A 55686-nucleotide genomic window follows, 5' to 3' on the forward strand; every position below is an offset into this window, starting at 1 on the left:
GCCGGCTTGATCGTGTGTGGGTCTTCTGTCGTGGCTGCCGCGACCGGCACCGGATCGGGGAAGCGGCCGCCATAGCGATAATCGTCGCCCGCATCGGCCAGCATCGGCGGATCGGTGTTGACCGCACCTAGTTCGCGGAATTCGTCGTTCATCCTGTCATCGCGATGCGCGCGCAACCGCATTGCGACGCCATAGCTATCGGCACAGCCCGGGCATGGCACGGCCCCATTGTCATGTGGCGCCAGCGCATCCGGATTGGCGCTGAGGTGCGAATAGGACGCAGGCTCGACCGCGCTGCCGCCCAATCGCGGTCCGACGGTCATGTCGCCAAGGATTATCCCGCCGACAACGCTGATGAGCCCCATCGCCGACCAGCGGAACAGCCGCACGCCCCAATTGCGACTCGCAGCGAAAGATAATTTCCTTCTCACCGACCAATTTGGCCATGGCCGTGCGTCGGATGCAAGCTCGGCGCCATGACGTTGCTTGCCGGTCGGCCGTTGGTCGGCGGATCAACATCCTTCGTCTGTAAATCGAGCGGTGGTTCGCGCCGATCGATCCAAAGGCGATTCTCATGACGTCTAGGGGATATCACCCCCTTGCGGGATATCGGACGACGGTCTCCCCGGTCCGCCATCCGGTATCCCGCATCCTTTTGAAGAGAGGACTCCCCCATGGCGAATTACCACCTGATCCTGCTGGCGGCACCGCTGATTGCGGCTGGCATCAATGCTCCCGCTTTTGCCCAAGGCGAGCCGCGGAGCGTGGTCGTGTCCTATGACGACCTCAACCTGTCGAGCGAAAGCGGCCGAGACCGGTTGACGACGCGCGTCAAAATGGCCGTGCGCCAGGTTTGCGGCTCCGCGAACCGGCTGACGCTGTCCGAGCGTGCCGCGAAGCAGGCTTGCGAACTGCACGCCAACCGTCAGGCCGATACCCGGCTTGCGAGCCTGTTCAACGGCAGCAGCGCCCGGTTGGCCGACCAGGGGCCGGTGGTGGTTGCCGCTCCCTGACGAACACGGCCAATCCGGTCACGCGGAAGGCGGTCATGCCCCGGCGGCATGGCCGCCTTTCCTTGTTCAGGCGTGCATGATCGCTTTTACGTCATGAAGATAGGTGCGGCCGACGCGGTGCACGCCGCCTTCGCCCAGGTCGACGCTCCACGCCCCGTCGCCATGGTGCCTGAGCCCGACAATGCCTTCGCGGCGGATCATTTTCGATCGGTGGATACGCATGAACTGGTCGGGATTCATCCGCGCTTCCAGCGATTTGATCGTCTGGTGGATCAACCAGCTGCGGCCTCCGACATGCAGGCGCATATAGTCGCGCTCGGCCTCGATCAGGTCGACCTGGCCAGCGTCGATGCGCAGCATCTCGCCGCGGTTCTGGACCCAGAATTCGTTGATCCACTTGCTCTTCTGCGCGGGCGAGCGCTCGGTGGCGCGCCATTCGCGAACGCGCGACAGCGCGCGGGCCAGACGGTCGGGCGATACGGGCTTGAGCAGATAGTCGACCGCGGCAACATCGAATGCCGCGACCGCGTAACGATCGAAGGCGGTCACGAAAACAACGGCCGGCGGATTGTCGAGCCCCTCGATCGCGGCGGCCACTTCCAGCCCGTTGAGGTCGGGCATTGCGATATCGCAGAGCACCAGATCGGGGGCGAGCGCGTCGACCATGCGAAGCGCCGAGGCGCCGTCGCTGGCGGTGCCGACGAGCGAGATGCCGTCCTGTTGCCCGGTCAGAATCTGCAGTCGTTCGATCGCCAGCGGTTCGTCATCGACGATCAGGGTTCGGAGTGTCTGGATCATGGGTCAGCAGGCCTCCCGCGCCAGTGGTAGCCAAAGCGACACGGCAAAGCCGCCATTGTCCGATCTGCCCCAATCGCACCCGGCAGAGGGGCCATAGCGGGTGAGCAGGCGTTCGCGGACATTCCCGAGGCCGAGGCCGGTACCCGAAGCGGGGGCGGGGGCTTTCGGATCGATGTCATTTTCGATGCGCAGGACCAGCAGACCATATTCGGCGCTGGCGTGCAGGCGGATCGCGATCTTTCCCTTGCTGGGCGCGACGCCGTATTTGATCGCATTCTCGATAATCGGCTGCAGGATCAGCACGGGCACACAGGCATGCTCAAGCTCCTGCGGTATCGTGACCTCGACCTGGAGCCGGTCGGGGAAGCGTGTCTGTTCGATGTCGAGATAGAGGCGCTGGAGTGCGATTTCTTCGTCGAGACTGACGAGCTGTTCGGGATCGACCGCAAGGCTCGATCGCAGGAAGGACGAGAGATTCATGATCATCGTCTCGGCCTCGCTTTTCGATCCTTTGAGGACGAGCGTCGACAGCGAGTTGAGCGTGTTGAACAGGAAGTGCGGATTGACCTGATAGTGCAGCGCGCGGAGCTGCGCATTCTTGGCTTCCATCCGGAAATGATTGGCGCGCCGCTCGACCGCACGCATCTCGTTGGCATAGCCGAACGCGACGTAGAGCGCCGCCCAGACCGCGAAGAAGAAATACCAGCGGATCGAGCTGTCGAGGATCAGCATCGTCTCCCACGCGACCGGGTATTTCGACTGCATTTCTTCGATGATCTTGGCGCTGTCAGACACCGGAAACCAGTAGTAGAAAACCAGCAGATTGACCGTCGCATAGACGATCACGAGCGGGACCGCGGCGCCGAACGCCGCGGCCAGCCGGGCGCCGAAACTCTGGGGCTGGGCGCGCTGGAGAAGCTGATAGAGGACGAAAGTGCACAGGATGCCGGCGATCACCACGATACCGCGGCGTCCGGCGGACGGCCATTGTTCGGGTACGCCGGTCAGCATTGCAAGACCGGTGGTGATCAGGAAATAGAGCAGCCACATGGCAATGATCGAGCCGATCGCGACGCGCGGATTGACGCGGGCGTCGGAGGCGCGCCAGTCGGGCGCCGCCGCCAACATTTTTGCACGCTGATCGCGCAGTGCATCCTTGCGGTTTGTCATGTTCATTGTGACTGCTTTAGCGCCAAAGCCTGATCGAAGGCTAGCAGGCGCCGGGCCGCCAGTCGAAGCGGTCCGCGCCTTGGTCGAAAGCCGGGCGTCGATCAGCCGCCCGGTTGCGGCAGCGTGCGGCGCCAGCCGCCGCGCTGGTAGATCGCCCACGCCATCGCCAGCGAGGCGAGCGAGGACAGCGGAAAACTCCACCACAATATGTCGCTTCCGACCGCCGGATAGCCGAAATAATAGATGCCAAGGCGGATCGGGAACATCGACAGGAACAGGATGACGAGGGGCGGCACGACCGAGCCATTGGCGCGGAGCGTGCTGATCAGCACGATCGTCGTGCCGAAGGGCAGGAAGGTCCAGGTCGCAATCAGCTGGATATTGCGCGCGACTTCGATCGCCGGGCTTTCGCCGCCAAGGAACAGCGCGAGCGCGGCGCGATCGAACAGCAGGAGCAACGCGATCAGCACGCCGGTCATTGCAAGATTGATCGCGATGCCGCTGTTCGTCACCGACGATACGCGGTCCCAGCGCCCGGCGCCGATATTCTGTGCCGCCATCGAACTGACTGCGGCGCCGATCGCGAGCGCGGGCATCTGGATATAATTCCACAGCTGCAGCGTCGCGCCATAGGCGGCGGCGGTGACGAGCCCTTCGCGGTTGACGAGGCCGACCATGACCAGCCCGGCGCCCGAGATGACGAGCATCTGCGCGCCCATCGGCAAGCCGCGGCCGATAATGAAACGCAGCTCCGACCATTTGGGAAGCAGATAGGATAGTTCGTGCCCGCGCAGGCGCAGCACATGGTTCTTCGCATAGAACCAGCCGATCATGCCGGCGAGGCTGATCGTGCCCGCCACTGCGGTGGCGAGTGCGCTGCCCGCGATGCCGAGGCGCGGGAAGGGGCCAAGGCCGAGGATCAGCACGGGGTTGAAGACGATATCGAGCACCACGGCGAGGATCATGAAGCGCAGCGGCGTCACGGCGTCGCCCGCGCCGCGCGACGCCATCATCAATGTGACCGAAAGCATCGAGGCGGGCACGGCGAGGAAGGTGACGCGCAGATAATCATGCGCTAGCGTAAAGGCCTCGGGCGGGGTTTCGAGCCAGCGCAGGATCTGGTCCGAGGCGAACCAGCCGACGATGGCGATCACCACCGAAAAGATGAGCGCGAGGCCGATGACGCCGCCGGTCGCACGTCGCGCCGCGTCGATATCGCCGCGCCCCATCGACTGGCCGATCAGGACCGTCGCCGCCATGCCGAAACCGAAGAAGGCGCCGAACATCAGGAACATGATGATGTTGGCATTGGCGGTCGCGGCGAGCGCGCTATTGCCGAGAAACTGTCCGACCCAGATCGAGTTTACCGACCCCGACAGCGTCTGGAGGATGTTCGACGCGAGCGTCGGCAGCGCGAAGAGGATCAGCGTTTTTGTGATCGGCCCGCTGGTCAGATCCATCCGTCCGCCGCTGCGCGCCGTCTGGCGCGGCGGGACGGGCCCCGCCGCGGGGTCCGCCGCTGCTGCGACCGGCGTCGGCGTGACGGGGGTTTCTTCGTTCATCTTACAGATACCAATGCAACGTTGAACACCGACATTTCATATCGCGAGGACGCGGTCACGCCGGACCTCCGTCCAGATCGCCAACGCACTGGAGATCCGGATCGCTTTTTGCCATGCGTTCGAGTTCGCGGGTTTGTCTGACTATCCCCGGGACAAGCGCATCGGGTGCGACGTGGTAGGACTGGATCAATTTTATCGCCCACGCATAGTGCCGGGCACCGGCGACACAACTGTCGCTGCCGCCATCACCCTCGGCCCATACTTCGCGCCAGCCAGCCTCGCCGTCGCGAGTCAGGATGATCTTGAAGCCGCCGATCAGGCCATTGTCTCCCTCGGCATAAGCGATGGCGCGGTCGCCGCTCCGCCAGACCCGGAGGTGGCGAAAAGTGAAGCGCGCATCCGGATGCCATCGCAGCGTCTGGATGATGGCCGTACGCTCGGCGCTGCCAACAGCGGGGGTGTGCGGGGCGGTCGGCCTGGCGGCAAGCGGCGCTGCGAAAAGCAGAGCCGTTGCCGCGATCAAGATCGGCCCGCGCGCTATCACCCCAGCCGCGCCAGTGCGGCGGTCAGACGATCGGCTTCGGCTTCCTTGGCTTCATGGTCGGCGCGGGCTTTTTCGACCGCTTCGGGCTTGGCGCGCTCGACGAACGACGGGTTGTTCAGGCGGCCCGCAAGGCCGTCGCGTTCCTTCGCCGCGGCGGCGAGCGCTTTGGTCAGGCGGTCACGTTCGGCGGCGATATCGATCACGCCTTCGAGCGGGACGGTGATCGTCTCGCCTTCGACGACAAGCTGCGCCGAGGCGCCCGCCGGAGCGGGATCGAAGCTGACCGCTTCGAGGCGCGCGAGGCGGTCGAGCTGCGCCGCGAGCTTGTCGGTGCGGCCCTTCAGCGACGCCGGGAAATGCGCGGTCAGACGCGCGCCCGGCGGCAGGCCGAGCTCGGCCTTCGCGCCGCGCAGTTCGCTGACGAGTTTGATCAGCCAGTCGATGTCGGCGCTCGCGTCGGCATCGCGCGCCGCACCCGGCGCAGGCCATTTTGCGGTGATCAGTGGATAGTCGGCGCGGTCGCCAAGCCCGGTCCACAGCTCTTCGGTGATGAAGGGCATGAAGGGGTGGAGCATGACGAGGATCTGGTCGAGCACCCAGCCGGCGACGGCCTTGGTCTCGTCGTCGATCGCGCCCTTGATCAGTTCCAGATACCAGTCGCAGAAACGATCCCATGCAAAGCTGTAGATCGCGTTCGCTGCTTCGTCGAAACGATAGTCGGCGAGCGACTTGTCCATCGCGGCGACGGTCGCGGCGACTTCGCCGATGATCCAGCGGTTGACCGGCAGCGTCGCGGCGGGCGCCTCGATGCTGGTCGACGCCGAAATGCCGTTCGCTTCGCAGAAACGCGCGGCGTTCCACAGCTTGGTCGCGAAGTTGCGGTAACCGGCGAGGCGCGCGTCATCCATCTTGATGTCGCGGCCCTGGCTTTCCATCGCCGACATGAAGAAGCGCAGCGCATCGGCGCCATATTGGTCGATCAGTCCAAGCGGGTCGACGACATTGCCCTTCGACTTCGACATTTTCGCGCCATCGGGCGCGCGGACGAGGCCGTGCAGATACAGCGTCTTCCACGGCACTTCGCCCATGAACTCCATCCCCTGCATCGCCATACGCGCATCCCAGAAGAAGAGGATGTCGAAGCCGGAGATGAGGACGTCATTCGGATAGTGGCGCTTTACGAGGTCGGTGTCTTCGGGCCAGCCGAGGGTTGCGAAGGGCCAGAGCGCCGAGGAGAACCAGGTGTCGAGGACGTCCTCGTCGCGCGTGAGCGCAACGCCCGCGCCGGCTTCGGCCTGCGCTTCCTCTTCGGTCTCGGCGACGAAGATCCGGCCATCCTCGGCATACCAAGCCGGGATTCGGTGACCCCACCACAGTTGGCGCGAGACGCACCACGGTTGGATATTCTCCATCCAGTTGAAGAAGGTCTTTTCCCACGTCTTCGGGACGATGTTGATGCGCCCGTCGCGCACCGCCTGCATCGGCGGCTGCGCCAGCGTCTTGGCATCGACATACCATTGGTCGGTGAGCATCGGCTCGATCACGACGCCGCCGCGATCGCCGAACGGCTGCATGATCAGCTTGTCCTCGACCTTGACCATCAACCCTTCGGCATCAATGTCGGCGACGACGCGCTTGCGTGCTTCGTAGCGGTCGAGCCCGCGATATTCCTCGGGCACGAGGTTGAGCGCGTCGATTTCGGCGGGGGTCGCGGCCGCGCCCTTGGCGATTTCGACCGCGCGCGCGGCGGCTTCGGCATAGCTGGGGCCATCGGCGCGCATCGCTGCGACTTCGTCCATCAGGCGGTACATCGGAATGCCGTTGCGCTGCGCGACGCCATAATCGTTCTCGTCGTGCGCGCCGGTGATCTTGACTGCGCCCGATCCGAAATGCGGATCGGGATATTCGTCGGTGATGATCGGGATCAGCCGGCGGTGTTCCTTGGGGCCGACCGGAATCTCGCAATATTTGCCGACGATCGGACGATAACGTTCGTCGTCGGGGTGGACGGCGACCGCGCCATCGCCGAGCATCGTTTCGGGACGCGTCGTCGCGATCGCGATATAGTCGCGCTCTTCCTCCAGCACGACATTGCCGTCGGCGTCGCGCTCGACATAGGTGTAGGTTTCACCGCCCGCGAGCGGATATTTAAAGTGCCACATATGGCCCGGCACTTCGTGCGATTCGACTTCGAGATCCGAGATTGCGGTCTTGAGCGCAGGGTCCCAGTTCACGAGCCGTTTGTCGCGGTAGATCAGACCCTTTTTGTGCAGGTCGACGAAGACCTTGACCACGGCGCGGGTGAAGTGCGGGTCCATCGTGAACTGCTCGCGGCTCCAGTCCATCGAGCAGCCGAGGCGGCGGAGCTGGCCGGTGATCTGTCCGCCGCTTTCCGCCTTCCATTCCCAGACCTTGTCGACAAACGCCTCGCGCGTGAAATCGGTACGCTTTTGCTGGCGTTCGTTGAGCTGGCGCTCGACGACCATCTGCGTCGCGATTCCGGCATGATCCATGCCGACAACCCACAGAGCATCCTTGCCGCGCAGGCGTTCATAGCGGACGAGGACGTCCTGCAATGTATTGTCGAGCGCATGGCCAATGTGCAGCGCGCCGGTGACGTTCGGCGGCGGGTTGACGATCGTGAACGGTGTTGCGTCGGGGCGCGCCGGGCGAAACAGCCCGCGGCTTTCCCATTCATGGGCCCATTTCGCCTCAATCGCGGCGGGATCGAATGTTTTTTCCATCGGCATAATGGCCCGCGCTTTGCCAGCCATGGTGCGGCGCGGCAAGGGGGTTAGCGCTTTCCCGTCGTATTGAAGCGCATCCGGCGGCGGCACTTTGCAAAGCGTCGAACATACCCTAGCGTATCTCTTTGTTAAAACTGAATAAGCCCAGGGAAGATAGTCTATGCACTTTGTCTCGAAGATCGCCGCACCAACTCCGGCAACCACGGCGCGCGCGATCGCCGGGCTATGCGCCATTGCGGCGCTTTCGCTGAGCGGCTGCGACAAGGCGGCAACCAGCAGTGCGGGCGGCGATGTGAATGCCGGGATTATCGGCGTGGCGGAGAAGCAGGATATTCCGGCGGCGTTCGATACGGTCGCGGGCGTCATTTCGGCGCAGGGTCATGAACTGGCGGGCTGCGTCGCGATCGCCGACGATCAGGCCAAGCTGGCCTGCTATGCCGGCCTTGGGTTCAAGGGCAAGGGCGACCTTGGCGCTCTCGCGGCGCTGGCCGGCGGCAGCGATATCATCGCGGGGAAGCGCTGGCAGATCACCGCGCCGACCCCGGGCGGCGCTGACAGCTTTCAGGGTTCGGCCATCGTGACTTTCTCCCAGCTTCCCAATGAAGGCGCAATGGCGTTCCGCAATTCGCGCATCACGCTGCGCTGCCCCGCGAAATGGGGCGGACCGAGCAACCAGCAATGGAGCGCATCGATCGACGTGCCTTTCGAGATGGCCTATGATTCGAGCAACAAGGAACGCGGCACCATGGAGGTCAATGTCGACGGCAAACCGTTCAGCGCGGTTCAATTTTCGCGCACCAGCTTCAATGTCGCTGCCGATCAGGCCACCGCGTTCCGCGACGCCATCGTGAGCGCCAAGACGCTGACTGCAACGGTCAAGACGATCGACGGGAAAAGCGGGACGTTGAACGCCCCGCTTCCCGAATCGTCGACCGATGGTTTGAAGGCGTATTTCGCCAAATATTGCCCGTAATTTCCCGCCCACCGGACGGGAAATATTATCGCGGAAATGTCGACCGATCCTCGCGGCCGATCATTTCTTCAAATAGCTGCCCATCCAGTCGAACACGGTGCGGTGCCACTGGACGCTGTTCGCGCCCTTCAACACCCAATGGTTTTCGTCGGGGAAGACGAGAAGCTGGCTCTCGACGCCGCGGCGCTGGAGCGCGGTGAAGGCGGCGAGACCCTGGCTGTAGGGGATGCGGTAATCCTTCTCGCTGGTGATCACCAGCATCGGGGTCTTCCATTTGGTGACATGGTTCACCGGGTTCCATTTTTCGGGATCGGTGCGTTCCCACCAGGGGCCGCCATGTTCCCATTCATCGAACCACAATTCCTCGGTCTCGAACGCCATGGCGCGCAGGTCGAAGACGCCGTCGTGCTGGACGAGGCATTTGAAGCCATCGGTCCACTGGCCCGCGATCCAGTTCATCATATAACCGCCATAGGACGCGCCGAGCGCGCAGGCGTTATTGAGGTCGAGCTGCGGATCCTGCTTGCCCGCTGCAGCGAGACCAAGCTTGAGGTCTTCCAGCGGCTTGCCGCCCCAATCCTTGTTGATCGCATCGGTGAAGGCCTGACCATAGCCGGTCGAACCGTGGAAATCGACGGTGACGACGCCATATCCCTGTTGCGCGAAGAGGCGGGGGTTCCAGCGCGTCGACCAGCTATTGCCGAAGCTGCCCTGCGGGCCGCCATGGACGATGAAGGCGACCGGCAGCTTCTGGACGGGGCTGACGGGCTTGAGGATCATCCCCCACACCTTGTCGCCGTTCGCGCCGGCAAACTGGAGACGATCGAGCTCGACGGTATCGAATTCGGCAAGCTTCGCGGCGTTGACGGCGGTGAGCTGTTTCACCTTGCCTTTGGCGTCGCGAACATAGACGTCGGTTGGGGCGAGCGCAGTGTTGCGCGAGTAGAGCAAGGCGCCGCCCGCGAGCGGCGTGACGTCGCCGATATTGCCGTCGAAGGCTTCGCTCGATGCCTTGAGCTTCTCCACCCTGCCGGTCGCGACATCGACGCGGAACACCGGATGCTCGAGCGTGTCCTGCGCGGTGACGTAGAGCGATTTGCCATCGGCGCCCCAAGCGATCGAGGCGACCGAGCGGTCCCACGCATCGGTCAGCTTCTTCGTCTCGCCGTTTTCGAGGTTGCGCAGCATCAATATCTGTCGGTCGGCTTCATAACCCGGCCGCGCCATCGCGGCATAGGCGAGCCATTTGCCGTCTGCCGACGGGGTCGGCAGCGTGTCGGTCGCCCGATTGTCCTGCGTCAGATTGGCCGGCATCATCCGGCTGTCGACCAGCCAGCTATAGATATCGAGATTGGTCGAGGTCGGCTCGTCCTTGTCGGCCTTGCGCAGCGTGAAATAGACGGTCCGGCTGTCGGGTCCCCATGCGAGTTCGCTGCCGTCGCCAAAGGGCTTCGAAGGGCTGTCGCCGGTGAGACCGGCGTCGACGGCGCGGTCCATCACGGCCTTGCCGTCCACCAGGTTGAAGACGAACGGGCGGCTGTAGGTGCCGGGTGTTTCCCACTGGTCCCAATGGCGGACGAAACCCGCGCCATCCTTGTACAGGCGGCCGCTGCCCGGGCCGGTGAGTGCGCCCTTGTCCTTGGCGTCGCAGCCAAAGCTGGTGCATTCGCGCGGCACGTCGCCCCAGACGAGCAGCTTCGTGCCGTCGGGCGAGATTTTGAAGCCCGAGACTTCGGCCTTGGCGCTGGTAACCTGCGTTGCAGCGCGGTTCGCTTTCAGATCGATGCGCCAGACCTGATCGCTGCCCGACGCGTTCGAGACGAAGAAGAGATTGCCGTTCTTGTCGAAGGCGGGCGAGCTTTCATTCTTGCCCGCGGTGTCGGCGATGGCGACCGGCTTTCCGTCCTTTGCGTTGCGGTCGACGAGCCAGAGGCCGGTCGAGCGCTTGTACGTCTCGGCCTCGGTCTCGGTCATCTGGAACACGACCCAGCGCCCGTCGGGCGACGCAGTCGGCGCCGCGACGCGCTTGAGCGTCGCAAGGTCGACCTCGGTCATCGGCCGGGCAAAGGCGGGGGTGGAGAGGGCGGCGGCAAGCGCGATCGCGCTGCAGAGGATCTGGTTTCGCATGAAAACGGTTTAGCGATGCGGAGCGCGGGTTCAAGGAGGAACGCACGCTACGTCGATACGGGCTGCGGGCAGGCGATATTCTGGCTTGCCGATGGCCAAATAAACCTCTCTGGCCGCACAGCTGCAAAGGTCGCATCGCAATGGCCGCCAAGCGAGAGGGGGATCGATGTTCCGCGCCATATTGAACACGACCCGGATATTCGTGCCGCTGTTGGCCGGCGCGAGCCTGCGCGACCGTGTGATTGCCAGCATCGGGGCCTTGCTCGGGATCGGATTCGTCGGGCTGACCTGCGTCGCACTGTTCCCGTCGTCGAGTCCGTGGATCGTCGCGCCAATGGGGGCATCGGCGGTGCTGCTCTTCGCCGTGCCGGCAAGTCCGCTCGCGCAGCCTTGGTCGATCGCCGGCGGTAACGTCATTTCGGCGATCGTCGGTGCGATCGTCGCGCAACTCTTTCCCGATCCCGCGATTGCCGCAGCGGTTGCCGTTTCAGGTGCGATCCTGACGATGTCGCTGCTGCGCTGCCTGCATCCTCCGGGCGGCGCCGCCGCGCTCAGCGCGGTGTTGGGCGGCTATGCGCTGTTTTCGGCGCACGTGATCGATTTTCTGGCCGTCGTGTTCGTCAATTCGCTGCTGCTGGTCGCGATCGGCTGGATATTCCATCGCTTTTCGGGGCACTCCTACCCGCACCGCGCCAAGCCCGTCGAAGGGAAGGCGCTTTCGCCGGCGCCGGTTTCGGGGCTGTTGATGAATGATATCGACATGGCGCTCGACGACCTTGGCGAAACATTCGATATCAGCCGCGAAGATCTCGCGCTGCTGCTCGAACGCGCCGAGGTTCATGCGGCGGCGCGCAGCGTAAAATTGTAGGATAGCCCTGCGCAAGGCGCGGAGTCCGTTATTCGTCGCGAGCCGGGGTGCACCGCTGGGGGCGCATGGAAAGCGTTTCCGCCCTTTTCCATGCTTTGGCGAACAGGCGGTCGCGCTCGGCGGTCGCAGAGAGGTCGTAGCTGATCTGCGACACCGGATGCCCCCTGCGATTGACGATCGAAATCGTCGCGATGCGTGCCGCCTGTAACGCTTCCAGCGGATCGATGTCGGTATCGCCGTCGGTCAGCCAGGCCGAACGAAAATCATATGTGGAGTCGCCGATCTGGCGTGTGCCGATCCGGTGATCGGGTGGCGTTTCCATCGTTTCCAGCGATTCCAGGGCAACATACCATGTCTTGCCGCGGTCGATCCGCACGCCGAGCGCCATCTTGTCGAAGGTGCCGGCGGGCGCGTCGATGCTCGATACGTCGCCCAGCGCATTGGTCACTTCGCCGATCTCTTCGGCCTCGGCATATTCGTAATAGAGGGTCAGACTTGGGGCTTTGACATCCGGCCTCGAAGTCGCCGCGCGCGACGCTCTTGGCGGCGACCAACCGACATTTTGCGTCAATATGTCGCGATCGGTCGTCACCCGGATGCTGACATCGACGCGCGCGTCGCGCTTGCCCTTCGCACGCGCGGTGCAAACCCACTCGCCGTTGTCCGCGACGGTTTCGGACGCCGGCTGCCCGGATTGCAGCAGCAGGACCAGAACGGCGGCGATCATCGTACCAGCGCGCCGCCCTTCATCACATGGTCGATCTTTTCGAGCACGCTGATGTCGGCGAGCGGATCGGCTTTCACGGCGACGAAATCGGCATAGCGCCCCGGAACGATCGCGCCGATGTCGTCGCGACCCATTTCGACTGCAGCACGGCCGGTAGCCGACTGGATCGCCTGCATCGGCGTCATCCCGTATTTGACCATGTTGCGGAACTGGCGCGCGTTGAGCCCGTGCGGATAAACGCCGGCGTCGGTTGCGTAGCCGATGTTGATCCCAAGCTCGACAGCGCGGCGGAATGCGGCGCGCTGGGCATCCGTGGTCTCGCGATTCTTGCGGAGATATTCGGCTGGCCAGCCCTCTTTTGTCCCGATATCCTCGATATAGTCGCCGTTATAGATATCCATCGCGAGCCAGGTGCCGTGCTTTTTCGCGAGCTGGAGCGTCGCTTCGTCGGCGAGGCTGGCGTGCTCGATGCTGTCGACCCCGGCGTTGATCGCGTTCTGGATCCCGATCGCGCCGTGCGCGTGCGCGGTGACCTTTTTGCCGCGGGCATGCGCTACCTTCACGGCCGCGCGCAGCTGGTCGAGGGTGAGTTCGGGCGCCCCCGGTTCGGTACCGATCGCAAGGACCGCGCCCGTCGCGATGGTCTTGATGAAATCGGCGCCATGATCGAGCAGATAGGTCGTCTTGGCCGCCGCTTCTTCGGGCGTCGCGGCGACGCCGAGACGCATGTCGGCGGGCAATTGCTCGTTCGGGACGACGCCGTTGAGTTCGCCGCCGCCCTTCGGGATCGTGATATAGGCGCCGGCGACCCACATGCGCGGTCCCGGCACGTCGCCGCGCTCGATCGCGTTGCGCAGCGTCACGTCGGTGAGGCCGCGATAAGTGCCGACATCGCGCACGCTGGTGAAGCCGGCGTCGAGTGTGACCCGGGCATTGCGCGCGCCGACACGTACCGTTTCGGCGGGCGAAGCCTTCAGCGGCGCGGCCAGATCCGCGCTCTGGCCCAAGTCGGCGAGGTGGGTGTGGAGGTCGATCAGGCCGGGCAGCACATTGAAACCCGACCAGTCGATTCGCGTCGCCCCTTCGGGTGTTGCACCGCACCGGCCGACCGCCTTGATACGCTCCGCGTCGACCGTAATGCACTGGCCGGTGCGCACGTCGCCGGAGACGCCGTCGATCAGGCGCCCTGCCTCGATATATAGCGTTTCGGCCGACGCGGGCGCTGTGACGAGCGCCGCCGCGAGCGCCGCCGTCAGGTGCCCGAAGCGAACGCGTCGCACTGGCGCGGATCCCCCGATTGTAGACCACGGCGCAGCCAGCTCATCCGCTGTTCGCTCGTTCCGTGCGTGAAGCTTTCGGGCACCGGCCGCTGCCCCGCCGAACGCATCAGCGTGTCGTCGCCGATCGCATTGGCGGCGCGCATGGCCTCTTCCATGTCGCCCGCTTCCATCACCGGCTGCCCGGCGCTGGTCCTGGCACGCGCGGCCCATACGCCGGCGTAGCAATCCGCCTGCAACTCCATGCGGACCTGCAGCGCATTGCCTTCGGCCTGCGAAGCGCGCTGCTGCGCGCGGCGAACCTGATCCGAAATGCCGCTGACCGTCTGGATATGATGGCCGACTTCATGCGCGATCACATAGGCCTGCGCCGCATCGCCCGCCGCCCCGAACTTCTGGTCGAGTTCGCGGAAGAAGCTGGTGTCGAGATAGACGCCCTGATCGGCAGGGCAATAGAAGGGACCCATCGCCGAGCTCGCAGCCCCGCAACCTGAATTGCGGGCCGATTGCTCATAGAAATATAGCGTAGGCTTCTTGTAACCATTGATCAGCCCGCCCCAAACCGCGTGTGTCGATCCGAATACGTTGCAGGCAAAGCGTTCGGACTCGGTATCGCACGCCACATTGGCGCCGCTGCGGCTATCCGCCGCCGGATCCGCCGAGCCACTCCCGCTGCTCAGCATATTTGCGCCGGGACCGAGGAGGAAGAATGCCGCGACGCCGATCAGGAGAATCGTCCCGCAGCCCATCTTGCGTCCCAGCAGCATCGGCAGAAAACCGATCAACAGCCCGCCGAGCCCGCCGCCTCCGCTGCCCCCGAAACTGCCGCCGCCGCCGCGGCCCAGATCGCGAATATCGTCGCCGGGATCATAGTCGTCGAGGCGCATGCGGCTTCTCCACCGGTAAAATGGTCGTTTCGGCGCAAGTGTTACAGCAGCGTCGAGCAATTGGAAGGGGCTTCGCATATAATCGAGCCATTGCAATGGGCTGTGTTGCGGTGCACAAAACCGGCACGCTCACGACGAAGGATTTTCGAGTCCATGCCCCGCCGCGCCGCCCGTGCCGCCCTTCCGTTGCCCGACCTCGTCGTGCTTGTTTTACAAGGCGGCGGCGCGCTCGGCGCGTTTCAGGCCGGCGTGTACGAAGCATTGATCGATCTGGGCATCGAACTCGACTGGGTGGCGGGGATTTCGATCGGCGCGGTCAACGCCGCGATCATCGCCGGGAATGAGCGCGACCAGGCGGTCGGCAAGATGCGCGAATTCTGGGAAGGCGTCTCGTCGGCGCTGCCATCGCTGCCGATCTTCGACAATGACTGGGCGCGCGAATGGACGCATATGGCCGCCGCTGGACAGGTTATGGCATTCGGCGTCCCGGGCTTCTTCACTCCGCGTTTTCCGCCGCCCGCCTTTGCCGAGCGGCAAACCCCCGAAGCCATCAGCTTTTACGACACCGCGCCGCTGGTTGCGACGCTCGACCGGCTGGTCGACTGGGACCGCGTGAACAACGGAAAGGTGCGGCTGTCGGTCGGCGCGGTTGCGGTCGAGACCGGGAATTTCCGCTATTTCGATACGAAGCTCGAGACGCTCGACGCGCGGCACATCCTGGCCTCGGGGGCGCTGCCGCCGGGCCTGCCGCCGGTCGAGATCGACGGAACATGGTATTGGGACGGCGGGCTCGTGTCGAACACCCCGCTCGAGCATGTCGTCGAGGCGGCGAACGAGGATATGCTGGTGTTTCAGGTCGACCTGTTTCCCGCGCGCGGGGACCGTCCGCACGACATGGAAGAGGCCTGGTCGCGCGAAAAGGATATCCGCTATTCCAGCCGCACGCGCCGGATCTCGGACGGGCTGGTGCGGCGACGCAAGGAGCATCGGCTGATCGACCGGATGCTGCAGAAATTGCCGCCCGAGTTCGCCGATTTGTCCGAAGTGAAAGCCGTCCGCAAGATGGTCGACTGCAAGGCGCTGAATGTCGTGCAGCTGATCCATGAACCGCCCGTGTGGCAGACGGGCGCGCGCGATTTCGAATTCTCGCGGTCGACGATGGAGGTCAACTGGGCGCTTGGCCGCGACGCGGTCGAGGCGGCGATGAAGGATGGACATCTGCTCGCCGACAGCATCGTCGAAGGAAGGTCGGACAGTTTTGCGGTGCAATCGAATGCATTGCGACCAAAGACCATCCCCGACGTTTCCTGAATCTCTCCCCCACTGAAAGGATCCATCATGCGTCTCACCGGAAAGACCGCCCTCGTTACCGGATCGACCTCCGGCATCGGGCTGGGCATCGCGAAGATTTTTGCCGCCGAAGGCGCGAACATCATCATCAACGGCTTTGGCGAGGCCGAGGCGATCGAGACCGAGCGCAAAGCCCTGGAGGCGACCAGCGGCGGGAAAGCTGCCTATGATGGCGCCGACCTGACGAAGCCCGACGAGATCGAAGCGATGTTCCGGCGCGCCGACAAGGATTTCGGCGGGGTCGATATTCTCGTCAACAATGCCGGCATGCAATTCGTGTCGCCGGTCGAGGATTTTCCGGTCGAGAAATGGGACATGATCATCGCGCTCAACCTGACCGCGGCGTTCCACACGATCCGTCATGCCGTCCCTGGAATGCGCAAGAAAAAATGGGGGCGGATCATCGCGACGGCGTCGGCGCACTCGCTCGTCGCCTCGCCGTTCAAATCGGCCTATGTCACCGCGAAGCACGGCCTGGCAGGCCTGACCAAGACGGTTGCGCTCGAAGTCGCCGACGCCGGCATCACCGTGAACTGTATCAGCCCCGGCTATGTGTGGACGCCGCTGGTCGAGAATCAGATCCCCGACACGATGAAGGCGCGGGGCATGACGCGCGAACAGGTGATCAATGACGTACTGCTCGCCGGACAACCCACGAAACAGTTCGTCACCGTCGAGCAGGTCGCGGCGATCGCATCCTTCCTGACGCGCGACGAGGCGGCGAATATCACCGGCGCGAACCTCAGCGTCGATGGGGGCTGGACCGCGGCGTGATGCGCCGCAGCCCTTGAGCAATCTCCTTTGGCCTCCTATGGTTAACGCAACCGGACCGGGGAGTGACGGAGAATGAGGGGTCGTACCAAGTTGATTTTAGCCCTGGCGCTGGGCTTGAATGTTAGCGCCTGCCGAACGGTGCCGTCGATACCGCCTTCGGCGGCCGACGCGCCCGAGGAGATCGGTACATGGCGTGCGACGGCAACCGGTCAGGATCAGGAGCGGATTCGCGGCTGGTATAAAAGCTGGCAGGCTGCGCTGGCCGACGCGCGGGCCAAGGGCAATGGCGCCGATGTCGATCGCGAAGGCGTGTTGCTGCAGCCGCTGGCGGCGCTGCCCAACCCGCATTTGCCAGCGGGCGATTATCGTTGCCGGACCGTCAAGCTCGGGGCGCTCGGGCGCGCCGGTCTCGGCTCTGTCGGCTATGGCTGGTTCCGGTGCCGCGTGTCGGCCGAACAGGGATTGTCGAGCCTGACCAAGTTGACGGGATCGCAGCGGCCCGTCGGGCTGATCTTTCCCGACAATCTGAAACGGCAGATATTTCTCGGCACGCTCGAACTCGGCGACGAGAAGATGGCCGTGAATTACGGCAGCGACCGGATGCGCGACATGGCCGGGCTGGTCGAGCGGATCGGCGACAACAGGTGGCGGCTCGTGCTGCCTGCGCCGGCGTATGAATCCTTGCTCGACGTGATCGAACTGGTCCCGGCGAGCTGACAAGATCAACAGGGGAACGAGAGATGCGAATTTTGTGGACGAGCGCTGCGGCGCTGGCCCTCGGCGCTTTTGGCGCCATGCCTGCGGCGGCGCAGACGCTGGGCCGCGAGGTCGAGAAACAGATGCCGTCGCTGATGGCGATCTACAAGGATTTCCATGCCAATCCCGAACTGAGCTTCATGGAAGTGCGCTCGGCGGGAATATTGGCGGCCGAGGCCCGCAAACTGGGTTTCGAGGTGACCGAGAAGGTCGGCGGCACCGGTATCGTGGCGGTGATGAAGAACGGTCCCGGACCCGTGGTCCTCGTGCGCGCGGACATGGACGGCTTGCCGGTTACCGAACAGACGGGGCTCGCCGGCGCCTCGAAAGTGCGTGTGACGACCGCCGAAGGCGTCGAAACCGGCGTGATGCACGCCTGCGGCCATGACACGCATATGACCGCCTGGATCGGCGTCGCGCGCCTGATGGCGGCGAACAAGGCCAAATGGTCGGGCACATTGGTGATGATCGGCCAGCCCGCCGAGGAACGCGGCGCCGGCGCGCGGATGATGCTCGCCGACGGGCTTTATACCCGCTTTCCCAAGCCGCAATATGCGCTGGCCTTCCACGACGCGGCGCAGTTTCCGGCGGGGATGATCGGCTATACGCCGGGCTATGCGCTCGCCAATGTCGATAGCGTCGACATATTGGTCAAAGGGGTTGGCGGTCACGGCGCCTATCCGCAGACGACCAAGGATCCGATCGTGCTTGCCAGCCGAATTGTCGGCGCGTTGCAGACGCTGGTGTCGCGCGAGATCAGCCCGCTCGACAGCGCGGTGGTGACCGTCGGCAGCTTCCATGCGGGGGCGAAGCATAATATCATTTCCGACGAGGCGAAGCTGCAGCTGACCGTTCGCAGCTATAGCGACGAAGTCCGCGATCACCTGCTCGACGGTATCGCGCGCATCGCGAAAGGCGAAGCAATCGCCGCGGGTATGCCCGAGGACCGGATGCCGGTCGTGAGCGTCGACAAGAAAGAGTTCACCCCGTCGACTTTCAACACCCCCGAGTTCACCGAAGAGATGGCCGCGTATCTGAAGACGAGCTTCGGCGAGAAGCGCGTCGTGCAGATGCCGCCGGTGATGGGCGGCGAGGATTTCAGCCGCTTCGGCCGCGAGGACAAGAGCATCAAGAGCCTGATCGTCTGGGTCGGCGGTGTGCCGCAGGCCGAATATGATGCGGCGAAGAAGGAAGGGCGGACCTTGCCCAGCCTCCACTCGCCCTTCTGGGCGCCCGACGCGCCGGCGGTCATCTCGACCGCGACCGAGGCGCTGACGGCGATGACGATGAAGCTGATGGCGAAGAAATAGGCGGGAGCGCCGGCCAGCGATCGAAAGAAGCGGTTCCCCGGCACAAGCCGGGGACCACGCAATTGGCAAACTTCCGCTCCCTAACGCTTCGGGCCCGGTCTTCGCCGGGAAACGGGAATGACCGCTAACGACCGGCTGCGGTCGTTGGCATCCTCGCCACGCCTCCGGCAAAGGGAAGCTATTTCCTTACTCGTCGCCCCGGACTCGATCCGGGGCCCATGACTTCAGCGTTGCCGTGGATCCCGGATCAAGTCCGGGATGACGAAGGAGAGAAAGAACGTCCGCTTCCCACCGCAAAGCGGCCATGGGGACTTTATCTCGACATTCTATGCATCTACGGTCGGGCCATGCATGAATATCCGACAATCCGAATGGGGTTCGCCGCGGCGGCGATTTTGATGCTGTCGGCTTGCGCGGGGGGCAATTTCCGGCCGGTGGCCGACGCGCCGGTGCGGATCGGGCCGGCTTATACGGTCCGCGGCACGACCTATGTGCCCGCCGCCGCCCTGGCCTATGACGCGGTCGGATATGCGAGCTGGTACGGGAATGAGTCGGGGAACCGCACCGCCAATGGCGAGCAATTCCGTCCGAGCTGGATCACTGCGGCGCACACGACGCTGCCCTTGCCGACCTATGTCGAGGTGACCGCGCTCGATACCGGACGCCGTGTCATCGTGCGTGTCAACGATCGCGGGCCGTTCGCACAGGGCCGGATCATCGACCTGTCGCGCGGCGCCGCCGAAGAGCTGGGTATCAAGGCGCAGGGCCACGCCGCGGTGCGCGTGCGCCGGATCGAGCCGTCGGAGAAGGACCGCAAGCGGCTTCGCGAGGGCAAGCCGGCGTCGGGGCTTTCGCCCCTGTCGGGACAGGAGCTGCAACGGCTTCGCGCGCAGCTTTCGGCGAAGGGCCGATAGAGGCGCCGCATTCCGGCTTGCGCCGGACGGAATAACGCGGTCAAAGCGGCGCCGACATCGAAAGGCGTTCACCTTGGATCTGGGACCTTATCGCGCACATCGCCGTATCCTGACCGCGAGCCTCGTCGGCACCGCGGTCGAATTTTACGATTTCTATATTTATGGCACGGCCGCGGCGCTGGTGTTCGGGCCGCTCTTCTTTCCCGAAAGCTCGGATTCGGCGCAGCTGATGTATAGCTTCATGACCTTCGGACTCGCCTTCTTCGCGCGGCCGGTGGGGGCGATCGTGTTCGGCCATTATGGCGACCGTATCGGGCGCAAATCGACACTCGTCGCGTCGCTGATGCTGATGGGGGCGTCGACGCTGCTGATCGCCTTCCTGCCGACCTATGCGATGATCGGCTGGGTCGCGCCGTTGCTGCTGTGCATCTTGCGGTTCGGGCAGGGCTTCGGGCTTGGCGGCGAGTGGGGCGGGGCGGCGTTGCTCGCGGTCGAGAATGCGCCGCCGGGGTGGCGATCGCGCTTTGGCATGTTCCCGCAACTGGGTGCGCCGGTCGGTTTCATCGCGGCGAACGGACTGTTCCTGTTGCTGGGCCTCGGATTGAGCGATGCCGACTTCGCGGCATGGGGCTGGCGCATCCCGTTCCTGCTGTCGGCGGTGCTCGTCGGGCTGGGGCTGTGGGTGCGGTTGAAGATCGGCGAGACGCCCGACTTTGCCGAGGCGATGGAGAAGGAGGCGCCGGTTGCGGTGCCGCTGGGCGAATTGTTCCGGCATCATCTGGTGGCAACGCTGGCCGGGACCTTCGCGGTCGTCGCCTGCTTTGCGATCTTCTACCTCGCGACGAGCTTCGCGCTCGCGCACGGCACGACCACGCTCGGCTATCCGAAGGAACAGTTCCTGCTGATCCAGCTCGGCGCGATCCTGTTCATGGCGGTCGGGATCATCTTCGCCGGCTATGCCAGCGATGCGTCGAGTGCGCAGCGCGTGCTGACGTGGGGATGCGGCGCGACGGTGCTGGTCGGGTTCCTGTTCGGTCCGTCGCTCGCGTCGGGAAACTGGTTTGTCATCTTCCTCGGGCTTGCCGCGGCGCTGTTCGTGATGGGGCTGGTTTACGGCCCGCTCGGCGGCTGGCTGACCGGGCTGTTCCCGGTGCAAGTCCGCTATACCGGGGCGTCGGTGGCGTTTAACGCGGGCGGGATTTTGGGCGGCGCGATGGCGCCGATCGTCGCGCAGGCGCTGGCCGAACGCGGCGGGACCGAAATGGTCGGGCTGTATCTGGCGCTGGCTGGCGTGGTGAGCTGGCTGGGATTGCTGATGGTGCGGCGGGGGGCTCACGCAGGGGAAGCCTAGGGCCGCTTCATCATTCCTTGCGGCGAAAACGATCGAGAAGCCGCCCGTCGATGGCGGCGAGCCCCGCGGCGATCAGCGCCATGCCTGCCCAATGACGCGGATACAGGACCTCGCCGAGCACGAGGGTTCCGAGCAATATGGCGGTGACCGGGATGAGCAGGGTGACGAGCAGCGCATTGGTGGCGCCCGCGCGCTCGATCAGGCTGAAGTAGAGAAAATAGGCGACCGTCGTCGACAAGAGCGCGAGCCCGGCCAGCGCGAACAATGTCTGCGTTCCCGGGAAGGGGAGGTGCCAGGGGGTTTCGATCAGCAGCGCGAGCGGCAGGATCAGAACCGTCGCGGCGATCAACTGGCCCGTCGCGACCTCCAGCGGCCCGACGCCCCATGTGCGGAAGCGGCGTCCATAAACCCCCGCCAGAGCATAAGAAAAAGTCGCGGCGAGACAGGCCAGCTGCGCTGTCAGGTCGCCATCGAGGCGCGTCCACAGATCGCCGCCGATCATGATCGCGACTCCGACGATGCCGATCGATACGCCAGCGAGTTTCGCCGGGGTCGCCTTTTCATCGGCGGTCAGGAAATGGGCGACGACGACTCCCCAGAGCGGGGTGGTTGCATTGAGGATCGAGGCAAGGCCGCTGGCGATGTGCGTCTGGGCATAAGCGAAGAGCGAGAAGGGGACCGCATTGTTGAGCGCGGCGAGCAAGAAGAGTGCCGGCCACAGCCCGGGGCGCTTCGACATTGTCCGGCGTGTGATTGCCATGAACGCGACCATGAGCAGCGCCGACAGGCCGACGCGGTAGAGGACGAGCGTCAGCGGCGGCAATTCGGCGAGCGCGACCCCGAGGAAGAAGAAGGAGCCGCCCCACAGGACCGAAAGGACGATGAGGATGGCCCATTCGCTGGCGCCCATGCGGAATCGGATCGGTTGCATCATGAAAATGCCCTAGGGGCAGGCGCCCGGCGATGCCGTCCCGTTTCTTGCGATCAATCTAGATCGGGGTCAGCAACGTCAGTCGCGCCTTGCCGACCTTGCGATCGGTATCGATTTCGAAGCCCGCGATGTCGATGCTTTCATTCTGCGCGGTTTCGATCGAGATCCAGCTGTCGGGACCGATCCACCCAAGGCGATTGAGCTTGTCGAGCGCGACGCTGCCCGCGCCGGTGTCATAGGGCGCATCGAGCATCAGCAGGTCGTAGGTGCGCTTGGCAGGACCCAGGCCCATGACCGATCCGGCGCGGATGTCGGCGCGCGCGGCGGCGTCCAGCGCGCCCAGATTTTTGCGCAGCACGTCGAGCGCGTCGCGGTCCTGCTCGGCGAACAGGCACTGCGCCGCGCCGCGCGACAGCGCCTCGATACCGAGCGCGCCCGATCCGGCGAACAGGTCGGCGACGACCAGCCCTTCAAAGCTGCCGAGGCGACTCGTCAGCATCGAGAACAGCGTTTCGCGCGTGCGGTCCGCGGTCGGGCGCGTCGCGTCATTCTTGGGGGCGAGCAGTTTGCGGCCGCGCCATTCGCCAGCGATGACGCGCATCAGCCGAGATGCCGGCGAAATTTGAAGAGTTCGTCGCGGGGGACGACATCGACGGCGCCGAGCGGGATGCCGTCGAGCTCGAACGTGCCATAGCGGGTACGGATCAGGCGGCTGACCTGCAATCCGAAATGTTCGAGCACCTTGCGGACTTCGCGGTTCTTGCCTTCGGTCAGCGTCATTTCGATCCACTGGTTGCGGCCGGTGCGACGTTCGAGATTGGCGTCGATCTTGCCATAACGGACGCCGTCGATCTCGATCCCCATCGCGAGTTCCTCGAGCTGCGTCTGGCTGATGTCGCCAAAGGCGCGCGCGCGATAGGTACGCTCGACGCCGCTGGCGGGCAGTTCGAGCTGGCGTTTGAATTCGCCGTCGTTGGTCAGGAGCAGCAGCCCCTCGGTATTATAGTCGAGGCGGCCGACGGGCATCAGCCGCGGCAGGCCTTTGGGTAGCAGGTCATAGATCGTCTTGCGGCCCTTGGGATCGCGCGCCGCGGTGATGCAGCCGGCGGGCTTGTGAAAGCGATAGAGGCGCGTCGACACCGGTTTTGCGACGGGGTTGCCATCGACGGTCAGCCCTTCGAGCGAGGTGAGCAGCGGGGCGGGCTGGACGATGACCGCGCCGTTGAGCGCGATGCGTCCTTCCTCGACCATCCGTTCGACGTCGCGGCGCGAGCCGACGCCGGCGCGTGCGAGCAGCTTGGCGATGCGCTGGGGTCCGTCCTCATGCTCGCCTTCGTCCGGTTTCGCCACGCGAGCGGAAGCTGCTCCGCGACCGGCGCGGCGGCCTTTCGGGGCGTCGCGGTCGCCAGGGGTCTTTGGCGCTGGACGGGGGGCGGAGCGGGGTGGACGGCGTGTCGTCATCGGAACAGATGCGGCTTTCTTGTCGTTATTCGGGAAAATAGTGTTGCGTTGTGGTCACGCTCATAGCCGGAAAAGTGTCGCTTCGTCGATGGTAAGCAGAAGCAATCTTGCAGGACGGCGCAGAGCGGCTCATGGCGGCCTCTAAAGGGAGTGTCTATGCTCTTCATGTCTCGCCCGTCCTGCATCAAGCGGCTGCTGATCATCGAGGATGATCCGCTGGTCGCGTTCGACAATGAGCGGACGCTGAAACACAGCGGATATGACGTCGTCGCGACGGTCGATTCGGGCGAGGCTGCGGTCCCGATCATCGCCGCCGAACCGATCGACGCGCTGGTGCTGGATCTGGGGCTTGCCGGGCATATGACGGGTCGCGAAGTGGCGCGGTTGGCGCGCGATCGCGGGATCGCGGTGCTGCTGGTAACGGGCCAGTGTCCCGAGGATGCCGCGGACATTGCCGTTGCCTGCCTCGGCAAACCGCATAGCGCGTCGGCGCTCGTTGCGGCGCTGCGTGCGGTCGAGACGATGACGTGCAAGAATCAGGCCCCGCGCAAGGTCAGCGGGCTGCAAACCTATTGGCGCCCCGCCGCTGCGTGAGCGCGACCGGGCGAACGCCGCAGCGGATCAATGGCCAATTCGCTGCTTCCAATTTATTCCTGACGCTTTAGGCCTGTGGCCGTTCGGGAAAGGGTGCCGCAATCGCGCGTACCGCGGGAGGGAATTTTAGTATGGCGACAGAAGCGGCTTTGCCGGCGGCGAAGGGATGGAGTGAGAGTTTTCGTCCCTATCTGGAGCGTGCGCCGCTCGCTGCGCTGTTGCTGGGGATATCGTCGGGCTTTCCCTATGCCATGATCGGCGCGACGCTGACGACGCGCCTGTCGCAGGATGGGTTCGAGAAATCGTCGATCACTGCATTTTCGCTGGCCTTCCTGGTCTATAATCTCAAGCCACTGTGGGCTTGGGTGGTCGATGCGGTGCGGCTGCCCGGCATCGGGCGTCTCGGCCAGCGCGTGTCGTGGATGCTATTGACCTCGACGCTGGTGATGCTCGCCGTGGGCAACCTTGCGTTGGTCGATCCGCAGCACGTCGGGCAATCGCCGGTCGGCCAGTTCATGCAATGGTTCGGGATGGGCCGTGAGGGCGCCTATGCCGCCCTGTTCGAGATGGCCATCGGCGCCGTGCTTGTCGGTTTTGCCGGCGCGACCTTCGATGTAGTGATCGATGCCTATCGCATCGAGATTTTGAAACCAGAACAACTTGGGGTCGGGTCGGGCATGTCGCAATATGGCTGGCGTATCGGCTCGGCGGGTGCGGGCGCGCTCGCGCTGTTCTTGGCGGCGAGACAGGGCTGGGAAGCGGCCTATCTGGCGTGCGCAATGTTCGCGTTACCCGCGGTCATCGCGGCCTTCTGGGCCGGCGAACCCGAACGACATCGAGAAGCGGTGAAGCGCGAGGGGCGGCCCGGGATCATCGCAGGCATCGTCGGACCCTTCACCGAATTTTTCAGCCGCCACGGCGCATGGCTGGTACTGCTGTTCATCCTGCTCCACAAGATCGGTGACACGCTGGCGAATTTGACGCTGCGCTTGCTGCTCAACGACCTTGGCTTCAGCAACGACGAGATTGCCATCTACGACGTTGGGATCGGGTTCTGGGCCTATTTGATCGGCATCTTCATCGGCGGCATTATGTATGCCCGGCTCGGTATGAAGCGGTCGGTGCTGATCAGCCTGATCCTGATGGCGATCAGCAATTTCAGCTTCGCACTGCTCGCGGCAGCGGGGCACAGTAATTGGGGCCTCGCCGGCGCGATCGGTTTTGAAAATGTCGCGAGCGGCATCGGCGGCGTCGTCGTCGTCGCCTATTTCTCGGCGCTGTGCGACCTGCGTTTTACCGCGGCGCATTATGCGCTGATCAGTTCGGCGGCGAGCATCGTGGGGCGCTTTTTGACTGGAACCACCGCTGGCGCGATGATGGAGCAGTTCGGCAATGTGAACTTCTACCTGTTCACCGTCGTTGCGGCGCTACCGGGAATCTTGCTGTTCTGGTGGATGATGCGCGCCGGGCTGGTCGATCTGTCGGTGGGCACGGCGGGAACAGCGCGTGAAGGCGAAACGACGGCATAACTAAGAAGCACGATCGGGCGAAGCGGACACTGGCGAGGCGGAAACTAGGCCGGCCATTCGCCGTTGATGTCGAGCGCCCGCCCGACAAGATAGAGCGATCCGCCGATGAGGGTGTTGCGCGCGGGGGCATCCGCGGCGAGCGCGCGCATCGCACTGGCGACGTCGGTTCTCGGTACCGCCGCAGCGATGCCGGCGGCGAGCGCGATGCGTGCGAGCTCTGCCGGGTCATGATGCTCGTGCCCCGGGATCGGTACCGTGATCACGCGACGGACATGCGGCGCGAGCATGTGCAGAAAGGCGCTGGCGTCCTTGTTTGCCAGCATGCCGAGGACAAGATCGACCGGTTCACGCCGTGCCAGCGTCTCTCCGAGAAAATTCGCGACCTGTCTTGCTGCGTCGAGATTGTGGCCACCGTCGATCCAGACCTCGTGGCCGTCCGGCATCAGCGCGGTGAGTGGACCGGGGCCAAGCAATTGCATACGCCCCGGCCAGTTGGCGTCGGCAACCCCGCGCACGATGTCTGCGTCGCCCGGCTGCGGGTCGGGTGCGAGGCGCAGCATCGCGATCGCGAGCCCCGCGTTCCGCATCTGATGCGTGCCAGCCATGCGCGGCCGCAGCGGCTGGGCGACGGAACCCGATGCTGATGTCCAATGAAAGCCGTGGCCGTCGGGCTCCACCGTCCAGTCGGCGCCCTCCGAAAACAGTGTCGCCCCGACAGCGGCGGCCTTGGCGGCGATGACGTCGCGCACGAGCGGCGGGTAGTCGAACGTCGCGACGCGGGCGCCGGGCTTGATGATCCCGGCCTTTTCCCACGCGATGCGCGCGGCAGGTTCGGCGGGTGTGCCGGCTTCGGGTTCGAGCAGGAAGGCCTCATGGTCGATGCCGAGCGATGCAATGCCGCACACCGCCGGCGGCGGAATGATATTGGTTGCGTCGAGGCGTCCGCCGAGGCCGACCTCGATGATGCAATCGTCGGCGGGGACGCGAGTGAAGGCGAGGAAGGCGGCGGCGGTGGTGACTTCGAAGAAGCTCGCCTGCAGGTCTTCGGCTTCGTCGAGAACCTCTTCGAGCAACGCGGCCAGTAGCATGTCGTCGATCAGCTGGCCGGCAAGGCGGATACGTTCGTTGAAGCGCACGAGGTGCGGGCTGGTGTAGCTGTGGACGCGGCGCCCGCTCGCTTCGAGGATCGTGCGCAGATAGGCGCAGGTCGACCCCTTGCCGTTGGTGCCGGCGACATGGAAGGTGCGTGGGAGCTGGTCCTGCGGATTGCCGAGGCGCGCGCAAAGTTCGGCGATACGTTCGAGGCCGAGGATGTCGCGGCCTGGGGAGAGCGCGGCAACGCGGTCGAGTTGGATCTGGACCGCGGGATCGGAGCTGTGGGCGTGGTCGGGCATGGCTTTCCTCCCCTCCCTATCAGGGAGGGGCTGAGGGTGGGTGCGCGGCACAGCCGCGCGGCAACGGTTCGGAGCAAAATATCGCCAGTCGGGGCGTCGAGCCCCGCCTGTCGAGACCCACCCCTAACCCCTCCCTTGCAGGGAGGGGGATTTGCTACGCCGCCTTTTCTGGTGCCAGATAGTCGATCAGGCGGCCCAATGTTTCGGGCAGATCCTTACGGTGCACGACCATGTCGATCATCCCGTGATCGAGCAGATATTCGGCGCGCTGGAAGCCTTCGGGCAGTTTTTCGCGGATCGTATTCTCGATCACGCGCTGGCCCGCGAAGCCGATCAGCGCCTTGGGTTCGCTGATCTGGATATCGCCGAGCATCGCATAGCTGGCGGTAACGCCGCCCGTGGTCGGGTCGGTGAGCAGCACGATATAGGGCAGGCCGGCGCGGCGGAGGCGCGCGAGCGCCACCGTGGCGCGCGGCATCTGCATCAGCGACAGCGTGCCTTCCTGCATCCGCGCGCCGCCCGCAGCGGTGATGGCGATATAGGGGCAGCGACGGCGGATTGCGTCCTCGACTCCCGCGACGAACGCTTCGCCGACCGCGACACCCATCGAGCCGCCCATGAAGGCGAAATCCTGGACCCCGATGACGACCGTCTGGCCGTCGATCTTGCCCGCCGCATTCTGATAGGCGTCGCGGTCGCCAGTCGCGGTGCGCGCCGCCTTGATGCGGTCGACATATTTCTTGGTGTCGCGGAACTTCAGCGGATCCTCGGGCGCGGCGGGCGCGCTGATCAATTCATGCAGGCCGCCGTCGAACAGCTGGGCAAAACGCTCGGTCGCGCCGATGCGGTCATGATGGTCGCAGCGCGGGCAGACGTTCAGATTGTCTTCCCATTCCTTGACGAACACCATCTGCTGGCACTGGCGGCATTTGTGCCAGAGATTGTCGGCGGTATCGCGCTTGGCGGTGAAGGGCAGGGCGTTGCGAACGCGGTCGAGCCAGCTCATGCGGCGATCTCCTTTGCGCCGTGAATAGCATCGGCGAGGGTGCGGGTGAAGGCCTCGACATGCGGCGCGGCGGCGGCGCCATGCTCGGCGATGATGTCGATGAAGGCCGAGCCAACGACGACGCCATCGGCAACCTTGGCGATCTCTGTGGCCTGTGCGGGGGTGCGGACGCCGAAGCCGACCGCGACGGGGAGGTCGGTCGCGGTCTTGAGGCGCGCGACAGCTTCGTCGATGCTGGCCTGCGCGGCCTGTTGCTGGCCCGTGATGCCGGCGACCGAGACATAATAGAGGAAGCCGCCCGCGCCGCTGAGCACGGCGGGGAGGCGCGCGGCGTCGGTCGTGGGGGTAGCGAGACGGATCAGGTCGACGCCCGCTGTGCGAAGCGAGGGGCCGAGTTCGGGATCTTCCTCGGCGGGAATATCGACGCAGATGATGCCGTCGACGCCCGCTTTCGCGCATTCGGCGGCGAACCAGTCGCCGCCGCGGATTGTCATCGGGTTGGCGTAGCCCATCAGGACGAGCGGGGTTTCGGGATGGCGGCCGCGGAAGGCCGTCGCCATTGCGAAGATGTCGGCAGTCGTCGTACCCTTGGCGAGGCTGCGCAGGTTCGCGGCCTGGATCGCGGGACCATCGGCCATCGGATCGGTGAAAGGCATGCCGAGTTCGATCACATCGGCGCCCCCCGCGACGAGCGCGTCGAGATTCGCGGCGGTGTCGCCGTCGCCGGCGGTGATGAAGGCAACGAGCTTGGGGTGGGGCTTTGCAAAGGCGGCGGCGAAACGGCTCACAACTCCACCCCCAGCGCGTCCGCGACGGTGAAGATATCCTTGTCGCCTCGGCCCGAGCAGTTGACGATGATGATCTTGTCCTTGCCCAGCGTCGGCGCGATGCGTTCGGCGGCGGCGATCGCGTGCGCGCTTTCGAGCGCCGGGATGATGCCTTCGAGCTTGGTGAGCTTCTGAAAGCTGGCGAGCGCTTCGGCGTCGGTGACGGGTTCGTAGCGGACGCGGCCGATTTCGTGGAGCCAGCTATGCTCGGGGCCGATGCCCGGATAATCGAGTCCCGCCGAGATGCTGTGCGCCTCGGTGATCTGGCCGTCCTCGTCCTGCAGTAGATAGGTCTTGTTGCCGTGGAGGATGCCGGGGCGCCCCCCTGCAAGGCTGGCGGCGTGCTTGCCGTCGAGGCCTTCGCCGGCGGCTTCGACGCCCACGATCTCGACATCGGCGTCGTCGAGGAAGGGATGAAACAGCCCGATGGCATTCGATCCGCCGCCGACGGGGGCGATCAGCATGTCGGGGAGGCGGCCTTCGGCTTCGAGTATCTGTTTGCGCGCTTCGTCGCCGATCACCGACTGGAAATCGCGGACGAGTTCGGGATAAGGGTGCGGGCCGGCGACGGTGCCGATGATGTAGAAGGTGTCGTGGACGTTCGCGACCCAGTGGCGGAGCGCCTCGTTCATCGCGTCCTTGAGCGTCTTTGCGCCCGATTCGACCGCGACGACTTCGGCGCCGAGCAGCTTCATGCGGAACACATTGGGCTGCTGCCGCGCGACGTCGACCGCGCCCATGAAGATGGTGCAGGGCAGGCCGAAAAGTGCGGCGACGGTTGCGGTCGCGACGCCGTGCTGGCCCGCGCCGGTTTCGGCGATAATCTTCGTCTTGCCCATGCGTTTCGCGAGCAGGATCTGGCCGATGCAATTGTTGATCTTGTGCGCGCCGGTGTGGTTGAGGTCTTCGCGCTTCAGATAGATTTTCGCGCCGCCAAGATGGTCGGTCAGACGTTCGGCGAACCAGAGCGGGCTGGGGCGGCCGACATAATGTTTGAGCAGATAGTCGAATTCGGCCTTGAACGCCGGGTCGGCCTGCGCCGCGCGATAATGGTGTTCAAGGTCGAGGATCAGCGGCATCAGCGTTTCGGCGACATAACGCCCGCCGAACTGGCCGAAGTGGCCGCGCTCGTCCGGGCCGGTGCGAAGGCTGTTGGGTAAATCGGTCATCGACCGGCGGCTTTAAGGAAAGCGGCGATCTTGTCCACATCCTTGACGCCCGGCGCGCTCTCGACGCCCGAGGACACGTCGACCAGCGGTGCCCCGGTCGCGGCGATCGCTTCGGCGACATTTTCGGGGGTTAGGCCGCCCGCGATGCCCCAGTCAATATTGTGGCGATGGTTTTTGAGCAGCGACCAGTCGAAGCGCGTGCCGGTCCCGCCGGGCATCGCAGCAGCGGGCGCGTCGAACAGGATGCGGTCGGCCACGCCGTGATATTTCTGCATCCGGGCGAGCGTTTCAGCGTCCTTCAGGCCGACGGCTTTCCAGACTTCCGCCGGGGTCAGCCGCTTCACCACGCCAAGCCACTCAGGGGTTTCTGTGCCGTGGAACTGGATGATGTCGGGGCGTACCGCCGCGAGGGCGTCGCCGGTGAGTTGCTGCGGTGCGTTGACCAACAGCAACGCAACCTTGACATTGGCTGCGCCCGCGCGCTTGCGCAGTTCGGCGGCGGTCTTGAGATCGACGTAGCGCGGGCTCGGCTCATAGTGATTGAGACCGATATGCGTCGCGCCGTACCGGATGGCGGCCTCGACCTCTTCGATCGTCTTGAGGCCACAGATTTTGACGAGTGGGAGCATGATGTCTTTCCTGTCGTCATCCCGGCGAAGGCCGGGATCTCCACGGAGCGATATGTTGCCACGTCGAGATCCTGACCTGCGCCGGGATGGCGGATATGGTGTTTAAAGCGTCGCTTCGATCTCGCGCGCAGCCAGATCGGGGTCGGCCGATTGGCTGATCGGGCGGCCGACGACGAGGATCGAGGCCCCGTCGGCCATCGCCTGCGCCGGCGTAACGACGCGTTTCTGGTCGCCGGCCGTGCCGTTCGCGGGACGTACGCCGGGGACGACAAAAAAGCCGCCTGGCCAGGCTTTGCGCGCCGCCTTCACTTCCTGGCCCGAGCAGACAATACCGTCGAGCCCGGATTCGCGTGCAAGTGCTGCAAGGCGAACCACCTGATCGTGCGGGGTGCCGCCGACGCCGATGTCTTCGAGATCGGGGGCGTCGAGGCTGGTGAGTACGGTGACTGCAACAACCTTTGTATTCAGTCCCGCAGCCGCCTTTGCTTCTTCGAGCATTGCGCGGCCGCCTGCGGCATGGACGGTCAGGACCGCGGGCTCGAGCGTGCGTAGGGCCTGGATCGCTTTTGCAACGGTGTTCGGAATATCGTGGAGCTTGAGGTCGAGGAAGATCGGCAGGCCGATCTTCGCCATTTCATGCACGCCATGATGCCCGTTAGCGCAGAAGAATTCGAGGCCGAGCTTCAACCCGCCGACATGGCGCCGCACCTTCTGTGCGAGCGTCAGTGCGGCGTCGAGATGCGTGGTGTCGATGGCAAGATAAAGCGGCGACGTCATGGCTTGTCCGTTGTGAAAAGGTCGGTCGGGGCGGGCGGAACATCGTTGACTGGCGCCGCCGCGGGCGTGACTTCGACGGGGCGATTGGCGAGCGCGCGCAAGTCCGCCGCCTGTCGCTCGCTGGCATCGAGGCGTCGCTTCATCGACCAGCGGGTCGTGCGCAGCGCGATCCACATGGGGACGCTGCCGATCAGGAAGGCCGTGAGGATCAGGACGGGCAATTTGGTGTCGAGCACCTGTCCGGGCCAGATCGTGACGGTCACCGGTATCCAGTTCGCCATCGCGAAAATGACGAGGATGGCGGTCAGCAAGACCCAGATGATCGTTCGCAGCATTCCCACTTCGTCTTGCTCCTCTGTCGGTCTGGCACCCACCCTATGACAGATTGCCGGGTGATTCCAGTCCGGGGCTATCCAGCCCCGAACACGCGCTCGAAGATCGTGTCGACATGCTTCATATGATAGCCAAGGTCGAACAGCGCGGTCAGCTCGTCGTCTGACAGGCGTGCCGTAACTTCGGCGTCCCCCTTGAGCAGTTCGAGCAGAGATAGCTCGCCGTCGCTTTCCCACACCTTCATCGCGTTGCGCTGGACGAGCACATAGCTTTCCTCGCGGCTCGCGCCCGCCTGCGTCAAGGCAAGCAGCACGCGCTGCGAGTGGACGAGGCCACCCATGCGATCGAGATTCTTTTGCATGCGTGCGGGATAGACAAGCAGCTTGTCGATCACACCGGTCAGGCGTCCGAGCGCGAAGTCGAGCGTGATCGTCGCGTCGGGCCCGATGAAGCGTTCGACCGACGAATGGCTGATATCGCGCTCATGCCACAGTGCGACATTTTCGAGCGCCGGGACCACCGCGCTGCGCACCATGCGGGCAAGACCGGTGAGATTTTCGGTCAGGATCGGGTTGCGTTTGTGCGGCATCGCCGACGAACCCTTTTGCCCGGGCGAGAAATATTCTTCGGCCTCGAGCACTTCGGTGCGCTGAAGATGACGCACTTCAGTTGCAAGGCGTTCGATCGATCCGGCGACGACGCCGAGCGTCGCGAAGAACATCGCGTGACGATCGCGCGGGATGACCTGTGTCGATACCGGCTCGACCGCGAGGCCGAGTTTGGCCGCAACATGCGCTTCGACGCGCGGGTCGATGTTGGCGAAGGTGCCGACCGCGCCCGAGATGGCGCAGGTGGCAACTTCGGCGCGCGCGGCGACGATGCGTGCCTTGCAGCGATCGAATTCGGCATAGGCCTGGGCCAGCTTCAATCCGAAGGTCACCGGTTCGGCGTGGATGCCGTGGCTGCGGCCGATCGTCGGAGTGAGCTTGTGTTCATAGGCGCGGCGCTTGATCGCGGCGAGCAGCGCGTCGAGATCGGCGATCAGGATATCGGCTGCTTGTGCGAGCTGTACCGCAAGGCAGGTGTCGAGCACGTCGGAGCTGGTCATGCCCTGATGCATGAAGCGCGCTTCGTCGCCGACATTCTCGGAAACCCACGTCAGGAAGGCGATGACGTCATGCTTGGTGACGGCCTCGATCGCGTCGATCGCGGCGACGTCGATCACCGGGTTCGTCGCCCACCAATCCCACAGCGCTTTGGCAGCGGATTTCGGCACGGTGCCCAGTTCGGCAAGGGCATCGGTCGCGTGCGCTTCGATCTCGAACCAGATGCGAAAGCGATTCTCGGCCGACCAGATTGCGGTCATTTCCGGCCGTGCGTAACGCGGAACCATTGAATTTCCTTCCTTTTTGGGCGCCTTGTCGCGGAATCCCTGCGGAACCGCGACGGGCCGCCCCGTAGCAGGGACAAGGCGTTTCGCCAAATCGGATGGGGTGCAACTTTGCGCAAATGCGGTGGGTTGCCCTTATGCCCCATCAAAAAGGCGACGGGTCGCAACAACCATCAAACGTCGCCGCTAGAGGAGAATAATTGTGTTGAAACAAGTGCTTTTGATCGGCGCGGCGGCAATCAGCTTCCCCGCTCTGGCTCAGACGACCGCTCCGGCTGGCGACGATCCCGCCCCGACGACGCAGTCGCAGCCGGCGCCGACCGATACCACGGCCCCCGCGCCGGATAATGCCCCGACGGACGATGCGAAGCCGACGGATGAAACGGCACCCACCGAGGACGCTACCCCGAGCGACACGCCCCCCGCGGCTGAGCCGACCCCTCCGGCTGATCAGCCCGCTCCGGCACCCGAATCGAAACCGGAATAACACCCAAACCCACGACACAGGAGAAAGACGATGTTGAAACAGATGCTTTTGATCGGCGCCGCTGCGGTGAGTTTCCCCGCCCTGGCGCAAACGACCGCCCCGGCTTCGGACCCTGCCGCTGCGCCGGCGGCCGCCGAGCCAGCTCCGACGCCCGATGCGTCAACCCCCTCGGCAACCAGCCAGCCCGCACCTTCGGGCGGAGCGGCAACGCCGACGCAGATCGCGCAGATCGTCGAACAGGAATTTCCGACCTATGACGGTGACAAGAATGGCGATCTGAATGCCGCCGAGTTCGGCGCGTGGATGAAAAAGCTGCGTGCTGCGACTGACCCGAGCGCCGATGTCGAATCGGCGGAGGTCAAGACCTGGATCGGCCAGGCATTCGCCTCGGCGGATGGTGACAAATCGGGTGCGGTCAACAAGACCGAATTGACCGGTTTCCTGTCGCGCGGCGCCTAAACGGCAGTTCGCGTGGGGTGGTGCAGCCGTCGGAGCGATCCGGCGGCTGCATCGCTGTGTGGAAAAGGCGGTCGGTCGGGGCCGTAAGTTCCGGAATCAAGGCTGCTGCACCGTGATGATCGTCAGCTTATGCTCCGCCCCGCCGCGATCGGGCCAGTTGATCGACTGGCCGACGCTCAGGCCGATCAGGCCGGCACCGATGGGGGTCAGGATCGATATCCGCCCCGCGGATATGTCGGCATCGCCCGGATAGACGAGGCGCACCGTGCGCTCGGCGCCGCTTTTCGCGTCGAGGAAGGTGACGTCCGACCCCATCGTCACCACGTCGGGCGGGATCTTGGCGCGGCTGCAGATGGTCGCGCGATCGATTTCGTCGAGCAACTCCTCATAAAGATTTACGGAATCACGCTGCTTCTGCAGGGTGAGCTCGGTCAGCGTGTCGGCCTCGCTGTCGATCATACGGATTTTTGGCCTTGCGGCATTTTTTCTGGTCATGGCACGGGCTTTCCGGCTGGCGCACGACGATCGGTCGCACGCGGCAGTGTTGGGAAGAGATTTGCCCCGGGTTCGGGGCAATCGCGCCGGAACCCGGGGCTAAATGCCCGCGAGAAGCTGTCCCCCGTCATGACGGAAGCGAAGAAGGCTGCGCCGAATCTGCATGGCCGGAATGATGTCGCAGGGGGCCGAGGAAGTCAAATGCCGGACATCACAGAAAAAGACAGTCACAGAAGGCCCATCGCCCGGAAGCTGCGATAATCATTCGCGCCGATGACGATATGATCGTGTAGCGCGATCCCGAGCTTCCCCGCAGCATCGGCGATATCGCGGGTGATTGCGATATCCTGCCGGCTCGGCTCGGGGCTTCCGCTCGGATGATTGTGGACAAGGATGATCGCCGTTGCGCCAAGCTCGAGCGCGCGTTTGATCACTTCGCGAACATAGATGGCCGACTGGTCGATCGACCCTTCGCTCGCAAGTTCGTCGCGGATCAGCATGTTGCGCGAATTGAGATAGAGGATGCGGACGCGTTCGATGTCGATTGGCCCCATGTCGGCACGCAGCCAGTCGAGCAGGGCATCCCAGCTGGAGAGGATCGGCTTGTCGCGAAATTCGCCCTTGAGCAATCGCAGGCCCGCCGCCTGAACGATTTTCAGCGCGGCGATGCCGGTATCGCCCAGTCCGTCGACGCGGCGTAACGATTCGGGATCGGCGCTGATGAGCTGATCGAGCGAACCGAATTCGCGCAGCAGCGCCTTGGCCAGCGGCTTGGTGTCGCGGCGCGGGATGGCGAGGGTGAGCAGATATTCGACAAGCTCGTAGTCGGCCAGACCCTCGGCATCGTCGAGCAGGCGAGCACGCAGCCGCGAGCGGTGACCGAGATGATCCGGTGTTTCCCCCATGGATGCGGCAATAACCGCCTTGTGAGGCGCACTCAACGGTCATAGGAAAAGGATGATGGCGATCTGGACCAATTTCCTGCAGCGAAACGGAATTTCCGGCGTTGCTTCCCCGAACGGGGTTCAGTCCGAAGGGCAAACTTTTACGCCATGACGCCATTGTCCGCTTTCCGTTGCTGCGCATTGTTATTTGTCGCCTGGCCTTTCCGTGGCTGAGGCGGGCGAGATGCCACGGCCGAAGTGGCGATATCGCAAGCTGCTGTTCAAGAAGCGCTGGCTGACCGCGGGCGCGGTGATCATCCTCGTCGCGGGGGTGTGGCTGGTGCGCGAGCCGATCGCGGACCAGTTCATCAGCGATCAGCTCGACAGCCGCGGGGTTCCTGCGACCTACCAGATCGATGCCATCGGCTTCCGCAGCGAGCGTCTGTCGAATGTCGTGATCGGCGATCCGGCGCGTCCCGATCTGACCGCGCAACGCGTCGAGGTGCTTCTCGGCTATGGGTGGTCGGGCCCTTATGTTTCGGGCATTCGCGCCGAAGGTGTCCGGCTCTATGGCCGCTTCGTCGATGACCGCCTGTCATTCGGTTCGCTCGACAAATTTCGCGACCCGACCAGCACCGACCCCTTTGCCTTGCCCGACCTGTCGGTCGTACTGAGCGACGCGCGGGCCCGCGTTGAAACACCATGGGGCGCCATCGGCGCCGCGCTGAATGGCGGCGGAAATTTGCGGCACGATTTTACGGGCAAGCTCGCTCTCGTCGCGCCCAGCGTCGCGGCGGGGGGATGCAGCGGTAGCGATTTCAGCTTTTATGGCAGCTTGCTCGTCCGCAATGTCCGTCCGCAGCTGGTGGGCCCCTTGCGCGGCCGCAGCCTGCGCTGTGCCGACAGCCGCGTGACCGCGGAGTCGCCGCAAATCGCGCTCGACCTCTCGCTCTCCGAAGATATGCAAAGCTGGAAGGGCAAGGCCGACGCGAGCATTGCTGCGCTGGTTGCAGGACCGGTTAAGGCCGACCGGCTGGGCGTGCTCGCGCAATTCGACGGAACCGCGCTGCGAACGAAAGTGGAAGTCGACGCCGACATGGCGCGCCTGCGCGGCGGCGATTTCGCGGCGGAAACGGTGAGCCTCGACGCCAAGGGCTTTGTCGGGAGCGCCGCACCCCAGCTTGAGGGGCGCATCGGCTTTGCGCGGGCCAGCGGCAGCGACGCGATGCGCCGCTCGCTTGTCGAGAGTTCCCGGAGTCTTTCCGGAACGCCCGTTGGCCCGCTGGCAGCGAAGGCGGTCGCGGCACTGAGCCGCGCCCTCGCCGATGCCAGCGGCAGTGCCGGTTTCGCACTGACCGGCGAAGGCCCCGCGGCGCGCGTCGACCTGATCGCCCCGCAACTGACGAGCGCAAGCGGCGCCCGCTTCGCGGGCAGCGAGGACAGCCGTATCGGCTATCTCTATGGCGCGCCGGAGCCCGCGGTGCTGGCGTCGGGTCGCTGGAGCTTCGGGGGCGGAGATTTGCCGACGGGAACGTTGAGTCTCGACCGCCGCGCCGACGGAAGGGTGACAGGGCTCGCCAACCTCGCGCCTTATGAAGCCGAGGGCGCGCGCCTCGCGCTGACGCCGGTGAGCTTTTCCGGCGGCGCCGGCGGGCTGCTGCGCTTTGCGACGACGGCGGCGTTGTCGGGGCCGCTCGCGGGTGGGCGCGTCGAGCGGCTCACTGTGCCGCTGGCCGGCGTGCTCGCGCCGACGGGCGCGCTTGCCCTGAACGGCGGATGCAGCCGCGTCGGCGCGGACCGCATCGACGTGAGCGGGTTCCGCCTGGGGAGAAGCGCGATCGATCTGTGCAGCCGTCCGGGCGCGCCGCTGCTGAGCGCCGGGCCTGACGGGCTGCGCGGAATCATCCGCATCCCCGGCATCGCGCTGCGCGGGACGAGCGGCAGTTCGCCGTTCAGTCTGAAAAGCGGGCCGGCGAATATCGACCTTTCCGCGATGCGCTGGTCGCTCGCGCTCGCCGATATCCGGCTGGGGGAGGGCGAGAGTGTCACCCGTTTCAGCGCCGAAAGTCTGAGCGGCCGCGCAACGCCGCAGGGCATGGCGGGTGATTTGCGCGGCGCGAACGGCAAGATCGGCGCCGTGCCACTGAACATGAGCGAGATCGCCGGACAGTGGCGCTGGGCCGATGACGCGTTGACGCTGGACGGCGGCCTGTCGCTGACCGACGCCGCGCCCGATCCGCGCTTTTTTCCGCTGGTCAGCAAGGATGCGACACTGCGCTTCGCGGGCGGTGTGATCGACGCAAAGGCGGGGTTCAGCGAGCAGAAGACGGGGACGAAAATCCTCGACGCGGTGATTCGTCACCGGCTTGCCGACAGCATCGGGTCGGCGGGCCTTGCGGTGAAAGAGTTGCGATTCGACGAGAGATTTCAGCCCGATCAGCTCACCAGCCTCGCGCTTGGCGTTGTCGCCAATGTGCGCGGATCGGTGGTGGGCGACGGCCGCATCGAATGGACCGCCGACGGCGTGACGAGCCGCGGTACATTCGCGACTGCCGACACCAGCCTGGCCGCGGCGTTCGGTCCGGTGACGGGGCTGACAACGACAATCAGCTTCGACGACCTGATCGGCCTCAAATCTGCGCGCGAACAGATTGCGAAGGTCAAGGAGGTCAACCCCGGAATCCCGGTGCTCGATGGCGAGATCGAGTATCAGTTGCTCGGCGACAATCGCGTCCGCGTGGAAGGCGGCAGCTGGCCATTCGGCGGGGGCAAGTTGTTGCTCCACCCGACAACGCTCGATTTCGGAGCGACGTCGGCGCGGCGGCTGTCTTTCGACATTGTCGGAGTCGACGCGGCGGTGTTCCTGCAAAGCTTTGGCTTCGACAATATCAATGCGACGGGCGTGTTCGACGGCACGCTGCCGGTCGAGTTCGACGGATTGGGCGGACGGATTGTCGATGGGCGCATCGATTCGCGCGGCGGCGGCGGGACGCTGGCCTATGTCGGCGAATTGTCGAACCGCAATCTGGGTGTGATCGCCAATTTTGCCTTTGGCGCGCTGCGCAGCCTCAAATATGATGATCTGACGATCATTTTGAACGGGGACCTCGACGGCGAGATGGTGACCGATATCCGTTTTGGCGGCGTAGGGCAGGGCGAGGGCTCGACGCGCAATTTCCTGACCAATCAGGTCGCCAAGCTGCCGCTGATCTTCAATGTGAAGATCCGGGCACCGTTCCGCCAGCTGTTGACGTCGGCGAAGGGATTCTACGATCCTTCGCTGCTCATCGAACAGAATCTGCCCGCACTGATGCGCGCGCAGGAAAAAGCCGAAGCCGCCGCAAAAGGCGCACTACCACCCGTTCAGCCTCCAGAAAGCGAGCCCATGCGATGAAGACGACCAAGACTGGAGCAAGGAGGCTGGCCATATACGGTCGATATGTTGCGGTGATGATCGGTGCGCCAACCCTGATGGGGGCCCTTGCGGGCTGCGTACAGATCGACACCCCCGACAAGCCGATCGAGATCAACCTGAATATCAACATCCGTCAGGAAGTGGTGTACAGGCTGGATGGCGATGCCAAGAAGCTCATCGAGCAGAATAGCGAGATATTCTGATGGGGAAGAATGTGATGTTGAAGAACAAGTGGAAACCGACCGGACTGGCCCTTGCTGCGATCGCGGTGACGGCTGCGGTGGCTTTTGCCGTGCCGTCGGCGATGGCGCAGCGCGACCCTGCTTATGCTGCGGCGCGCGCTGACGGTCAGATCGGCGAACAGCCCGATGGCTATCTGGGATTCGCGACGACGCCCACGCCGGCGATCCGCGCGCTCGTCCAGGACCTCAATATCAAGCGCAAGGCGGCCTATACCGCGAGCGCGCAGTCGACCGGCAGCACGGTCGAGCAGTTCGCCTTTACCAGCGGCTGCAACCTGATCGCGAACACCAAGACGGGCGAGAAATATCAAACGCCGAGCGGCGCCTGGAAAACGCGTGACGGCGGCCCGCCCGAGCGTGACGCTCGCTGTCCCTGACCGATCTTTCCGACAAGGACGCCTGCGGGCGTCACATGCCGCCGCGCCCCTAAACGCGGCGGCATTTTTGTGCGTCAGTGCGGCGTCAATTTTGTGCACCTGCGTACAAGCATTGACTTAATCGGGCGTCGTTCCTAAACGGACCGCGCCTTAGGGGTCCCCCGAGTTTTCGGGCCTTTTTTCGCAGGCGGAATCGATGGATATCGGCTCTGTTTCAGGAGGATGGCGGAAATGACGGGGAATGGCAGCGATCCGGAACCAGCTTCGGAGGATTCGCGTCTGGTCTCGCTCGAAGAGCGATTGGGCCAGGCCGAAGCCGCAGAAGCAAAACGGACCGCAGTGAATGCCGGACCGGAGACCGATGCGAATTACAAGCTCGGTAATCGTGTTCTGGCCGAACTGCTGGGCGGTATCGGTGGCGGCGCCTTGGTCGGTTGGACGATCGATCATTTTGCCGGCACCGCACCCTGGGGCCTGTTGGTGGTACTGTTCCTTGGAATAGTCGTCGCCTTCAGAAGCATATTTCGGATAGCGAATATTCGGCCGTCAAAGCCGGATTGAAGCTGGATTTACTGGGATTTAGGCGAGGTATCGCGTGGCGGATCAAGGCAAAGTGGACCCGATGCACCAGTTCGAGGTGCAGAAGATGTTCGACATGTTTCATGTCGGCAATCATGAGGTTGCCTTTACGACCAGTGCGATGTGGATGGTCATCGCCGGCCTGCTTCTGTGGGTCTTCATGATCGGCGGGATGAAGCGTCAGCTCGTTCCCGGTCGCTGGCAGGTCGCCGTCGAAGGCTTCACCGGCTTTATTTCGGGCATGATGAACGCGAACATCGGCCCCGAAGGCCGCAAATACACCCCTTATGTCTTCTCGCTCTTCATGTTCATCCTGATGCTGAACGTGATCGGGCTGATGCCGCTCGGCCTGTTCGGCGTGCATCCTTTCACCGTGACGAGCCACTTCGCGATCACCGGTTTCCTCGCGATCCTGAGCTTCTCGATCGTGCTGGTCGTCGGTTTCTGGCGCCACGGCCTGCATTTCTTCTCGCTTTTTGTTCCGCACGGCACGCCCTGGTGGCTATTGTGGCTGATCCCCGTGATCGAGCTGGTGTCGTTCCTCGTCCGCCCGTTCAGCCTCGCGCTGCGACTGTTCGTCGCCATGACCGCCGGCCACGTGCTGATGAAGGTGTTTGCCTCGTTCATCATCGACGGCATCGCCGCCGGTCCCGCAATCGGGCTTGGCGTCGGTATCCCCAGCATGGCGCTGATGGTCGGTATCAGCGGCCTCGAACTGCTGGTCGCCGGGATCCAGGCCTATGTGTTCGCATTGCTCACGTCGCTCTATCTGAACGACGCGATCAACCTGCATTGATATTTCAACTAGTTAATCAACGTTTTTCCCAAGGAGTTATAAAATGGACGTTCAAGCTGCTTCGCTCATCGGCGCCGGTCTGGCCGCTATCGGTGCCGGTATGGCCGCCATCGGTGTGGGCAACGTGTTCGGTAGCTTCCTCGAAAGCGCGCTGCGCAACCCGGCTGCTGCCGACGGCCAGCAGGGTCGCCTGTTCATCGGCTTCGCGGCTGCCGAACTTCTCGGCCTGCTGTCGTTCCTGATCGCAATCCTGCTGTACCTCAAGGCAGCCTGATTTCGTCTGCGGGGTTGGCTCCCTAAGGGCCGGCCCCGCGACTGCTTTTCTTTTGTCGGTCGAGTAAATCCATGCCTCAAATCAGCCAATTCGCTGAAAGCTGGTACGCCGCATCGCAGATTTTCTGGGTGCTGCTGACCTTCGGCTTCGTCTTTTTCGTCATCGGCCGCGGCATGCTGCCGAAGATCGAGGCGACAGTGGACGCGCGCGACCGCAAGGTTGCCGACGATCTGGCAGCGGCGAAAGCCGCGCACGCCGCAGCCGACAACCTCGAAGAAAGCTATCGCCAGCAGAGCGACGCAAGCCGCGCCGCTGCGCAGAAGGCGGTAACCGACGCCAAGGACAAGGCCGCGAAAGACGCCGAAAAGCGTCTTGCCAAGGTCGACGCCGAACTGTCGGACAAGCTGTCGGCGGCCGAAGCCGATATCGCCACGGCGCGCTCGTCGGCGATGGCTGAAATTGAATCGGTCGCGGCCGAAGCAGCGGGCGACCTCGTCGCCAAGCTGTCGGGCGTGAAAATTGCTGCGGCGGATGCCAAGGCAGCGGTGAAGGCGGTGCTCCATGGCTAATGTTCTGACCATCCTGTCCGAAGCGGCGGGTGAAGTGCATGTCGAGCCGGCATCGTTCGGTATCATCGATGCGACCGTCTGGGTCTCGATTGCGATGGCGATCTTCATCGGCATCCTGCTGTGGAAGAAGGTGCCGGCGCTCGTTGCGGGCATGCTCGACAAGAAGATTGCCGAGATTTCGAAGCAGCTCCAGGAAGCCGAAGCGCTGCGGCTCGATGCCGAATCGCTGAAGGCCGAATATGAAGCGAAGCTCGCCGATGCGGCGAAGGAAGCCGACGACATGCGCGCTCGCGCCGAAGCCGAAGCCGAGGCGTTGGTCGCCAAGGCGAAGGTCGACGCCACCGCGCTGATCGGTCGCCGCAAGCAGATGGCCGAAGACCGGATCGCAGCGGCTGAAGCGACGGCACTCACCGAAGTCCGTTCGGCCGCTGCAAAGGCTGCGACCGCTGCCGCTGCCGCGTTGATTGCCGAAAAGCATGACGCCAAGGCCGACAAGGCGCTGGTCGATCAGGCGATCGCGGGCGTCGCCAAGGGCTGAACCGCCTCTCGACATTGCTAACAACAGAACGCCCGCGGTTTTCGCGGGCGTTTTGCTGTGCGGGCCGCGCGTTGGATTGACTGTCGAGCATATGAAATATATATGGTTCGTATGTTATTTGGCTTGGAGAGACGTCCATGGGTATCGTAAAAATCGACGACGATCTGCACGAGGAAGCGCGCAACGCCAGTACGGTGATGTGCCGGTCGATTAACGCGCAGGCCGAGTTCTGGATGAAGATCGGGATGCTTGCCGAAGCCAATCCGACCCTGTCCTTCAACGACATCGTCAAGGCGCAGCTGGCCGCCGCTCAGGTGCGTCTCTCCGACTTTGCGGTCGCCTGATATGGTGAAAACCCCCGACGAACTCGCGCTGATGCGCATATCGGGCAAACTGCTGGCGTCGGTGTTCGAGATGCTGGACGGGCAGGAGCTCGCCGGAATGTCGACCATGGCGGTCAATGATCTGGTCGACCGCTTCATTACCGAAGACCTGGCCGCACGTCCCGCCAGCAAGGGGCAATATGGTTTCAAATATGTGCTGAACTGCTCGATCAACCATGTCGTCTGCCACGGCGTGCCCAACGCGGACGAGATTATCCGCGACGGCGACATCATCAACCTCGATATCACGCTGGAAAAGAACGGGTTCATTGCGGATTCGAGCAAAACCTATCTGGTGGGCAATACGCCTCCGGCTGCGCGGCGTCTTGTCCGGGTGGCGCAGGAAGCGATGTGGAAAGGCATTAGCCAGGTGCGGCCCGGAGCACATCTGGGGGACATCGGCTTTGCGATCGAACGCCATGCCAAGCAGAATGGCTATTCGGTCGTGCGCGACTATTGCGGACACGGCATCGGCCGCGAAATGCACGAAGAGCCGCAGGTGCTCAATTTTGGCCGTCCGGGCAGGGGCATGCAATTGCGCGAAGGAATGGTCTTCACCGTCGAGCCGATGGTCAATCAAGGCACCCGCAAGGTTTCGACCGAGAATGACGGGTGGACGGTCGTAACTGATGACAGGAAGCTCTCCGCGCAATTCGAGCATACCGTCGCGGTCACGAAAACCGGCGTCGAAGTGCTGACGCTGCGCCCCGATGAGATGCCGATGCTGGATCGCCGGTCCTGACCGTCCTGCGCGTTCTTCGCGCAAGAGGGGTGGTCAGAAGCGGATCATGATTCGCCGTGCAAGTGCGGGCGAAATGCTGTGGACGAGCTGCAACAGCTTGACCATGCCGGCGTTGACTTCGCTCTTGTTCGTGCGGATGCCGCGAACGATCTCTGCGGCGCAGGCGTGGGCGCTCATCTTGCGGCCCCCGCGCCCTGCCGTCATGTTCGTTTCGACAACGGGCGGCAGCGCCTCGATCACGCGGACATTGCTGTCCTTGAGCAAGTGCCGGATCGCCTGCGTATAGCTGCGCAGCCCCGCCTTGGTTGCGCAATAGATCGACCCGCCGGCCCGCGGCGCGATCGCCAGACCCGAAGTCACGTTGACGATCGCCGCTTCGGGCTGCGCGCGGAGCGTCGGCAGCAACCGGGTGCAGAGTGCGATCGGTGCGTCGAGGTTGGTGCGGATGCAGAGCGCAGCATTTTCCAGCGTCGCAGCATCGTCGAGTTCATATTCGCTGCCCACTCCGGCATTGTTGACGAGCAAGGCGAGCGGCTTGCCCGAGACGCCATGTACCACCGCATCGACGCCGGCAGAGGTCGATAGATCACCGGCAATCGTGGTGAAGCCGAGGGCGGACATTGTCTGTAATTTCTCCAATGATCTCCCGGTAACGACGACGTCAGCACCCGCGCCCTGCAGTTGCAGCGCGATCTCGCGCCCGATCCCGTCGCTGCCGCCGGTGACCAGTGCGAGCTTACCCCGTAAATCCATGCGACCCCTCCCATGACCTTTTACCTCGCACACTATGGCGGGTCGCATCGCCATCGCCTACATGCAAATTCATGGCTCGCCCGAATGCTCCCGACCGATTCAACGAAGACAAAGCCACCTATGTGATGCGTGGCAGCGACGGGGAGGGCGACCAGCCCGACCTCGAGCGCGGCGCCGAGGCGATCCGCAGCGTCGTGCGCAAATTGCCGACGCGTCCCGGGGTTTATCGCATGCTCGATGCGCGCGGCGACGTGCTGTATGTCGGCAAGGCGCGCGCACTCAAGAACCGCGTGACGAACTATACGCAGGTCGCGCGCCTGCCGCAGCGGCTCCAGCGCATGGTGTCGCAGACGCGCGCGATGGAGATCGTCACCACGACGAGCGAGGCCGAGGCGCTGTTGCTCGAAGCGCAGCTGATCAAACGCTATCGCCCGCCGTATAATGTCCTGCTGCGCGACGACAAAAGCTTTCCCTTCATCCTGCTGCGCACCGACCATGATTTTCCACGCGTGCAGAAACATCGTGGCGCACGGCGCGCCAAGGGGCGCTATTATGGGCCGTTCGCGAGCGCGGGGTCGGTCGCGCAGACGCTCAATGCGCTGCAAAAGACCTTCCTGCTGCGCAGTTGCACCGACAGTTTTTTCGCCAATCGGTCGCGCCCGTGCCTGCTTTACCAGATCAAGCGGTGCAGTGCGCCGTGCGTCGATCGCATTTCGAAGGAGGATTACGCGCAGTTGGTTGGCGATGCGCAGGATTTTCTCGAAGGCCGCTCGACCGCGGTCCAGAAGCGGCTCGGCACCGCAATGACGCACGCCGCCGACGCGATGGATTTCGAGCAGGCGGCGGTGCTGCGCGACCGGCTGAAGTCGCTGACCTTCATCCAGGGCAGCCAGTCGGTCCATGCCGACGGGCTGGGAGACGCCGACGTGTTCGCGCTCGCGGCGAAGGGCGGGCAATTGTGCATCGCGGGTTTCTTCATCCGCGGCGGGCAGAATTGGGGGCACCGCAGCTTCTTTCCGGCGCATGTGTCGGGGGTTCCCGAAGCCGAGGTGATGGCGAGCTTCCTGATGCAGTTTTACGAAGGCGTGCCGCCGCCGAAGCTGATCCTCGTCGATCGCGAGCCCGAGGAATGTGCGCTGCTCGCCGAGGCGCTGGGCGAACTGGGCGAGCGAAAGATCGAGATTAGCGTCCCGCAGCGCGGCAACCGCCGCCGCCTGCTCGAACAGGCAGTGCGCAATGCGGGCGAGGAGCTCGACCGGCGGCTGGCCGAGAGCAGCAGCCAGGCGAAGCTGGGGCGCGAACTGGCCGAGCTGTTCGATCTCGACAATCCGCCGCAGCGGATCGAGATTTACGACAACAGCCATATCCAGGGCACGAACGCGCTGGGCGCGATGGTCGTCGCGGGGCCCGAGGGCTGGATCAAGGGCGCGTATCGCAAGTTCAACATCAAGCGCGCCGAGACGATGCCGGGCGACGATTTCGCGATGATGCGCGAGGTCTTCCAGCGCCGCTTTGCGCGCGCGATCGACGAAGATCCCGAACGCAGCAAGGGTGAATGGCCCGATCTGGTGCTGATCGACGGCGGCAAGGGGCAGGTGTCGGCGGCGGGCGCCGTGCTCGCCGAACTGGGCATCGACGACCTGACCTATGTGGGCGTGGCGAAAGGCCCCGACCGCAACGCCGGGCGCGAGACCTTCTATCACCCCGACGGGCGCGAATTCACGCTGCCGCCGAACAACGCCGTGCTCTTCTATATCCAGCGGCTGCGCGACGAGGCGCACCGCTTCGCGATCGGTGCGCACCGGGCGAAGCGCGCCAAAGCGATGGGGTCGTCGCCGCTCGACGAGGTGCCGGGTATCGGTCCGTCGCGCAAGAAGGCGCTGCTGATGCATTTCGGCACCGCGCGCGCGGTGCGCGGCGCCAGCCTCGAGGATTTGCAGAAGGCGCCGGGGGTCAGCGCTGCGGTCGCGCAGGCGGTGCATGATTTCTATCATTCGGGACGGTGAGGGGACGATAATGGATTTTGCAGTAGCCATGCCGCTTGCGGGAACTTTGGGGGTCGTGATCGATGAGGGCAGCAAGGATCGTGTGGCCGGCAAACTGCCCGTGCGCGCCGAAATCTGCACCGCGGGCGGGATCGTCCATGGCGGGGCGATCATGGCCTTTGCCGACTGCCTTGGTGCGGTCGGCGCCTTTCTGACGCTGCCCGAGGGGGCGAACGGCACGACGACGATCGAAAGCAAGACCAATTTCCTCGGCGCCGGGCCAGTGGGCTCGGTGCTGGTCGGCGAGGCGGTTCCGGTGAAAATCGGCAAGCGGCTGTCGGTATGGCAGACGCGCATCCGCACCGAGGATGGCGCCGAGGTCGCACTGGTGACACAGACGCAGATGGTGCTTTGGCCAGCCTGACCGCCGATGCGATCGTCTGCGCGGTTCGCGCCCACGGCGAGCATGGCGCAATCCTGCGCGCACTGACCCAGGAGGCCGGTTTGGTCGCGGGCTATGTGCGGGGAGGCAGGTCGACGCGATTGCGCCCGATCCTGATGCCGGGCAATCTGGTAGCGATCGAGCTTCGCGCGCGCACCGAGGAGCAATTGGCGAGTGCAACCGCCGAACTGCTGTCGAGCCGTGCGCCGTTGCTCGCCGAGCCGCTGCCGTCGGCGGCGATCGACTGGGTGACGAGCCTGACGGCGGCGACGCTGCCCGAAAGCCAGCCCTATCCGCCGCTTTATTCGGCGCTGTCGGGGCTGCTCGATGCGATCGGCATAGCATCGTCGGCGCGGCAATGGGCCGCGGCGCTGGCGCGCTACGAGCTGTTGCTGCTCGCCGAACTGGGGTTCGGGATGAATCTCGACGAATGTGTCGTAACGGGCTCATCCGACGATCTGGCGTTCGTCAGCCCGAAATCGGGCGGGGCGGTCAGCGCGGGCGCGGCGGCGGGTTACGAGGCGCGGCTGATGCGCCTGCCGCCCTTCCTGCGCGGCGCCGACACGAACCCGTCCTTGCCCGATGTGATTGACGGGCTGGCGATCACTGGCCATTTCCTCGACCGCGACATTCTCGATGGCCGCAACCGCGACTTGCTGTCCGTAAGGGAAAGATTGCTCGACCGGCTGGGCAGGGCGGTTGCGTGACGCGCCGCCGCTGTCTAAGCGGCTGGCGAGACACGAAAGGGCGACACGTTGAAAATCCTGCTGCTGGCTGGCGATGGTATCGGTCCGGAAATCATGGTGGAGGCCGAGAAGGTCCTGACCGCGCTCGCATTACCGGTGACGCTCGACCGCGCGCTCGTCGGCGGCGCGGCGTATGAAGCCACGGGCCACCCGCTGCCCCCCGAAACGCTGGCGAAGGCGAAAGCCGCCGATGCGCTCCTCTTTGGCGCCGTCGGCGATCCGCGCTTCGACAATGTCGAACGCCATTTGCGCCCTGAACAGGCTATTCTAGGCCTGCGCAGCGCACTCGGCCTGTTCGCCAACCTGCGCCCGGCCAAACTATTCGCGGGGCTGGAGGACAGCTCGGCGCTGCGGCCCGAGGTCGCGTCGGCGATCGACCTGTTGATCGTTCGCGAACTCAACGGCGACGTCTATTTCGGCGAAAAGGGCACGCGCACGACCGCAAGTGGCGAGCGCGAAGGCTATGACGTCATGTCGTACAGCGAGAGCGAAGTGCGCCGCATCGCGCATGTCGCCTTCCGCGCGGCGCAAGGGCGCGCGAAACGCCTCTGCTCGGTCGACAAGGCCAATGTGCTCGAAACCTCGCAGCTGTGGCGCGACGTGGTGATCGAGGTTTCGGCCGATTATCCCGACGTGGCGCTCAGCCACATGTATGTCGACAATGCCGCGATGCAGCTGGTGCGCAATCCGGGGCAGTTCGACGTCGTCGTGACGGGCAATCTGTTCGGCGATATATTGTCCGATCAGGCGTCGATGTGCGTCGGATCGATCGGGTTGCTCGCCTCGGCTTCGCTGAGCGAAGGCAAACAGGGGCTGTACGAGCCGATCCACGGCAGTGCGCCTGACATCGCCGGCAAGGGTATTGCCAACCCGCTCGCGATGATCCTGTCGCTTGCGATGTTGCTGCGCCATTCGGGCGGCGACGAGGCGAGTGCCACGCGGATCGAAGCGGCGGTGGCCAAGGTGCTGAGCGACGGGTGCCGCGGCGCCGATCTGGGCGGTACGATGGGAACGGCGGCGCTCGGCGACGCGGTTGTTTCGGTTTTGAACGGATAAGAGAATGAAGAAGACCACGGGTTTCGATCGCAGCAAGACGAAGAACTGGCACCCCGCAACGCAGGCGGTGCGTGGCGGTACCTGGCGCAGCGAGCATGGCGAGACGTCCGAAGCGCTCTTCCTGACCTCGGGCTATACTTATGACAACGCCGAGGAAGTCGCGGCGCGCTTTGCGGGCGAAGCGCAGGGCATGACCTATTCGCGGCTGCAGAATCCGACGGTGGCGATGCTCGAGGAGCGGATCGCGCTGATGGAGGGCGCCGAAGCGTGCCGCACGCAGGCAACCGGCATGGCGGCGATGACGACGGCGCTGCTTTGTCAATTGTCGGCGGGCGACCATATCGTCGCCGGAAAGGCGGCGTTCGGGTCGTGTCGTTGGCTGGTCGATCATCTCTGCCCGCGCTTCGGCATCGAGACGACCGTTATCGACGGGCGCGACAATGACGCGTGGGAAAAGGCGATCAAGGCGAACACCAAGGTCTTCTTTTTCGAAACCCCCGCCAATCCGACGATGGATATCGTCGACATGAAGCATGTGTGCGCTGTTGCGAAGGCGCATGGCATTACGACCGTGGTCGACAATGCCTTTGCGACCGCGGCGCTCCAGCGGCCGATGGATTTTGGTGCCGATGTTGTCGCTTATTCGGCGACGAAGCTGATGGAAGGGCAGGGACGCGTCCTTGCCGGCGCCGTCTGCGGAACCGAGAAATTCATCAACGAAGTGCTGTTGCCGTTCCAGCGCAATACCGGACCGAACCTGTCACCGTTCAACGCATGGGTGGTGCTGAAGGGGCTCGAAACGCTCGACCTGCGCGCGCGGCGCCAGTCGGAAAATGCGCTGGCGGTTGGCAAGGCGATCGAACGTCGCGTTTCGCGGATGCTTCACCCGGGGCTTCCCAGCCATCCGCAGCATGAGCTGGCAATGAGCCAGTCGGATGCGTGCGGGCCGATCTTCTCTTTCGTCCTCGACGGCGGGCGTGAACAGGCGATGGGTTTGCTCAACGCGCTCGAACTCGTCGATATTTCGAACAATATCGGCGATTCGCGCAGCCTCTGCTGCCACCCTGCCTCGACGACGCATTATGGCGTCAGTGCCGAGGCACGCGCCGATATGGGCGTCGTCGAGGGCATGTTGCGGATCAACATCGGGCTGGAAGATCCGCGCGACATCATTGCCGATCTGGACCAGGCATTGACCAAGGTCGGGCTTTGAGCGACGCTGGCACCATGAGCATGATGATCGACTCCTTCTTTCCCTTTGCGGCGACCACCGGATCGATCACCGTGCGCGTGGCGGTCAGCTATCTGCCCGAACAATCGCATCCGGCGCTTGGCCGCTGGTTCTGGGCCTATCATGTCCGCGTCGAAAACCACGGCGAGACCGCGGTGCAGTTGCTCAGCCGCCACTGGCGGATCAGCGACGGACGCGGCCAGATCAGCGAAGTCGAGGGCGAGGGGGTCGTCGGCGAACAGCCGTTGATCAATCCCGGTGGCGCTTACGATTATGTTTCGGGCTGTCCGCTCCCGACTCCCGAGGGATCGATGGTCGGCAGTTATGCGATGGAACTGGGCGACGGGTCGCAATTGCTCGTTGCCATCCCGCATTTCCCGCTCGTGGCGCCTGCGACCGCGTCATGAAGCGCACCCACCTGCCGTTGAACGCCCTGCGCGTTTTCGATGCCGCTGCCCGGCACCTCAGCTTCACGCGTGCCGCCGACGAGCTGGCGGTGACCCCCGCCGCGGTCGGGCAACAGATCCGCGCGCTCGAGGATATGCTGGGCGTCGTGCTGTTCCGCCGCACACCCAAGGGGCTCGAGCTGACGGGCGAGGCCGATGCCGGCCTCGACGCGTTGCGGCAGGGCTTTTTGCAGTTCGAAGAATCGGTGCGCGCGATGCAGGCTGGCCAGTCGTCGCAGTCGCTGACGATCGCCGCGCCGCGCGACCTGACCGCCAAATGGCTCGCGCCGCGGCTTGCGCGCTACAGCCAGCAGGCGCCCGATGTGCGCTTCACTCTGGTGTCGGCGGACAGCGGAATCGATTTCACCGAGGCCAACCTCGATATCGCGATTTTCTGGACCGATGGTGCGGGTGAGCATGAAGGCGTCGCGCTGGCCGAGGCGCTGATGGTCACCGTTGCGGGGCCGGGGAGCGAAAGCGACACGCGGATCGCCTGGCCGGGCTGCCCAGTCGCAGATGGCGAACCGGCGCTGCGGCTGGGCGATGCGGGCCTCGCGATCGATGCCGCCGCGAACGGGCTCGGGCAGGCGAATGTCCCCGCGATGCTCGCCGACGCCGATATCGCATCGGGCCGGGTGCGACTGGTGGGCGAGGCTTTCGCCGTGAAGCGCGGTTACTGGCTCGTCGCGCCGACGCCGCAATGGCGGCAAGCGAAGGTCAAGGCACTGGTGGCGGCGCTGACGGCCGCCTGAACCCTCTCCCACCGCATCATCCCGGCCTTTGCCGGGATGACGATTGAAGGGCTATTTCGCCGCCAGCGCGAGCAGCCGGGTGACCAGCCCGACCATCTGCCCCGTGTCGACATTGGCGTCGGGGTTGTTCCAGCTGACCGTCACCACAAACCATTTTCCGTCCGACTTGCGCTCGCCGAGCAGGCTCATCGATAGGACGCCGTTTTCGGAGCCGCCCTTGTAGCCGAGATATCGCCAGTCGGCCGCGGCGACCGGCCCGACGCCATTGTTGATCGCCAGCGCGGCAAGCAAGGTTTTCGACTGGCGCGCGCGCAGATCGGTCAGCAGCCGCGCAATATCGTTCGGGCTGGCGAACCATTCGAGGCTGTCGATGAAACGCGGTCCGGCGGTAAAGCTGACCCCGTCGACATTGGCGAGCACCAGACGGCGCTGATGGCTCTCGATCAGTTTGCGTTGCGCCATGTCATCGCCGTTGACGAAGAGCGGGCGCAGATCCGCAAAATTATTGCCCTTGAGCGCGAAGGCCTCGACCGTCGTGAGCAGGGGGATGTTACGCGACGGGGCGCTGTGCCCTGCAGCCCGCATCCGCGCCTCTATCGGCTCACGGCCGATCAGGTGGATCAGCGTGTCGGTTGCGCCATTGTCGCTGACCGAGATCATCCAGTTGGCCAGCGTCTGTAGCGTGACGGGCGTATCGGCGGGCCAGTTTGCCGTCGCGGCCGACGAAAAGCTGAAATGCGACAGCGGCACGACGTCGGACCAGCGGCGCTTGCCCGCTGCGACCTGCGCCGTCAGTTCGTCGAGGATATAGAGTTTGAACGTCGATCCGACGGCGAATTGCCGGTCGGCGTTAGCTGCGGCGACTGGGTGGATGCCCGTTTGTCCCAGTTCGGCGACGAGAAAACCGGTCTGGCCGGGGAGCGCGGCGATGTCGGCGGCGACCTTGTCGAAACTGTCGCCGGCCATTTGAAAGCCGGTGAAGCGAAGCCCGGTAACGCGCTGGTCGGGCGCGGCGCTGACGTCGATCAATACCGTTGCGACGCCCTTGTCGAAGCGCAACAGGATCGTGCCCGAGCGGCCGTCGGGGGAGGTGGCGCTTTCGACGGCGATCGGCTGGCCATATTGCGCGATCAGGCCGGCGCTAATCGTCTTGAACTGCGCTTCGGAAATTTCGGACTGGAACGAGGGATCGAAATAGTCGGCAAAGGCGATCTTGCCGCTGAGGAGGTCGACCAGTTGGGCGGCGCGACGATCGAAGGTGGTGGCGGGTGCTGAAAGGATGGTTTCGGAGGATTGCGCGAGGACGGTGGAAGCGGGGACGATAGCCGCCAGCATTGTGGCACCAGTCAATATCTTGAGGACGGATCTCACGGCCTTCTCCTCAATCCGGTGATGCCAAAGGCTGCGGGCCATCCGCCTTTGCTTCGATGCACCACCACTTCGGCTGCCCACCGCGAAAAGCGTGCGACGTAGGCATCAATTCCTTGCTGGCCGGCTTGTCGAAAGCGCCGAGGATCAGCGCGACAACCGGTTCGTCATCGATCGCGCCCAGCGTGCTTCCGCAAGTCGGGCAAAAGGCGCGGCTCGAAAAATCGGATGATCGCCATGTCGAGGGTATTCCGCCGGGGCCGGTCCAGCTGACCTCGTCTCTGGAAAATTCGACCCATGCGACGGTCAGGGCTCCGGTGTGACGCTGACACATCTTGCAGGAACATGTGTGGGGCTTGGCGGCCGCTCCGACAGCTTCGAACCGGATGTTCCCGCACAGGCACCCGCCGCTGTATCGCTTGCTCACCAAAGCTCTCTCCAACGTCTTCGCGGTCCCGCCCCGCCATAGGTCACGCGTTAAAATCAGGCGTCGATTGCCGCCTCGTCGAGCGTCGCCGCATTGGCCTGGATGAACTGGAAGCGGTGCTCGGGATGCTTGCCCATCAACCGGTCGACCAGATCCTTGACCAGGTGCCGCTCCTCATATTCCTGCGGCAAGGTGACGCGCAGCATCGAGCGCGTCGCCGGGTCCATCGTCGTTTCCTTGAGCTGGTTCGGGTTCATCTCGCCGAGGCCCTTGAAGCGGCCGACATCGACCTTCTTGCCCTTGAACTGTTTCGCTTCGATTTCAGCGCGATGCGCGTCGTCGCGCGCATAGACCGAGGTGTTGCCCGAGGTGAGGCGATAGAGCGGCGGCTGCGCCAGATAGACATGACCGCGCCGGACGATGTCGGGCATTTCCTGGAAAAAGAAGGTCATGAGCAAGGTCGCGATATGCGCGCCGTCGACATCGGCGTCGGTCATGATCACGATTTTTTCGTAACGGAGCCGGTCGGCGTCGCAATCCTTGCGCATCCCGCATCCGAGCGCGAGCGCGAGGTCGGCGATTTCCTGATTGGCGCGGATCTTGTCGGCGCTGGCGCTCGCGACGTTCAATATCTTGCCGCGGATCGGCAGGATCGCCTGCGTTTTTCGGTTGCGCGCCTGTTTGGCGCTGCCGCCGGCGCTGTCGCCTTCGACAATAAACAATTCCGTGCCTTCGGGCCCATTGTTCGCACAGTCGGTGAGCTTGCCGGGCAGGCGAAGCTTGCGGCCGCTGGTGGCGGTCTTGCGCTTGACGTCACGCTCGGCCTTGCGCTTCAGCCGCTCGTCCATCCGGTCGAGGATAAGGCCGAGCAGTGCCCGGCCGCGGTCCATATTGTCCGACAGGAAATGGTCGAAATGGTCGCGCACGGCGTTTTCGGTGAGGCGCGCCGCTTCGGGGCTGGAGAGCCGGTCTTTCGTCTGGCTCTGGAATTGCGGTTCGCGGATAAAGACCGAGAGCATCATCTCGCCGCCGTTGAAGACGTCCTCGGCGGTGATCTGCGTGGCCCTTTTCTGCCCGATCAACTCGCCGAAGGCGCGCAGGCCCTTGGTCAATGCCGACCGAAGGCCGGCTTCATGTGTGCCGCCGGCGGGGGTCGGGATGGTGTTGCAATACCAGCTGTACGATCCGTCGGACCAGAGCGGCCAAGCGATCGCCCATTCGGCGCGGCCCTGGTCGCCCGGGAAATCCTGCCGTCCGACGAACGGCTCGGCGGTTGCGCATTCGCGGGTGCCGATCTGTTCCTTGAGGTGATCGGCGAGGCCGCCCGGGAACTGGAAGGTCGCTTCGGCAGGAGTGTCGTCGCCGATCAGCTCGGGCGCGCATTTCCAGCGGATTTCGACGCCCGCAAACAGATATGCCTTCGACCGCGCCATGCGATAGAGCCGCTGCGGCTTGAAACGGCCATGGTCGCCGAAGATTTCGGGGTCGGGAATGAAGCTGACGCTCGTCCCGCGTCGGTTCGGGGTCGGGCCGAGCTCTTCGAGCCCGCCGAGCGGCGTGCCGCGCGAAAAGCGCTGACGATAGAGTTGCTTGCTGCGCGCGACCTCGATTTCGGTTTCGACCGACAGCGCGTTGACGACGCTGACCCCGACCCCGTGCAAGCCTCCAGACGTGGCGTAGGCCTTGCCCTCGAACTTGCCGCCCGAGTGGAGCATGGTCATGATGACCTCGAGCGCCGATTTTCCGGGGAATTTCGGGTGCGGATCGACCGGCATGCCGCGGCCGTTGTCGACGACGGTCAGCCGGTTGCCGACGTCGAGCGTCACTTCGATGCGGTTCGCGTGACCCGCGACCGCTTCGTCCATGCTGTTGTCGATAACTTCGGCGGCAAGATGGTGCAGCGCGCGCTCGTCGGTGCCGCCAATATACATGCCGGGACGGCGGCGGACGGGTTCGAGGCCTTCCAGCACCTCGATCTGCGAGGCGTTGTAGCTGTCGGTCGCGGGGGTGCTGCTGTCGAACAAATCGTGACTCATGACCCAGCTATAGGGGGCGGGAAAGGCGGCTGGCAAGGGCGCTTTTTGGCGGCTGCGGGCGGCTCGGTTCGTCCCGTTTCCGTGTCCTGGGGGAACTTTGACCGCGCGCGAGGGGTTGGGGCGCTGACTGTAAAGTCATCAAAAAATGGAGCAAAAAATGAAAACTCTCTCTCTCCTTGCCGCGGTTGCGGCCAGCGCGGTTGCTATGCCTGCGATGGCCCAGGATGGTCGCGACACGTCGCAGGACTTTAACGGACCCTATATCAGCATTGCCGGTGGCGGTACGCTGCAGGGCAGCGATCGCGGTGAAACGCTGGTATTCGATACCAACCGCGACGGCACCTATGGCGATCAGGTGACAACGGTCGGCGGCGCAAATGCCTTTTCGCCGGGTTTCTGTAGCGGCGCCGCGACGGGCACCGCTAATCTTGGCTGTCGCAACGACAAGGACGGCCCGGAATATGTCGCGCGGCTCGGTTTCGACAAGCGCATGGGCAATTTCGTCCTCGGCGCCGTGATCGAAGGTGGCCGCAGCCACGCACGCGACAGCGTTAGCGGCTTCTCGACCACGCCTGCCAGCTACACGATGAGCCGTGAAGCCGACTATCAGGCGAACGCACGCCTACGCGCCGGCTATACCCCCGGCGGCGGCGCGCTCTTCTATGTGACCGGTGGCGGCGCCTATGCGCGCCTCGACAACAAGTTCACGACGAGCAACACCGCCAACAGCTTTGCCGACAATGGCAAGACGAACGGTTGGGGCTATGCTGCGGGCGGCGGTGCCGAGGTCATGGTGACCAAGAATATTTCCGTCGGCCTCGAGTATCTCTACACCGATCTCAAGGACAAGGATTATGTCGTCAACGTCGGTGCCGGCACGGCGCCCGCGACCAATCCCTTCCTGTTGAACGGCGGCGGGACGGACATTCAGCGCAGCAATGCACATTTCCGCACGCACAGCGTGCGCGGTTCGCTGAGCTACCGCTTCTAACCTCTTGGGAGCGGGAACGGGAGGC

58 protein-coding genes (1 of these 58 running past the window's edge) are annotated in these 55686 nt (G+C 64.4%); 31 read left to right on the forward strand and 27 right to left on the reverse strand.

Translation table 11 applies throughout. The features are described from left to right. Window positions 1-431, reverse strand: partial view of a hypothetical protein gene (locus AC07NV_RS18800; protein WP_495167916.1) — the 5' portion only. The gene continues 52 nt to the left of window position 1, outside the view; the window shows 431 of its 483 coding nt (coding positions 1-431); the start codon lies at window positions 429-431; its stop codon lies beyond the left edge, outside the window. 243 nt (window positions 432-674) lie between these two features. Here AC07NV_RS18800 and AC07NV_RS18805 point away from each other — a divergent pair, with 243 nt between their 5' ends. Continuing rightward, window positions 675-1013 carry a UrcA family protein gene (locus AC07NV_RS18805; RefSeq protein WP_495167917.1) on the forward strand — a complete coding sequence of 113 codons (339 nt, stop codon included), beginning with the start codon at window positions 675-677 and terminating at the stop codon, window positions 1011-1013. Between the two features lie 66 nt (window positions 1014-1079). Here the strand turns inward: AC07NV_RS18805 and AC07NV_RS18810 are convergent, their stop codons facing one another. The 5 genes from AC07NV_RS18810 to AC07NV_RS18830 form a co-directional block, all read right to left on the reverse strand. Beyond that, window positions 1080-1811 (reverse strand): LytR/AlgR family response regulator transcription factor, encoded by a 732-nt coding sequence (locus tag AC07NV_RS18810; protein WP_495167918.1) that lies wholly within the window; start codon window positions 1809-1811, stop codon window positions 1080-1082. Window positions 1812-1814: 3 nt separating this feature from the next. Continuing rightward, entirely contained in the window at window positions 1815-2987 is a 1173-nt protein-coding gene (locus AC07NV_RS18815; RefSeq protein ID WP_495167919.1) for a sensor histidine kinase, read from the reverse strand. A 95-nt stretch (window positions 2988-3082) separates the two neighbouring features. Next, window positions 3083-4543 (reverse strand): MATE family efflux transporter, encoded by a 1461-nt coding sequence (locus AC07NV_RS18820; RefSeq protein WP_495167920.1) that lies wholly within the window; start codon window positions 4541-4543, stop codon window positions 3083-3085. 55 nt (window positions 4544-4598) lie between these two features. Beyond that, entirely contained in the window at window positions 4599-5066 is a 468-nt protein-coding gene (locus tag AC07NV_RS18825) for a hypothetical protein (protein ID WP_495167921.1), read from the reverse strand. Between the two features lie 17 nt (window positions 5067-5083). Beyond that, the gene (locus AC07NV_RS18830) at window positions 5084-7837 is read right to left on the reverse strand and encodes a valine--tRNA ligase (protein ID WP_495167922.1); all 2754 of its coding nucleotides are present in this window, start codon (window positions 7835-7837) and stop codon (window positions 5084-5086) included. A 157-nt stretch (window positions 7838-7994) separates the two neighbouring features. On the opposite strand from AC07NV_RS18830, the gene AC07NV_RS18835 reads away from it, so the two are divergent. Then, on the forward strand, window positions 7995-8807 hold the full coding sequence (locus AC07NV_RS18835; protein ID WP_495167923.1) for a hypothetical protein: 813 nt from the start codon (window positions 7995-7997) through the stop codon (window positions 8805-8807). A 60-nt stretch (window positions 8808-8867) separates the two neighbouring features. On the opposite strand, the gene AC07NV_RS18840 is transcribed toward AC07NV_RS18835, so the two are convergent. Further along, entirely contained in the window at window positions 8868-10934 is a 2067-nt protein-coding gene (locus AC07NV_RS18840; protein ID WP_495167924.1) for a dipeptidyl-peptidase 5, read from the reverse strand. Between the two features lie 166 nt (window positions 10935-11100). Here AC07NV_RS18840 and AC07NV_RS18845 point away from each other — a divergent pair, with 166 nt between their 5' ends. Then, window positions 11101-11802 (forward strand): HPP family protein, encoded by a 702-nt coding sequence (locus AC07NV_RS18845; RefSeq protein ID WP_495167925.1) that lies wholly within the window; start codon window positions 11101-11103, stop codon window positions 11800-11802. A gap of 28 nt (window positions 11803-11830) precedes the next feature. Here AC07NV_RS18845 and AC07NV_RS18850 read toward each other — a convergent pair whose 3' ends face one another. From AC07NV_RS18850 to ypfJ, 3 genes are read right to left on the reverse strand one after another with little or no spacing between them, the layout of a single operon-like run. After that, complete coding sequence (locus AC07NV_RS18850; protein ID WP_495167926.1) at window positions 11831-12529, reverse strand: hypothetical protein; 699 nt, start codon at window positions 12527-12529, stop codon at window positions 11831-11833. After that, window positions 12526-13809: a metal-dependent hydrolase family protein gene (locus tag AC07NV_RS18855; RefSeq protein ID WP_495167927.1), complete on the reverse strand. Its 1284-nt coding sequence runs from the start codon at window positions 13807-13809 to the stop codon at window positions 12526-12528. The genes AC07NV_RS18850 and AC07NV_RS18855 overlap by 4 nt, the downstream gene beginning before the upstream one ends. Continuing rightward, window positions 13782-14693: a KPN_02809 family neutral zinc metallopeptidase gene (ypfJ, locus tag AC07NV_RS18860; protein WP_495167928.1), complete on the reverse strand. Its 912-nt coding sequence runs from the start codon at window positions 14691-14693 to the stop codon at window positions 13782-13784. Before ypfJ ends, AC07NV_RS18855 begins: the two co-directional genes overlap by 28 nt. A gap of 153 nt (window positions 14694-14846) precedes the next feature. Here ypfJ and AC07NV_RS18865 point away from each other — a divergent pair, with 153 nt between their 5' ends. The 6 genes from AC07NV_RS18865 (at window position 14847) to AC07NV_RS18890 (ending at window position 21148) form a co-directional block, all read left to right on the forward strand. Next, on the forward strand, window positions 14847-16004 hold the full coding sequence (locus AC07NV_RS18865) for a patatin-like phospholipase family protein (protein WP_495167929.1): 1158 nt from the start codon (window positions 14847-14849) through the stop codon (window positions 16002-16004). 27 nt (window positions 16005-16031) lie between these two features. Continuing rightward, window positions 16032-16817 carry a 3-hydroxybutyrate dehydrogenase gene (locus AC07NV_RS18870; protein WP_495167930.1) on the forward strand — a complete coding sequence of 262 codons (786 nt, stop codon included), beginning with the start codon at window positions 16032-16034 and terminating at the stop codon, window positions 16815-16817. A gap of 138 nt (window positions 16818-16955) precedes the next feature. After that, complete coding sequence (locus AC07NV_RS18875) at window positions 16956-17534, forward strand: DUF4893 domain-containing protein (protein ID WP_495167931.1); 579 nt, start codon at window positions 16956-16958, stop codon at window positions 17532-17534. 23 nt (window positions 17535-17557) lie between these two features. After that, entirely contained in the window at window positions 17558-18883 is a 1326-nt protein-coding gene (locus tag AC07NV_RS18880; protein ID WP_495167932.1) for an amidohydrolase, read from the forward strand. Between the two features lie 371 nt (window positions 18884-19254). Further along, on the forward strand, window positions 19255-19797 hold the full coding sequence (locus AC07NV_RS18885; protein ID WP_495167933.1) for a septal ring lytic transglycosylase RlpA family protein: 543 nt from the start codon (window positions 19255-19257) through the stop codon (window positions 19795-19797). A gap of 79 nt (window positions 19798-19876) precedes the next feature. After that, the gene (locus AC07NV_RS18890) at window positions 19877-21148 is read left to right on the forward strand and encodes an MFS transporter (RefSeq protein ID WP_495167983.1); all 1272 of its coding nucleotides are present in this window, start codon (window positions 19877-19879) and stop codon (window positions 21146-21148) included. Between the two features lie 10 nt (window positions 21149-21158). On the opposite strand, the gene AC07NV_RS18895 is transcribed toward AC07NV_RS18890, so the two are convergent. The 3 genes from AC07NV_RS18895 to AC07NV_RS18905 are packed head-to-tail and all read right to left on the reverse strand — an operon-like array spanning window position 21159 to window position 23429. Beyond that, window positions 21159-22082, reverse strand: a complete 924-nt coding sequence (locus AC07NV_RS18895; RefSeq protein WP_495167934.1) for a DMT family transporter — start codon at window positions 22080-22082, stop codon at window positions 21159-21161. 55 nt (window positions 22083-22137) lie between these two features. Next, a complete protein-coding gene (rsmD, locus tag AC07NV_RS18900) occupies window positions 22138-22680 on the reverse strand; it encodes a 16S rRNA (guanine(966)-N(2))-methyltransferase RsmD (RefSeq protein ID WP_495167935.1) in 543 nt (180 codons plus the stop codon). Then, window positions 22680-23429, reverse strand: a complete 750-nt coding sequence (locus tag AC07NV_RS18905) for a pseudouridine synthase (RefSeq protein WP_495167936.1) — start codon at window positions 23427-23429, stop codon at window positions 22680-22682. The genes rsmD and AC07NV_RS18905 overlap by 1 nt, the downstream gene beginning before the upstream one ends. Before the next feature lie 267 nt (window positions 23430-23696). Here AC07NV_RS18905 and AC07NV_RS18910 point away from each other — a divergent pair, with 267 nt between their 5' ends. After that, window positions 23697-24134: a response regulator gene (locus AC07NV_RS18910; RefSeq protein WP_495167937.1), complete on the forward strand. Its 438-nt coding sequence runs from the start codon at window positions 23697-23699 to the stop codon at window positions 24132-24134. A 131-nt stretch (window positions 24135-24265) separates the two neighbouring features. Then, window positions 24266-25663 carry an MFS transporter gene (locus AC07NV_RS18915; RefSeq protein WP_495167938.1) on the forward strand — a complete coding sequence of 466 codons (1398 nt, stop codon included), beginning with the start codon at window positions 24266-24268 and terminating at the stop codon, window positions 25661-25663. Window positions 25664-25707: 44 nt separating this feature from the next. Here the strand turns inward: AC07NV_RS18915 and AC07NV_RS18920 are convergent, their stop codons facing one another. The 8 genes from AC07NV_RS18920 to purB all read right to left on the reverse strand — a co-directional run bounded on the left by AC07NV_RS18920 (window position 25708) and on the right by purB (window position 33191). Next, window positions 25708-27057, reverse strand: coding sequence for a bifunctional folylpolyglutamate synthase/dihydrofolate synthase (locus AC07NV_RS18920; RefSeq protein ID WP_495167939.1), 1350 nt, complete (start codon window positions 27055-27057; stop codon window positions 25708-25710). Window positions 27058-27211: 154 nt separating this feature from the next. After that, window positions 27212-28063, reverse strand: coding sequence for an acetyl-CoA carboxylase, carboxyltransferase subunit beta (gene accD / locus AC07NV_RS18925; protein WP_495167940.1), 852 nt, complete (start codon window positions 28061-28063; stop codon window positions 27212-27214). Further along, window positions 28060-28851, reverse strand: coding sequence for a tryptophan synthase subunit alpha (trpA, locus tag AC07NV_RS18930; RefSeq protein WP_495167941.1), 792 nt, complete (start codon window positions 28849-28851; stop codon window positions 28060-28062). The genes accD and trpA overlap by 4 nt, the downstream gene beginning before the upstream one ends. Further along, a complete protein-coding gene (gene trpB / locus AC07NV_RS18935) occupies window positions 28848-30059 on the reverse strand; it encodes a tryptophan synthase subunit beta (RefSeq protein WP_495167942.1) in 1212 nt (403 codons plus the stop codon). Before trpB ends, trpA begins: the two co-directional genes overlap by 4 nt. Next, window positions 30056-30688, reverse strand: coding sequence for a phosphoribosylanthranilate isomerase (locus tag AC07NV_RS18940; protein WP_495167943.1), 633 nt, complete (start codon window positions 30686-30688; stop codon window positions 30056-30058). Before AC07NV_RS18940 ends, trpB begins: the two co-directional genes overlap by 4 nt. Before the next feature lie 102 nt (window positions 30689-30790). After that, on the reverse strand, window positions 30791-31465 hold the full coding sequence (pyrF, locus tag AC07NV_RS18945; protein WP_495167944.1) for an orotidine-5'-phosphate decarboxylase: 675 nt from the start codon (window positions 31463-31465) through the stop codon (window positions 30791-30793). Beyond that, entirely contained in the window at window positions 31462-31800 is a 339-nt protein-coding gene (locus AC07NV_RS18950; RefSeq protein WP_495167984.1) for a lipopolysaccharide assembly protein LapA domain-containing protein, read from the reverse strand. Before AC07NV_RS18950 ends, pyrF begins: the two co-directional genes overlap by 4 nt. Window positions 31801-31874: 74 nt before the next feature. Next, a complete protein-coding gene (purB, locus tag AC07NV_RS18955; protein WP_495167945.1) occupies window positions 31875-33191 on the reverse strand; it encodes an adenylosuccinate lyase in 1317 nt (438 codons plus the stop codon). A gap of 199 nt (window positions 33192-33390) precedes the next feature. Between purB and AC07NV_RS18960 the strand changes: the two genes are divergently transcribed. Next, the gene (locus AC07NV_RS18960; protein WP_495167946.1) at window positions 33391-33675 is read left to right on the forward strand and encodes a hypothetical protein; all 285 of its coding nucleotides are present in this window, start codon (window positions 33391-33393) and stop codon (window positions 33673-33675) included. 30 nt (window positions 33676-33705) lie between these two features. Then, a complete protein-coding gene (locus AC07NV_RS18965; RefSeq protein WP_495167947.1) occupies window positions 33706-34134 on the forward strand; it encodes an EF-hand domain-containing protein in 429 nt (142 codons plus the stop codon). A 96-nt stretch (window positions 34135-34230) separates the two neighbouring features. Here the strand turns inward: AC07NV_RS18965 and rnk are convergent, their stop codons facing one another. Both rnk and radC read right to left on the reverse strand, forming a co-directional pair. Beyond that, the gene (gene rnk / locus AC07NV_RS18970; RefSeq protein WP_495167948.1) at window positions 34231-34629 is read right to left on the reverse strand and encodes a nucleoside diphosphate kinase regulator; all 399 of its coding nucleotides are present in this window, start codon (window positions 34627-34629) and stop codon (window positions 34231-34233) included. 227 nt (window positions 34630-34856) lie between these two features. Next, window positions 34857-35534 (reverse strand): RadC family protein, encoded by a 678-nt coding sequence (gene radC, locus AC07NV_RS18975; RefSeq protein ID WP_495167949.1) that lies wholly within the window; start codon window positions 35532-35534, stop codon window positions 34857-34859. 223 nt (window positions 35535-35757) lie between these two features. Here radC and AC07NV_RS18980 point away from each other — a divergent pair, with 223 nt between their 5' ends. The 10 genes from AC07NV_RS18980 to map all read left to right on the forward strand — a co-directional run bounded on the left by AC07NV_RS18980 (window position 35758) and on the right by map (window position 43428). Next, window positions 35758-38907 carry an intermembrane phospholipid transport YdbH family protein gene (locus AC07NV_RS18980; protein WP_495167950.1) on the forward strand — a complete coding sequence of 1050 codons (3150 nt, stop codon included), beginning with the start codon at window positions 35758-35760 and terminating at the stop codon, window positions 38905-38907. Then, entirely contained in the window at window positions 38904-39131 is a 228-nt protein-coding gene (locus AC07NV_RS18985) for a YnbE family lipoprotein (RefSeq protein WP_495167951.1), read from the forward strand. Before AC07NV_RS18980 ends, AC07NV_RS18985 begins: the two co-directional genes overlap by 4 nt. Before the next feature lie 14 nt (window positions 39132-39145). Continuing rightward, on the forward strand, window positions 39146-39547 hold the full coding sequence (locus AC07NV_RS18990) for a YdbL family probable chaperone protein (RefSeq protein ID WP_495167952.1): 402 nt from the start codon (window positions 39146-39148) through the stop codon (window positions 39545-39547). A 231-nt stretch (window positions 39548-39778) separates the two neighbouring features. Beyond that, entirely contained in the window at window positions 39779-40108 is a 330-nt protein-coding gene (locus AC07NV_RS18995; protein ID WP_495167985.1) for an AtpZ/AtpI family protein, read from the forward strand. 61 nt (window positions 40109-40169) lie between these two features. After that, on the forward strand, window positions 40170-40922 hold the full coding sequence (locus AC07NV_RS19000) for a F0F1 ATP synthase subunit A (protein WP_495167986.1): 753 nt from the start codon (window positions 40170-40172) through the stop codon (window positions 40920-40922). Window positions 40923-40965: 43 nt separating this feature from the next. Then, window positions 40966-41196: a F0F1 ATP synthase subunit C gene (locus AC07NV_RS19005; RefSeq protein WP_037515205.1), complete on the forward strand. Its 231-nt coding sequence runs from the start codon at window positions 40966-40968 to the stop codon at window positions 41194-41196. Between the two features lie 71 nt (window positions 41197-41267). Continuing rightward, on the forward strand, window positions 41268-41765 hold the full coding sequence (locus AC07NV_RS19010; RefSeq protein ID WP_495167953.1) for a F0F1 ATP synthase subunit B family protein: 498 nt from the start codon (window positions 41268-41270) through the stop codon (window positions 41763-41765). Beyond that, window positions 41758-42303, forward strand: a complete 546-nt coding sequence (locus tag AC07NV_RS19015) for a F0F1 ATP synthase subunit B family protein (RefSeq protein ID WP_495167954.1) — start codon at window positions 41758-41760, stop codon at window positions 42301-42303. Before AC07NV_RS19010 ends, AC07NV_RS19015 begins: the two co-directional genes overlap by 8 nt. A gap of 137 nt (window positions 42304-42440) precedes the next feature. Then, on the forward strand, window positions 42441-42647 hold the full coding sequence (locus tag AC07NV_RS19020) for a ParD-like family protein (RefSeq protein ID WP_495167955.1): 207 nt from the start codon (window positions 42441-42443) through the stop codon (window positions 42645-42647). Between the two features lies 1 nt (window position 42648). Next, entirely contained in the window at window positions 42649-43428 is a 780-nt protein-coding gene (gene map, locus AC07NV_RS19025; RefSeq protein ID WP_495167956.1) for a type I methionyl aminopeptidase, read from the forward strand. Between the two features lie 33 nt (window positions 43429-43461). Here the strand turns inward: map and AC07NV_RS19030 are convergent, their stop codons facing one another. Next, window positions 43462-44181, reverse strand: a complete 720-nt coding sequence (locus AC07NV_RS19030; RefSeq protein ID WP_495167957.1) for an SDR family oxidoreductase — start codon at window positions 44179-44181, stop codon at window positions 43462-43464. 71 nt (window positions 44182-44252) lie between these two features. Between AC07NV_RS19030 and uvrC the strand changes: the two genes are divergently transcribed. The 7 genes from uvrC to AC07NV_RS19065 are packed head-to-tail and all read left to right on the forward strand — an operon-like array spanning window position 44253 to window position 50839. Then, on the forward strand, window positions 44253-46187 hold the full coding sequence (uvrC, locus tag AC07NV_RS19035; protein ID WP_495167958.1) for an excinuclease ABC subunit UvrC: 1935 nt from the start codon (window positions 44253-44255) through the stop codon (window positions 46185-46187). A 10-nt stretch (window positions 46188-46197) separates the two neighbouring features. Further along, window positions 46198-46590 (forward strand): PaaI family thioesterase, encoded by a 393-nt coding sequence (locus AC07NV_RS19040; RefSeq protein WP_495167959.1) that lies wholly within the window; start codon window positions 46198-46200, stop codon window positions 46588-46590. Further along, a complete protein-coding gene (recO, locus tag AC07NV_RS19045) occupies window positions 46578-47315 on the forward strand; it encodes a DNA repair protein RecO (RefSeq protein WP_495167960.1) in 738 nt (245 codons plus the stop codon). The genes AC07NV_RS19040 and recO overlap by 13 nt, the downstream gene beginning before the upstream one ends. Window positions 47316-47363: 48 nt before the next feature. Next, entirely contained in the window at window positions 47364-48410 is a 1047-nt protein-coding gene (leuB, locus tag AC07NV_RS19050) for a 3-isopropylmalate dehydrogenase (protein ID WP_495167961.1), read from the forward strand. 4 nt (window positions 48411-48414) lie between these two features. Next, a complete protein-coding gene (locus AC07NV_RS19055; protein WP_495167962.1) occupies window positions 48415-49623 on the forward strand; it encodes a trans-sulfuration enzyme family protein in 1209 nt (402 codons plus the stop codon). A gap of 23 nt (window positions 49624-49646) precedes the next feature. Beyond that, complete coding sequence (apaG, locus tag AC07NV_RS19060; RefSeq protein WP_495167987.1) at window positions 49647-50048, forward strand: Co2+/Mg2+ efflux facilitator ApaG/CorD; 402 nt, start codon at window positions 49647-49649, stop codon at window positions 50046-50048. Further along, window positions 50045-50839 carry a LysR family transcriptional regulator gene (locus tag AC07NV_RS19065; RefSeq protein WP_495167963.1) on the forward strand — a complete coding sequence of 265 codons (795 nt, stop codon included), beginning with the start codon at window positions 50045-50047 and terminating at the stop codon, window positions 50837-50839. The genes apaG and AC07NV_RS19065 overlap by 4 nt, the downstream gene beginning before the upstream one ends. A gap of 51 nt (window positions 50840-50890) precedes the next feature. Here the strand turns inward: AC07NV_RS19065 and AC07NV_RS19070 are convergent, their stop codons facing one another. Genes AC07NV_RS19070 through parE form a run of 3 tightly spaced genes read right to left on the reverse strand, consistent with a single transcriptional unit; the run spans window position 50891 to window position 54670 of the window. Further along, window positions 50891-52210, reverse strand: a complete 1320-nt coding sequence (locus tag AC07NV_RS19070; protein WP_495167964.1) for a serine hydrolase — start codon at window positions 52208-52210, stop codon at window positions 50891-50893. A gap of 10 nt (window positions 52211-52220) precedes the next feature. Then, window positions 52221-52634, reverse strand: coding sequence for a GFA family protein (locus AC07NV_RS19075; RefSeq protein WP_495167965.1), 414 nt, complete (start codon window positions 52632-52634; stop codon window positions 52221-52223). Between the two features lie 56 nt (window positions 52635-52690). Then, window positions 52691-54670 (reverse strand): DNA topoisomerase IV subunit B, encoded by a 1980-nt coding sequence (gene parE / locus AC07NV_RS19080; protein ID WP_495167966.1) that lies wholly within the window; start codon window positions 54668-54670, stop codon window positions 52691-52693. Between the two features lie 157 nt (window positions 54671-54827). Between parE and AC07NV_RS19085 the strand changes: the two genes are divergently transcribed. After that, the gene (locus AC07NV_RS19085) at window positions 54828-55661 is read left to right on the forward strand and encodes an outer membrane protein (RefSeq protein ID WP_495167967.1); all 834 of its coding nucleotides are present in this window, start codon (window positions 54828-54830) and stop codon (window positions 55659-55661) included. The last annotated feature ends 25 nt before the right edge of the window (window positions 55662-55686 follow it).

It is taken from the genome of Sphingopyxis sp. GW821-FHT10B01 (assembly GCF_059415685.1).

Coding starts and splice junctions, on each gene's coding strand:
- AC07NV_RS18805 (WP_495167917.1), top strand. CDS start 675: ATGGCGAATTACCACCTGATCCTGCTGGCGGCACCGCTGATTGCGGCT.
- AC07NV_RS18810 (WP_495167918.1), bottom strand. CDS start 1,811: ATGATCCAGACACTCCGAACCCTGATCGTCGATGACGAACCGCTGGCG.
- AC07NV_RS18815 (WP_495167919.1), bottom strand. CDS start 2,987: ATGAACATGACAAACCGCAAGGATGCACTGCGCGATCAGCGTGCAAAA.
- AC07NV_RS18820 (WP_495167920.1), bottom strand. CDS start 4,543: ATGAACGAAGAAACCCCCGTCACGCCGACGCCGGTCGCAGCAGCGGCG.
- AC07NV_RS18830 (WP_495167922.1), bottom strand. CDS start 7,837: ATGCCGATGGAAAAAACATTCGATCCCGCCGCGATTGAGGCGAAATGG.
- AC07NV_RS18835 (WP_495167923.1), top strand. CDS start 7,995: ATGCACTTTGTCTCGAAGATCGCCGCACCAACTCCGGCAACCACGGCG.
- AC07NV_RS18840 (WP_495167924.1), bottom strand. CDS start 10,934: ATGCGAAACCAGATCCTCTGCAGCGCGATCGCGCTTGCCGCCGCCCTC.
- AC07NV_RS18845 (WP_495167925.1), top strand. CDS start 11,101: ATGTTCCGCGCCATATTGAACACGACCCGGATATTCGTGCCGCTGTTG.
- AC07NV_RS18850 (WP_495167926.1), bottom strand. CDS start 12,529: ATGATCGCCGCCGTTCTGGTCCTGCTGCTGCAATCCGGGCAGCCGGCG.
- ypfJ (WP_495167928.1), bottom strand. CDS start 14,693: ATGCGCCTCGACGACTATGATCCCGGCGACGATATTCGCGATCTGGGC.
- AC07NV_RS18865 (WP_495167929.1), top strand. CDS start 14,847: ATGCCCCGCCGCGCCGCCCGTGCCGCCCTTCCGTTGCCCGACCTCGTC.
- AC07NV_RS18870 (WP_495167930.1), top strand. CDS start 16,032: ATGCGTCTCACCGGAAAGACCGCCCTCGTTACCGGATCGACCTCCGGC.
- AC07NV_RS18880 (WP_495167932.1), top strand. CDS start 17,558: ATGCGAATTTTGTGGACGAGCGCTGCGGCGCTGGCCCTCGGCGCTTTT.
- AC07NV_RS18885 (WP_495167933.1), top strand. CDS start 19,255: ATGGGGTTCGCCGCGGCGGCGATTTTGATGCTGTCGGCTTGCGCGGGG.
- AC07NV_RS18895 (WP_495167934.1), bottom strand. CDS start 22,082: ATGATGCAACCGATCCGATTCCGCATGGGCGCCAGCGAATGGGCCATC.
- rsmD (WP_495167935.1), bottom strand. CDS start 22,680: ATGCGCGTCATCGCTGGCGAATGGCGCGGCCGCAAACTGCTCGCCCCC.
- AC07NV_RS18910 (WP_495167937.1), top strand. CDS start 23,697: ATGCTCTTCATGTCTCGCCCGTCCTGCATCAAGCGGCTGCTGATCATC.
- AC07NV_RS18915 (WP_495167938.1), top strand. CDS start 24,266: ATGGCGACAGAAGCGGCTTTGCCGGCGGCGAAGGGATGGAGTGAGAGT.
- AC07NV_RS18920 (WP_495167939.1), bottom strand. CDS start 27,057: ATGCCCGACCACGCCCACAGCTCCGATCCCGCGGTCCAGATCCAACTC.
- accD (WP_495167940.1), bottom strand. CDS start 28,063: ATGAGCTGGCTCGACCGCGTTCGCAACGCCCTGCCCTTCACCGCCAAG.
- trpB (WP_495167942.1), bottom strand. CDS start 30,059: ATGACCGATTTACCCAACAGCCTTCGCACCGGCCCGGACGAGCGCGGC.
- AC07NV_RS18940 (WP_495167943.1), bottom strand. CDS start 30,688: ATGCTCCCACTCGTCAAAATCTGTGGCCTCAAGACGATCGAAGAGGTC.
- pyrF (WP_495167944.1), bottom strand. CDS start 31,465: ATGACGTCGCCGCTTTATCTTGCCATCGACACCACGCATCTCGACGCC.
- AC07NV_RS18950 (WP_495167984.1), bottom strand. CDS start 31,800: ATGCTGCGAACGATCATCTGGGTCTTGCTGACCGCCATCCTCGTCATT.
- purB (WP_495167945.1), bottom strand. CDS start 33,191: ATGGTTCCGCGTTACGCACGGCCGGAAATGACCGCAATCTGGTCGGCC.
- AC07NV_RS18965 (WP_495167947.1), top strand. CDS start 33,706: ATGTTGAAACAGATGCTTTTGATCGGCGCCGCTGCGGTGAGTTTCCCC.
- rnk (WP_495167948.1), bottom strand. CDS start 34,629: ATGACCAGAAAAAATGCCGCAAGGCCAAAAATCCGTATGATCGACAGC.
- radC (WP_495167949.1), bottom strand. CDS start 35,534: ATGGGGGAAACACCGGATCATCTCGGTCACCGCTCGCGGCTGCGTGCT.
- AC07NV_RS18980 (WP_495167950.1), top strand. CDS start 35,758: ATGCCACGGCCGAAGTGGCGATATCGCAAGCTGCTGTTCAAGAAGCGC.
- AC07NV_RS18985 (WP_495167951.1), top strand. CDS start 38,904: ATGAAGACGACCAAGACTGGAGCAAGGAGGCTGGCCATATACGGTCGA.
- AC07NV_RS18990 (WP_495167952.1), top strand. CDS start 39,146: ATGTTGAAGAACAAGTGGAAACCGACCGGACTGGCCCTTGCTGCGATC.
- AC07NV_RS18995 (WP_495167985.1), top strand. CDS start 39,779: ATGACGGGGAATGGCAGCGATCCGGAACCAGCTTCGGAGGATTCGCGT.
- AC07NV_RS19000 (WP_495167986.1), top strand. CDS start 40,170: ATGCACCAGTTCGAGGTGCAGAAGATGTTCGACATGTTTCATGTCGGC.
- AC07NV_RS19005 (WP_037515205.1), top strand. CDS start 40,966: ATGGACGTTCAAGCTGCTTCGCTCATCGGCGCCGGTCTGGCCGCTATC.
- AC07NV_RS19010 (WP_495167953.1), top strand. CDS start 41,268: ATGCCTCAAATCAGCCAATTCGCTGAAAGCTGGTACGCCGCATCGCAG.
- AC07NV_RS19015 (WP_495167954.1), top strand. CDS start 41,758: ATGGCTAATGTTCTGACCATCCTGTCCGAAGCGGCGGGTGAAGTGCAT.
- AC07NV_RS19020 (WP_495167955.1), top strand. CDS start 42,441: ATGGGTATCGTAAAAATCGACGACGATCTGCACGAGGAAGCGCGCAAC.
- map (WP_495167956.1), top strand. CDS start 42,649: ATGGTGAAAACCCCCGACGAACTCGCGCTGATGCGCATATCGGGCAAA.
- AC07NV_RS19030 (WP_495167957.1), bottom strand. CDS start 44,181: ATGGATTTACGGGGTAAGCTCGCACTGGTCACCGGCGGCAGCGACGGG.
- uvrC (WP_495167958.1), top strand. CDS start 44,253: ATGGCTCGCCCGAATGCTCCCGACCGATTCAACGAAGACAAAGCCACC.
- AC07NV_RS19040 (WP_495167959.1), top strand. CDS start 46,198: ATGGATTTTGCAGTAGCCATGCCGCTTGCGGGAACTTTGGGGGTCGTG.
- AC07NV_RS19055 (WP_495167962.1), top strand. CDS start 48,415: ATGAAGAAGACCACGGGTTTCGATCGCAGCAAGACGAAGAACTGGCAC.
- apaG (WP_495167987.1), top strand. CDS start 49,647: ATGATCGACTCCTTCTTTCCCTTTGCGGCGACCACCGGATCGATCACC.
- AC07NV_RS19065 (WP_495167963.1), top strand. CDS start 50,045: ATGAAGCGCACCCACCTGCCGTTGAACGCCCTGCGCGTTTTCGATGCC.
- parE (WP_495167966.1), bottom strand. CDS start 54,670: ATGAGTCACGATTTGTTCGACAGCAGCACCCCCGCGACCGACAGCTAC.
- AC07NV_RS19085 (WP_495167967.1), top strand. CDS start 54,828: ATGAAAACTCTCTCTCTCCTTGCCGCGGTTGCGGCCAGCGCGGTTGCT.